Source organism: uncultured Sphingosinicella sp. (genome assembly GCF_963974575.1).
Classification (GTDB): Bacteria; Pseudomonadota; Alphaproteobacteria; order Sphingomonadales; family Sphingomonadaceae; genus Sphingosinicella.
Genome location: NZ_CAXBBQ010000001.1, coordinates 165346 through 220918 on the forward strand (window position 1 = coordinate 165346; position 55573 = coordinate 220918).

Sequence of the window (55573 nt, forward strand, 5' to 3'; positions counted from 1 at the left end):
CTCCCCGCCAATCCCCCGCAAGCGCCTGCCAGATCGCAACCGCCGCTGCCGCTGCCGTGTCGGCGCGCAGGATGCGGGGGCCGAGTGAAACACGCACGCACTGTGGCAGTGTCCGGATGGCCGCACGCTCGGTATCATCGAACCCACCCTCGGGGCCGATAAGGATCGCTGCGGGCACAGCAACGCCGGGCAGCACCTTCGCGACTGGTTCGCCGCCTTCCTCGTCGCAGAAGATCAGCGCGCGCTCCACTGGCCAGTCCGCAAGCAGCGCTGCGAGCGGGACGGGATCGCCGAGCTCCGGCAACGCCGTACGTTCGCACTGTTCGGCTGCCTCGATCATGTGCGCGCGCAAGCGGTCGCGCTTCAGATTGCCCACAACCGTGCGCCGCGTCACGGTAGGCACCAACCGCGCCACGCCGAGCTCGCACGCCTTCTCCGCAAGCCAGTCGATGCGGCCCGCCTTCAGCGGCGCGGCGCAGAGCCAGAGGTCGGGCACCACCTCGCGTGACTTCAGCAGAGCCTCCGCCCGCACCACCACTTCGCGCTTGCCGATGGCGGCGATCACCGCCTGCCATTCGCCCGTGCGGTCGTCGAACAGCCGGACACCGTCGCCCTCGCGCAAACGCATCACGCGCGTCAGGTAGTGCCCAGCCGCCGCGGCGAGAGGCAACGTTGTCCCGGCACCCAGCTGTGTGTCCACGAACAGACGGGGGCCTGCCTTGCTTGACAATGATCGATCACCCATGCTGACCCGCTAGCATGGAGACCCCGCCCCTGACCACGCCGGAACCTGCCGACCGCGCGACGCCCGATGCTGTTGCCGGGAGCTGGGTCGAAATGTTGCCCCAGTCATGGAAGCCTTACGCCCGGCTGGCGCGTGCAGACCGGCCGATCGGCGCATGGCTGCTGTTCTGGCCCTGCGCGTGGGGCACGGCGCTGGCCGGCGGCCTTCCGCAGGAATCGTATCTGGTGCTGCTGTTCCTGATCGGCTCGTTCGCGATGCGCTCGGCAGGGTGCGTCTACAACGACATCGTGGATCGCGATCTCGATGCCAGTGTCGAGCGCACGCGCGATCGCCCGCTCGCCAGCGGCACGGTATCGCTCAAGGCCGCTTGGGCACTGCTCAGCAGCCTGTCGCTGCTTGGCCTCGTCGTGCTGCTCCAGCTCGGCGGGTTCGCACAGGTTGTCGCGCTCTGCTCTTTGCTGCTGGTCGCGGGCTACCCGTTCATGAAGCGCATAACCTGGTGGCCGCAAGCGTGGCTCGGCCTCACCTTCAACTGGGGGGCGCTCGTCGGCTTCGCGGCAATCGCCGGCAGCCTGCCGCCCGCAGCGCTCGCGCTCTATGCGGCAGGCCTGTTCTGGACGCTCGGCTACGATACGATCTACGCGCTTCAGGACATCGAGGACGATGCGCTTGCGGGCATCAAGTCGTCGGCACGGCGGCTGGGCGGGAACGTACGCGTGGGTGTGGCGAGCTTCTATGCCATCACGGTCCTCCTCCTTGCCGCCGCGCTCCTGCTTGCCGCGCCAGAGCAGCCGCTCGTCGTTGCGGCATTGCTTCCCGCCGCGCTCCACCTGCTATGGCAGGTTCGCGCGCTGCATAGCACCGACACGGTGGGCACGCTCCGCCTGTTCCGCGCGAACACGGTAACGGGCGCGCTGGTCTTCGCGGCCTGCCTCGTGGCCGGACTTTGACGCGCGGCCTGCAAGCGCTTATGCGCGGCGGCCATGCTTGACCCGAACGCCGCGCTCGACCGCCTCGACCACGCCATCGCCCGCGCCAAGGCGCTGGGCGCCGATGCCGCAGACGGAGTTTACTTCGGCGACATGTCGTCGAGCGTGCATGTCCGGCTCGGCGAACTCGAGGACATTGGCCGCTCGGAGGCCGAGGAGATCGGCATTCGTGTTTTCATCGGCCAGCGCAGCGCCAATGTCTCCTCTTCCGACCTCTCCGCTGCCGCGCTCGCCGCTGCTGCCGAGCGTGCGGTCGCGATGGCGCGCGAGGCGCCCGAGGATCGCTACGCGGGCCTCGCCCCCGCCGAGCGGCTGACGAAAGGGCCTTGGCCCACACTGGACATCGACGACGGCACGGACATCCCAGTCGAGGCATTGCGCGCCCGCGCGCTTGCCGCCGAAGATGCGGCGCGCGCCGTTGAGGGTGTCAGCAATTCGCAGGGCGCCTCCGCCAGTACCGGCCGCGCAGTCTATGCGCTCGCCACCTCGCACGGCTTCGCGGGTGCTTATTCAGGCAGCTCCTACGGCGTCTCCGCCTCGATCATCGCCGGTTCGGGTGACGCGATGCAGCGCGACTACGCCTATCACAGCGCGCGACATGACGCCGATCTGGAGACACCCGAAACCGTTGGCCGGCTTGCGGGCGAGCGCGCCGTTTCGCGCCTATCGCCCGCCAAGCTCGCGACCGGTGCGATGCCGGTGGTGTTTGATCCGCGCGTCGCGGGATCGCTGCTGGGCCATTTCGCGGGCGCGATCAGCGGATCGGCGATCACGCGCGGTACCAGCTTCCTCAAGGATTCGCTGGGGCAGGAGATCTTCCCGCGTGGTCTTTCCATCGTCGACGATCCGCTGCGCGTGCGCGGGCTCCGCTCCCGACCGTTCGACGGCGAGGGGTTGCCGACCTCGCGCACGCGGCTCGTCGACAGCGGACGCCTCACCGGCTGGCTGCTCGATAGCGCCTCTGCGCGGCAGCTTGGCAGCAGCCCATCCGGCCATGCCTCGCGCGGCGTTTCGGGTCCACCGGGCGTTTCCACGTCCAACCTCTCCATGGAGGCCGGGACGCTGAGCCGGAGCGCGCTCATCGCGGACATCCGACGGGGCGTGCTTGTCACCGAACTGATCGGCCAGGGCGTCAACGTCGTCACCGGCGACTACAGCCGGGGCGCGGCGGGCTTTTTGATCGAGGACGGCGAGATCACGGGCGCGGTCGCCGAGATTACCGTTGCCGGAAATCTGAAGTCCATGTTCCTGAACCTGACGCCGGCCGACGATCTGGTGTTCCGCTATGCCGTGAATGCGCCCACGTTGCGCATCGAGGGCATGACGGTGGCGGGCGCCTGAAACTTCACAAGTAGAAGAAGTAGTCGGACGGCGGTCGAGTCTGCGGCCGGCTTTCCTATTCCAACACCTTCGGGACGCCGAGGCGGGGAATCGCGCGGGCGGGGCAATCGTCCATCACCACCTTCAGTCCGGCGGCCTCCGCCTTCGCGGCGGCATCTTCGTTGATGACGCCGAGTTGCATCCATACCGCCTTCGCACCGATGGCGATGGCCTCGTCGACGACCGGTCCGACCGCGTCGGAGCGGCGGAAGATATCGACCATGTCGACAGGCTGGGGGATTTCGGCAAGCGAAGCGTAGACGGTTTCGCCATGAAGCGTGGCGCCCGCGAGCGTCGGGTTCACCGGGATGACGCGGTAGCCCCGCCCCTGCAGATAGGCCATCACGCCGTGGCTCGGGCGGTCCGGGCGATCGGATGCGCCGACCATCGCGACGGTTCGGACGTTTGTGAGCAGGTCGCGGATGTCTTCAGCGGCGGTCAGTGGCACGTTCGGTCTCCTTCAATGCATCCAGCACCTGAACGGCGATGCGGCGGAAGGCGTTCCCCGCCGGATCATCACGAAGGGCAACTGGGGTGCCAGCGTCGCTCGCCTCGCGGATGCCGATTTCGAGCGGGATGCCACCGAGGAAGGCGATGCCCATCGTCCTTGCGGCATCCTCCGCGCCGCCGTGCCCAAAGATATGGCTTTCATGGCCGCAGGCCGGGCAATGGAACGTCGACATGTTTTCGATCATGCCGAGGATCGGCACGCCGACCTTGCCGAACATCGCGACCGCCTTCTTCGCGTCGATGAGCGCGAGATCCTGCGGCGTCGAGACGATCACCGCGCCCGCGAGCGGCACCTTCTGCGCCATCGTGAGCTGGATATCGCCCGTACCCGGCGGCAGATCGACGACGAGCACATCGATCGGACCCCACTCGGTCTGCGTCAGCATCTGCATCAGCGCGCTCGACGCCATCGGTCCGCGCCAGACGACGGCGCGATCGGGATCGGTCATCGCGCCGATCGAAACAGCCTTCAAACCATGCACCTCGGCGGGCTGGATCAGCTTCTCGCGCAGCGTCAGCCGCTCCTGCCGCCCCATCAGCATCGGCACGGACGGGCCATAGATGTCGGCGTCGAGCAGCCCGACCCTCAGCCCCTGCGACGCCAGCGCAACGGCGAGGTTCGCGGCGACGGTGGACTTGCCGACGCCGCCCTTGCCCGAGCCGACGGCGATGATGTGGCGGATTTCGGGAAGCGGTGCCGGCGCGGTCGGGTGCGGCCCCTGCGGCGCATCGCCGCGTTCGGAGGTGGTGATGATGCGCGCACCCTCGACGCCCGGCACAGCGCGCAGCGCGGCATCGACACGCGCCTCCAGCGTCTTCGCATCGTGCGGCGAAAGCCCGTCCACGGCGAGCACCAGCCCGGCTTGAGCGCTTCGCAGCACGATGCCCGAAACACGCCCGGCGCTTACGATATCCTTGCCCGATACCGGGTCCGCAAGCCGCTCAAGCGCTGCGCGCAACAGGTCTTCGCCCGCCATTTTCACTCCTTGCCGGTCAGCATGTCTCGCAAATGCGCGGAGGCGTCCGTATATAGGCTGTTCATTGGAAGCAATCGACGGGTAGCGAATGCCTTGGGAGAATAACAGTAACAACTCCGGCCCCTGGGGCAGCGGCAACGGCAACGGACCGCGCAACCCCTGGGGTGGCGGCTCGGGCGGCGGCTCCGGCGGCGGTGGTGGCAATCGCGGCGGCGGCGGACCCGATTTCGACGAGTTCATCCGCCGCAGCCAGGAACGGCTGCGTTCCGGCCTGCCCGGCGGCTCCAAGGGCGGTTCGATGCCATGGGGCTACGTGATCCTCGGCATCGCGCTCGTCTGGATCGCATTCACATCGTTCTACCGCGTGGTGCCCGAGGAACGCGGCGTCGTGCAGCGCTTCGGCGCCTATTCGCGCACGACGGGGCCGGGTATGCACTTCAAGCTGCCCGCACCGTTCGAAACCGTGAGCAAACCCGCTGTGGAGACCGTCGCCACGATCGACATCGGATCAACGGATGCATCGACCGAGAACCTGATGCTGACGGGCGATCAGAACATCATCGACATCGCCTACGCGGTGCGCTGGAAGATCAAGGATCCCGTGCAGTTCCTGTTCCAGCTCGCCGAGCCCGAAACCACGATCCGCGAAGTCGCCGAATCGGCGATGCGCGCGGAAGTGGCGCGCGTTCCGCTCGACGCAGCGATCGGCCCGCAGCGCGCGCAGATCGCCGAGCAGGTGCGGGTGCGCACGCAGGAAATGCTCGACAGCTACAAGGCCGGCGTCGACATCGTCGGCGTCGACATCAAGCAGGCCGACCCGCCCGCCGCCGTCGATTCTGCGTTCAAGGACGTGTCCGCCGCGCAGCAGAACGCCGAACAGTATCTGAACGAGGCGCGCCGTTATTCACAATCGCTGCTTTCGCTGGCGCAAGGGCAAGCCGCCGCCTTCGACGCGGTGTACGAACAATATCGGCTGGCGCCGGAAGTGACGCGCAAGCGCATGTATCTGGAGACGATGGAAGAGGTGCTGGGCAAGGTGGACAAGACGATCATCGAGGCTGACGGCGTCGTCCCCTATCTGCCGCTGCCGGAAGTGCGAAAACGCGCTGTTGCAAACGCGGCGGGAGACGCACAATGACCCTGCGCAACCCGATCGCGCTCGTCGGCCTCGCCTTCCTTGCGCTGATTCTGATCACGACGTCGCTGTTCACCGTTTCGGAATCGCAACAGGCGATCATCGTGCGGCTCGGCAAGCCCGACAGGATCGTCAACCGCTACAACGCTAACGATCCCTTCGGCGCCACGGGCGCCGGGCTGACGCTGAAGGCGCCGTTCATCGAAAACGTCGTGTGGGTCGACAAGCGCATCCGCGATCTCGACATGCCGCAGCAGGTGGTGCTTTCCACCGATCAGCTTCGCCTTGTCGTGGATGCCTTCGCACGTTTCCGCATCGTCGATCCGCTGCGCATGTATCAGACCGTGCGATCGGAGGATCGCGTTGCCGACGAACTTTCGCGCATTCTCGGCTCGCGCCTGCGCAACGAGCTTGGCCGGCAGACCTTTGCAACGCTGCTCAGCCCCGAGCGCGGCCAGCTGATGGATACGATCCAGGAAGCCGTGAACCGTGAAGCCAGCCGCTACGGCGCCGAGATCGTCGATGTACGCATCAAGCGTGCCGATCTTCCGCCGGGCGACCCCTTGCAGTCCGCATTCCTGCGGATGCAGACCGCGCGCCAGCAGGAAGCCGAATCGATCCGCGCGCAGGGCCGCAAACAGGCGCAGATCATCCGCGCCGAAGCCGACGCCGAGGCATCGCGCGTGTATGCGCAGTCCTTCGGCAAGGATAAGGAATTCTACGCCTTTTACCGCGCGATGCAGGCGTATCGGACCACGTTCAACGACGGCAATGCCAGCGTGATTCTTTCGCCCGACAATGAATTCCTGCGTGAGTTCCAAGGGGTCCGCGGCCGCTGATCCGTATGGGTAACGATCTCCTTGCAGCGATCGGCCTCGCCCTCGTGATGGAAGGCGCGGCCTATGCGTTGTTCCCCGATGCGATGCGAAGGGCGGCAGCGATGTTGTTTGCACAGGGAGAGAGCACGGTTCGCATCGCCGGGCTCGGCGCGGTGCTCGCGGGTGTTGCGATCGTCGCGGCGGTGCGGTTGCAGGGATGAAGACATAAGGGGCAGATTGTATTGACGCCGGGCGGTGCTTACATGGCGTCAACTTGAGGAGACGAGATACGTGCGTATCGCATTAGCCATGACCGGCGCGGCAGTTCTGTTTGCCAGCGCCGCGACACTTGCCCTTCAGGAACCGGGCCACGCCCAGCAAACGGCGCCGGAATCGCTGAGTGCGCAGCAGCAGGTCACCGCCCCCGGCGGCGCGCCCGGCAGCTTCGCGGACCTGACCGCGCGGCTTCAGCCCGCGGTGGTCAACGTTTCGACTACGCAGGAGATCGAGGTCGGCCGCCTGCGGGGCATCCCGCGCCTGGCGCCCGGCACACCGCTCGACGAGCTGTTCCGCCGCTTTCAGGAGCAGCAGCAGGACGGGCAGGAGCCCGAGACGCGCGAGGCGCAGTCGCTCGGCTCCGGCTTCATCATCTCGCCGGACGGCTATGTCGTCACCAACAACCACGTCGTCACCGGGCGCGGCGGCAACGAGCCCGTCGACAAGATCACCGTGACGCTTTCCGACCGCACCGAATATTCGGCGCGCATCATCGGGCGCGATCCGCTTTCCGACCTCGCGCTGCTGAAGATCGAGGGCAAGGATTTGCCCTATGTGCGCTTCGGCCAGTCCGAGCGCGTGCGCGTCGGCGACTGGGTGATCGCGATCGGCAACCCCTTCGGCCTTGGCGGCACGGTGACGGCGGGCATCGTCTCGGCGCTCCACCGCAACATCCAGGCGGGGCAATACGACCGCTACATCCAGACCGACGCCTCGATCAACCAGGGCAACTCCGGTGGGCCCATGTTTGATCTGAACGGCAACGTGATCGGCGTGAACACGGCGATCTTCTCGCCCACCGGCGGCAATGTCGGCATCGGCTTCGCGATTCCGGCCGAGCAGGCCTCCCCCGTGATCGACCAGCTGCGTTCGATCGGCCGCGTGCGGCGCGGGTACCTCGGCGTCAGCATTCAGCCTGTGACGCCCGAAATCGCCTCCGCGCTCGGGCTCCAGAAGGATCGCGGCGAGATCGTCGCGAGCGTCGAGAACGACGGCCCGGCGAAGAAGGCGGGCATCGTTCCCGGCGACGTCATCACGCGCGTGAACAACCAGGAAGTGACCGTCGACAACACGCTGTCGTCGATCGTCGCGAACAGCGGCATCGGCAACCGCGTGCCGATCGAGCTTTACCGGAAGGGCAAGCGCCAGACGGTGCAGGCGACGCTCATCGAGCGGCCCGCCGAGATCGCCATTGCGGGGAACGACAATGCGGCGCCGGGTGAAGATAAGGCGGCAAACGAAGCCACGGCTTCCGCGCGCCGCAGCCTTGGCATCACGCTTGCCGAACTGACGCCGGAAGTTCGCCGCCAGCTTGGCATCGACGATGAGGTCGAGGGTGTCGTGATCGCCAGCCTGAACCGCAACAGCGACGCCGCGAAGCGCGGCCTGCAGCGCGGCGACGTGATCCTTTCAATCAACCAGCAGCAGACGAAGACGCCTGCCGCGGCCGCGGCCGCCGTGGACGCGGCACGCAAGGCCGGTAAAGACACGGTCGCGCTGTTCGTGAAGCGCGGATCGCGCCCGCCGCAGTTCATCGGCATCGCCATGATGGGCAAGGACGAAGGCTGAGCCTCAACGCTTCGGCAAGAAACATGACCCCGGCCCCGACATGTTCGCGGCCGGGGTTTTCTTTTCCGGCTTCCCGTTTTCGCGCGACATGCTTTACTTGCCGCCTAGGCGGACAGGGGAGCGGTTGATGGGAACGATCTTCGTCGGTGCGGCGGGCGACAAAAGGCTCGAACTCGATCTGAAGCGCGCCAACCGGCACGGGCTGATCGCGGGCGCGACCGGCACCGGCAAGACGGTGAGCCTGCAGATCCTCGCCGAAGGCTTCTCCAAGGTCGGCGTGCCCGTGTTCATGGCCGACGTGAAGGGCGATCTCGCGGGCCTCGCGATGCCCGGCTCCGCAACGCACAAAGCACACGACGCCCTGCAGAAACGCGCCGCCGGCATAGGCCTTGCCGACTATGCCTACGAGGCGTTTCCGGTGGTGTTCTGGGATCTGTTCGGCGAGCAGGGGCACCCCGTGCGCACCACGGTTTCCGAGATGGGGCCGCTGCTGCTCTCGCGCCTGATGGGGCTCAACGAGACGCAGGAGGGCGTGCTCACTATCGCGTTCCGCATCGCCGACGAGGAGCAGCTGATGCTGCTCGACCTCAAGGATCTGCAATCGATGCTGACCTATGTGGCGGACAATGCCGCGGCGATCGGCACGCGCTACGGCAATGTCACCAAACCGAGCGTCGGCGCGATCCAGCGGCAGCTGCTGGTGCTGGAGAACGAGGGCGGCGCGCGCTTCTTCGCCGAGCCCGCGCTCGACGTGAAGGACTTCATGACGGTGGCCGACGACGGCAGGGGCCAGGTGAACATCCTCGCCGCCGACAAGCTCATGCAGAGCCCGCGGCTTTATTCCACGTTCCTGCTGTGGCTGCTCTCCGAACTCTTCGAGGCGCTGCCCGAGGTGGGCGACCCCGACCAGCCGAAGATGGTGTTCTTCTTCGACGAGGCGCATCTGCTGTTCGACGAGGCCCCGAAGGCGCTGCTCGAGAAGATCGAGCAGGTGGTGCGGCTCATTCGTTCGAAGGGCGTCGGCGTCTATTTCATCACGCAGAACCCGATCGACGTGCCCGAAGGTGTCGGCGGGCAGCTCGGCAACCGCATCCAGCACGCGCTGCGCGCCTTCACACCGCGCGACCAGAAGGCGATCAAAGCGGCGGCCGAGACGTTCCGCATCAATCCGGGGCTCGATGTGGTGACCGCGATCACCGAGTTGAAGGTCGGCGAGGCGCTCGTGTCGCTGCTCGATCGCGACGGCGCGCCCGCACCGGTGGAACGCGCGCTCATCCGCCCGCCCTGCTCGCGGCTTGGGCCGCTCACGGAGCAGGAGCGCAAGGTGATGATCGCAAGCTCGCCCTTCGCGGGGCGCTACGAGGAGACGATCGATCGCGAATCGGCGTTCGAAATTCTGAAGGTGCGGGCGGAACAGGCGCTGGAAGAGTCCGAAGCCGCCGCTGCGACAAAGGCCGAAACGAAAGCGACGGGCGGACGCGGCGGCAGCTGGTCGAACAGCATCCTCGGCAAGATCGCGGGCGCGGTGATCGGCGCGTTCGTGGCGAAGAAGGCGCGCGACTTCGGAGACAGCCTGGCGGGCAAGAAGCCTTCGCGCCGCAGCGCGTCGGCAACGTCAACCGCCGTCGGGACCGCGGGCAGCCAGATCGGCTACGAGATCGGCAAGGCGATCGCGGGCCCGATGGGCGGGCGCATCGGCCGCGGCGTGCTCGGAAGCTTCAGCCGCGGGATGGCGAAAAAGATCAGCTGACGATCAGCCGTTGATCGAGACGTTTGCCGTCGCCGGGTCGGTATTGGCGGGCTGCGCGTCGATGATCGTTTTCAGGAGCGCGCCCTTGTTGACGACCTCCGTGGCGGGATCGCCTGCCGTGGAGCGCGCCGACGGATCGGGGCGCGTGGCGCCCGCGTCGTCGAGCAGCTTCTGCTCTCCGGCCGATTTCGGCGCGGGGCGCACGCCGGGGCCGAACAGCGCTTCCATCGCCTGCGTCTGCGCATCGGTTTCCATCGGGCGCGGGGCGCCGGGGCGCGGCGGCGCGAGGTTGTAGTCGGGCGGCACGACGAGCGGTGCGGAGCGGCCGATGGCGAACTCGTCCGGCGCGTCGCGCCCGAAGATGCCGCTGCTGCCGCAGGCGGAAAGGCCAAGCGCCGTGATCGCCACGAGCGCGGCGCGCGTCAGGGAAGACATGCTTTTCAACTCCACTTCATTCTGCTGCTGCGGGCTTGCGTTCGAAGAACGCGCGCAGCAGCAGGATTGCGACACCTATCGTAATCGCCGCGTCGGCGACATTGAAGACGTAAAAGCTCCACGCGCCGACATGGACGTGGACGAAATCGACGACATAGCCGAAACGCACGCGATCGACGATGTTGCCGAGCGCGCCGCCGAGCACCAGTGCGAGCGCAAGAATATCGATGCGGTTCGTTTCCTTGCGCATCCACCACGCGACGCCCGCCGCGATGAGCGCGGTGACGGCGGTGAGGATCCAGCGTTCCTTCGCGCCGTCGGCCTGGAGCAGCCCCATCGAAACGCCGCGATTTTCGACCCACGTGAGACTGAGGACCGGCAAGAGGTTGATGCTGCCCTTCGCCTGCAGGCCGATGCCGGCGATGATCCACAGCTTCACGAGCTGATCGACGACGAAGATCGCCGCCGCGACGACATAGCCCTTCGCGGCGGTCACGCGAGAACCTCCCCGCACCGCACGCAAAGCTCGGTCGCGGGGTCGACATCGCCGGTGTGGCGCCAGCAGCGGGCGCACTTTTCGGCCTCGGTGCGCGTGACCACCGTAGAATCGCCTCCATATTCGGCCGCGCTGACGATCGAAACCTCGGCGAAGTCGGCCGCCGAGATGCCGGCCACTTCGGGAAGGCGCACGACCGCCTCGTTCGACGAACGGATCGTCTTCTCGCGGCGGAAGGGCTCGATCGCTTCGGTGACGCTTTCACGCGCGGCGCGGATCGTCGCCCACTTTTCCCCAAGCGCCGCATCGAGCCACGCCGCGTCGATCTCCGGCCAATCGAGCAGGTGAACCGAGCCGTCTTCACTCGGGAAGCGAGCCTGCCAGGCTTCTTCGGCCGTGAACACCAGAACGGGGGCGAACCAGCGGGTGAGCGCGTGGAACAGCGTGTCCATGACTGTCCGGCACGCGCGTCGTTTCGCTGACGTCACGGCGTCACAGTAAAGACTGTCCTTGCGCACATCGAAGTAGAAGGCGCTGAGGTCATGGACGCAGAACGCCTGCAACGCGGTCACGTAGCGCGTGAAATCGTAATCGTTCACGCACTGGCGCAGCTCGTCGCCGAGTTCGGCGAGGCGGTGCAGCACCCAGCGTTCCAGCTCCGGCATGTCAGACGCCGCGATGCGCTCGGCCTCGTCGAAGCCTTCGAGCGCGCCGAGGAGGTAGCGGAAGGTGTTGCGGACCTTGCGGTAGGCATCGGTCATGCCGCGCATGATTTCCGGGCCTATCCTGTGATCCTCGCGCCAGTCGACGTTCACCGCCCACAGGCGCAGCACATCCGCGCCGCTTTCGCCGATCACCTTGTTCGGGTCGATCGTGTTGCCGAGGCTCTTCGACATCTTGCGACCCGACGCATCGAGCGTGAAGCCATGCGTGACGACCGCATCATACGGCGCGCGGCCGCGCGTGACGCAGGATTGCAGCAGCGAGGACTGGAACCAGCCGCGATGCTGATCCGACCCTTCGAGATAGAGATCGGCGGGCCAGCGCAGGTCCGGCCAGCGGCCCGATTCGAGCACGAAGGCGTGCGTGCAGCCCGAATCGAACCACACGTCGAGAATGTCGCCGATGCGCTCGTAGTCGTCGGCCTTGTAGCGATCGCCCAGGAAGACCTGCGGATCGGTGCCCGTCCACGCATCGACACCCTCGGCGCGGACCGCCGCGACGATGCGGGCGTTCACTTCCGCGTCGACGAGATATTCGCCCGTCTGCCGATGCACGAACAGCGTGATCGGCACGCCCCACGCGCGCTGGCGCGAGAGCACCCAATCGGGCCGCCCGGAAACCATCGCGCCGATGCGGTTCGCGCCGCGTTCCGGCACCCAGCGCACGCGCTCGATCTCCGCCATCGCGGTTTCGCGGAGCGTGCGGCCCTGCCCCTGCGCGCTGCGAATCTCGGCTTCGGTCTTGCAGAGCGGGATCTGGCCGTCGATCGGCTTGTCCATCGGCACGAACCACTGCGGCGTGCAGCGGAAGATCACTTTGGCCTTCGAGCGCCACGAGTGCGGGTAGGAGTGCTTGTAGTCGGCGGACGCTGCGAGCAGACCGCCGACCTCGGCAAGCGCCGCGCAGACGGGGCCGTCCGGCGCGTTCACCTTGTAGACGTGGTTGCCGCCGACCACCGGCCAATCCGCCTGATAGGTGCCGTCCGGCCCCACCACGAACTTCGGCTCGATACCGTTCGCCTTGCACAGCCAGAAGTCGTCTTCGCCGTGGTCCGGCGCCATGTGGACGATGCCCGTGCCGGTGTCGGTCGTGACGAAATCGCCCGCGAGGAGCGGACGCGGTTCGGCGAAGAAACCGCCGAGATGGTGCCACGGGTGGCGTGCGATGGCGCCGGCGAGATCGGCGCCCTTGACCGGTTTTGCGGCAACGGATGGTTGCACGCCATAGCGCGCCAACGTCGGTGCGAGCAGCGCTTCGGCAACAAGCAGACGTTTGCCACCAGTCTCGACCACCACGTAGTCGAGGTCCGGCCCATACGCGAGCGCCCGGTTCACCGGGATCGTCCACGGGGTCGTCGTCCAGATCACCGCATAAGCGCCGACCAGTTCCGGCGCGTTCGGCGCCTCGGTGATCTCGAACGCCACGTCCACCTGCGTGGAAACGATGTCCTCGTATTCGACCTCGGCTTCGGCGAGCGCGGTCTTTTCCACGGGCGACCACATCACGGGCTTCGCGCCGCGGTAAAGTTGCCCGCTTTCCGCCACCTTCAGCAGCTCGGAAACGATCGTCGATTCCGCCTGGAAATCCATCGTAAGGTACGGATTGTCCCAATCGCCGTTGATGCCGAGGCGCTTCAGCTGCTCACGCTGACGGTTCACCCAGTTCTGCGCGTAGGCGCGGCATTCGGCGCGGAAGGCCTTGGGGTCGACCTCGTCCTTGTTCTTGCCCTTCTTGCGGTATTCCTCCTCGACCTTCCATTCGATCGGAAGCCCGTGGCAATCCCAGCCCGGAACATAGGGCGCGTCCTTGCCGAGCAGCGTCTGCGTGCGGACGACCATGTCTTTCAGCACGTGGTTGAGCGCGTGGCCGATGTGCATGTCGCCGTTGGCGTAGGGCGGGCCGTCGTGGAGGACGAACTTTTCGCGACCCTTCCGCTCGGCGCGGAGGCGCTTGTAGAAATCCAGCCCCTGCCAGCGCGCGAGCCATTTCGGCTCCGCATCGGCAAGTCCGGCCTTCATCGGGAAATCGGTCTTCGGCAGGAAGACGGTGTCGCGGTAGTCTTTACGTGTTTCGTCGCTCATATCGGGCATACGCCCTAGAGCAGCGCGGCGCGCGCGTCCACGATATCCTTGGCGATCTGGGCCTTCAGCACGTCGAGGCTGGCAAGTTTCATTTCAGGGCGCAGATGCGCGATCAGCTGTGTCTCGATGCTCTGCCCGTAAAGGTCTTCTGCAAAGTCGAACACATGGACTTCGAGCAGCTCCTTCGGCGGCGTGAACATGGGCCGGATGCCGAGGTTCGCGACGCCTTCCACCACGCGCCCGTCTTCCAGCCGGCACCGCACGGCATAAATGCCGTAGGCAGGGCGGACATATTCGGCATCGATCGCGACGTTGGCTGTCGGCACGTCGATCGTGCGGCCGCGCTTGTCACCATGCTCCACAATGCCGCGAATAGCGAAAGGGCGCCCCATCAGCGCCGTGGCTTCGCGGCAATGCCCCGCCTGCAGCGCAGCGCGCACGCGCGTGGAAGAGATGATCGCCGCGCCTTCATCGCGCACCGGCGCGACGGTTTCGGGGATGAGACCGTGGGCGCTGCCCAGTTCGAGCAGCGTTGCCGTGTCCCCGCTCGCGCCGCGCCCGAAGGTGAAGTCTTCACCGGTGACGGTGCCCGTGAGGCCGAGGCGCCCGACGAGAACGCCCGAGACGAATTCATCGGCCGTTAGCGCCGCGAACGCCGCATCGAAACGCAGCACCACGGCGGCATCCAAGCCGAACGCTTCCAGCAGATCGAGCTTCTGCTCGGTCGTCGTCAGCGCGAAGGGCGGGGATTGCGGACGGAACAGCCGCGCCGGATGCGGATCGAAGGTGATCGCGAGCGCGGGTAGCCCTTCGCCGTGCGCGCGTTCGAGCGCCCGGCCCACCACCGCCTGATGGCCGCTGTGGAAGCCATCGAAATTCCCGATCGCCGCAATGCCGCCGCGAAGCGCGTCGGGCAGCGGCGCATCCCCCGTGATGCGTTTCATGGCCGCTCTGCTATCCCGCCCAGCCTATCGCGGCAAGGTGGCGCGGAGCACGCGGAGCACGTTGCCACCCATCGCCTTTTCGATTTCGGCCTGCGTGAAACCCTGATCGAGAAGCGCCTGTGTGATGGCGGGAAGGTGCGCCGCATCGACGCCCACGGTCGTCGCGCCGTCCCAGTCTGACCCGAGGCCGACATGATCGATGCCGACGAGATCGCGCACATGCCGCATCGCGCGCGCCGTCGCCTGCGGCGTCGCCGCGCACACGGCGGCATCCCAGAAACCGATACCGACGACACCGCCCGTGGCCGCGATGCCGCGGATTTCCTCGTCCGTGAGGTTGCGGTTGGTGTTGCACGTCGCCTTGACGCCGCCGTGGCTGTAGACGACCGGCTTCGTTACCAGCTTCAGCGCCTCGGCGACGGTCTTGTGGCTGGCGTGGGCGAGATCGACGACCATGCCTTTCGCCTCCATGCGGCGGATGACATCGCGGCCGAGCGGGGTGAGCCCGCCCTTTTCGAGCCCGTGCATCGAGCCTGCCAGTTCATTATCGAAGAAGTGCGTAAGGCCCGCCATGCGGTAGCCCGCATCGAACAGCACATCGACGTTGCCGAGCTTGCCTTCGAGGTTCTGCAGGCCTTCGATCGAGAGCAGCGCGCCGGTCGCGGTCCTGTCGGCGAGCAGCGCATCGAGATCGCGCACCGTCTGTACCAGCGCGAAGCCCTTCGCGCGCTGCATCCGCTCGGCGTGCCAGAGCGAGCGCTGGAGCAGCGAATCCCATGTGCGCGGCGGCTGGAGCTGCGCGATCGTGAGCATCGTGATGGTGTCGGTGTCGGCGCCGTTCGACTCGTAATTCTGGCCCTTCGGCGACTTGGTGACGGAGGAGAAGACCTGCAGCTTCACATTACCCTCCTGAAGCCGCGGCAGATCGACATGGCCCCGATCGGCGCGCGCTTCGGGATCGCGCTTCCAGAGCAGCGTATCGGAGTGAAGATCGGCGATCGCCAGCCGGTCGTGCAGCGCCTGCGCGGCGGGGCTGACGGTCCATTCGCCCGAGCCCGCGATGCGGTTCATCGACCGCTCGAGGATGCCGGGCGCAAGGCCGAAGAAGAGGATGGCGGCAAGGACGACGAGCGCCGCCACGATCCAGGGCCAGCGCCGTCTGCGCACCTTCGCCTTTGCCATCAAACCGCCTCCAACGTTACGAAATCAAAAGCGGGATGCGTCTCCCCCGCCGCGTGAACCTCGCGGAAGGTCTCACGCCAGCGCGCGGGATCAAGCTCTGGAAAATAGGTATCGCCTTCGGGCGCGGCGTGAATTTCGGTAAGCTCGATGCGCGTCGCGAAGGGAAGCGCCTGCGCATATATCTCCGCGCCGCCCACCACCATGATCGCCTCGGCGCGCGTACGCGGATCGAGACCGGCGGCGGCGATCGCTTCGGCGAGGTTCGGCACGACGGTCACACCCTCCGCCTGCCAGCCCGGCTGGCGCGTGAGCACGATGTTGTGGCGGCCGGGCAGCGGCTTGCCGATCGATTCGAAGGTCTTGCGGCCCATGATCACGGGCTTGCCGACCGTGATGCGCTTGAAGCGCTTCAGGTCTTCGGAAAGATGCCACGGCATCGCGCCGTCCTTGCCGATCACCCGATTGTCGGCACGCGCAACGACGAGAACGATGTCCGGCCTGTACGTAGGGGTCACACCGCCACCGGCGCCTTGATGTGCGGCTGCGCTTCATAGCCGACGAGTTCGAAATCCTCGTAGCGGAAGCCGAAGATGTCCTTCACGTCCGGGTTGATGCGCATCTCGGGGAGCGCCATCGGGCGGCGCGTCAGCTGCAGGTCGGCCTGATCGAGGTGATTGAGGTAGAGGTGCGCATCGCCGAAGCTGTGGATGAACTCGCCCGGCTTCAGCCCCGTCACCTGCGCCATCATCTGCGTGAGGAGCGCGTAGGAGGCGATGTTGAAAGGCACGCCGAGGAACACGTCGGCACTGCGCTGGTAGAGCTGGCAGGAGAGCCGGCCTTCCGCGACGTAGAACTGGAACAGGCAGTGGCAGGGCGGCAGCGCCATGCTGTCCACCTCCGCGACGTTCCATGCCGACACGATCAGGCGCCGCGATTCGGGATTGCGGCGGATCATCTCGACGAGGTTCGCGATCTGGTCGATCACGCGCCCGTCCGGCGTTTCCCAGCGGCGCCACTGCTTGCCGTAGACGGGGCCGAGCTCGCCTTCGCTGTCCGCCCACTCATCCCAGATCGAGACGCCGTTTTCCTTCAGGTAGCGGATGTTGGTGTCGCCCGAGAGGAACCAGAGCAGCTCGTGCGCGATCGATTTCAGGTGCAGCTTCTTCGTCGTCAGCATCGGGAAGCCATCGGCGAGATCGAAGCGCATCTGGTGCCCGAAAACGCTGAGCGTTCCCGTGCCGGTGCGGTCGCCGCGCTCGGTGCCGTGACGGCGGACGCGGGCGAGAAGGTCGAGATATTGCTGCATGGAGAAAGATATACGACGCCCCGAGCCGCTTGGCGAGAAAAGACACAAATCATTCAAAAATAAGGACTTGCCAAATCGTAGCCCGCCAGATCATTACGGATGCGTTTCTGAACGGGGGGATCGTTCAGTTTGGAAGAGTCGTACGTCTGGCTGGCCGGATACTGGCTGCTGACGCGAGAGCTGCTGCTTCTCGCGGCGGCGGGCGTTGCCGTATCGAGCCTCGACGATCTTCTGTTCGACATCCTCTATTTCGCGCGGGAGCTCTGGCGGCGGCTCACCATATATCGGGTCTGGGCGCGCGCGGATGCGAGCACGCTCGTGGGACCGGGGGTCGGCGCGCCGATCGCGGTGTTCGTGCCCGCCTGGGATGAGGCGGACGTGATCGGCCAGATGCTCGCGACGTTCACGCGCACGATGCGGCACCCGCGATACCGGATCTTCGTCGGCGTCTATCCCAACGACCCGCCGACGCGCGCGGCGGTGGACGCGGTCGCCGATCCCCGGATCGAAATCGTCGCCGCGCCGCATCTCGGGCCGACCACCAAGGCCGACTGCCTGAACGCGATCTGGCACGGCATGGAGGCGTATGAGCGCGCGCATGGCGTGCGCTTCAAAGCGGTCGTCCTGCACGACGCCGAAGACGTGGCGCACGCACGCGAACTCGACGTCATCGACTATCTGATCCCGGCGAAGGCGATGGTGCAGCTTCCGGTCGTACCCTTCGCCGATCCACAGTCGCGCTGGATCGCGGGGCATTACCTCGACGAGTTCGCCGAGAGCCACACCAAGGACATGGTGGTGCGCGAGGCGATCGGCGCGGCGCTGCCCGCCGCCGGCGTCGCGTGCGGGTTCGAGCGGGAGATGATGGGGCAGATTGCGGACGCGCTCGGCGGCGCGCCGTTCGACCCCGATTCGCTCACCGTAGACTACGAACTCGGCCACCGCATCCACGCGCGCGGCGGCAATGCCGCGTTCGTCCGCATTCCCGGCACGCGCGGCGAGCCGCATGTGACGACGCGCGAGCATTTCCCGGCGACGCTCGAGGCCGCCGTGCGGCAGAAATCGCGCTGGCTGCTCGGCATCGCGCTCCACGGCTGGGACCGGATCGGCTGGCAGGGCGGGATCGCGGCGCGCTACATGCTGCTGCGCGACCGCAAGGCGCTGCTGAACGCGCTTGTCGTGGTCGTCGCCTACGTCGCGGCGATCACCTACGCGGCTGCGATCGTGCTGAAGGGGACAGTGCCGGACGCGCGCACGCTCCCCGCCGTCGTCGAACGCGGCTCGGGACTCGAGGGGCTTTTGCGGCTGACAACCGCGCTTCTCGTCTGGCGGCTCGCGATGCGGATGATGTTCACGGGGCGTCAGCACGGGCCCATGGAAGCGCTTCGCGCGCTTCCCCGCGCCTTCATCGCCAACATCGTGAACTTCCTCGCTGCCCTCCGCGCCTGTCGACTCTACGTCGGCAGCCTCATCAGCAAGACGCGCCCGGTCTGGGAAAAGACCGCGCACCGTTTCCCGCAAATCGAGGCGGACGAATAGATGCGCCCGGTTCGCGCCTTCGGGGTCATGGCGGCCGCGCTCGCGCTGTGGGCGACGTGGCGCTTCGAGGCGGCGCGCGAGACCTTTGCCGCCATGCTCGCCGCGCACGCCCGGCCTGCTCCGGCGATGAAACATCTCGCGGGCAACCCGCGCGCAGACATCGCGGCTGCCTCACCGGCCGGGACACCGAGTGTGCTGCCGGCCCGTGCGGTCCCTGCTGTCCCATCCGCCGCCACCTTGCAGGCGCCTACCGCCCCGACAGAAGTTGCCGAAAACGTCGTACAAGTGGTCGCATCCGTTCCGGTGAGACGCGACGCCCCGACGGCCCATGATTTTGCCGCATCGGGCTACACCGCGCTGGCGCTGGGGGACCGCCGCACCGCGGCACGGCAATTCGACGCGGCGCTCGCCGCCGATCCGGGCCATGCCAATGCCGCGCTCTGGCAGGCTGAACGCACAGCGCTGCTCAAGGCGTGGCGTATCGATGCCTACAGCCTGATCCGAAGCGGCGGCGGCGGCTTCGTCAGCGACCGTCCGCTGCTTGGCGGCGGGCAGAGCGGCGTCCGGCTCGGCTATACGCCGGGTCCGCTGGCGCGGCGCCCGATCGAACTGTTCGGCCGCCTCGCGATCGCGCACGACTGGCTCGACCTCAAAGGCCGCAGCGGGCAAGGCGCGGTCGGCGCCGCCTGGATGCCGCTTGGGCGCGACGGGCCCACTGTCGGCGCGGAGCGGCTGATCGCGATCGGCCGCGAGGGACGGGATGCGTGGGCCATCCGCGTGTCCGGCGGCGCGTGGCACGCGGCGGACGCGAAGCTTCCGATCGATCTCAGCGCCTATGCCGAAGCCGGTGTCGTCGGCGCGAGCAGCCGGGACGGGTTTGCCGGCGCGCAGGGACTCGCGCTCTACCCGGTCGCGGCGCGCGAGGGGACGCGGATCGGGCTCGGCGGGGGCGTGTGGGGCAGCGTGCAGGACGGCGGCGGCCGCACGGCATCGCGCCTTGAATTCGGCCCCGGCGCCCAGCTCTCGCAGCGCGTCGGCAAAGCCACGATCGCGCTGCGCGGCGAATACCGGTTCCGCGTCGCGGGCGATGCCGCGCCGGGAAGCGGGCCGGCGCTCACCGTCGCAACGCGGTTCTGACGCTATTCGGCGGCGACAGCCGCGACCTCCTCGATATTCCGGCGCCGGGCGTCGAAATCCTGCGCGATCTTCTCGTCGTTCGCCTGTAGCGCATCGACATCGACGTTCACGTAATCGAGCACGCCCATCTGCGCGTAGCCGCGCTGCACGGTTTCGCCCCACAGGCCGATATCCGCGACAATGGGAACGATGCGATTGAAGAGGTGGTTGCGGAAGTTGCGCGCGCCCTCGCTCTGATCCGACCAGGCCACGCACTCAGCGGCGTCGAAGCCGAGATTTTCGTAAACCTCGCGCGACTGGAACCGGTCGCGCATGTGGTAGCACGCCTCCACGAGGAACTCCTCGCGCTCCTTCCTCTCGGCCGCGGTCAGGTGCGGATAATATTCGCGCAAGGTGAGGCGGCCGAAGGCGACGTGGCGCGCTTCATCCTGCATCACATAGGCATTGACGGCGCCGGCGAGCGGCGAGGTCGACATGTCTCGAATGCCCGCGAAGGCGGCGAGCGCGAGCCCTTCGATTACCACCTGCATACCAAGGTACGTCATGTCCCAACGCTTGTCCTCGAGCACCTGTTCGAGGAGCGTCGCGAGCGGGCCGGTGATCGGATAGCTCATGCCGATCTTCTCGATCAGGCGCTTGTAGGCCTCCACGTGCCGCGCCTCGTCGATCGTCTGCGTGGAGGCGTAGAACTTGGCTTCAAGGTCCGGCACCTGCTGCACGATCTTCGCCGAGCAGATGAGCGCACCCTGCTCTCCGTGCAGGAACTGCGAAACCGACCATGCCTGCATGTTGCGGCGCAGTTCGATGCGCTCCTGCTTCGACATCTTCTCCCACATCGGCGAGCCGAAGATGCCGATGGTCTGCTCCGGCATACCCTGCGGGTTTTCCCAATCGAGGTCCTGCGACCAGTCGATGCGCTCGGCCGCATCCCACTGCATCTTCTTGCCCTTGGCATAGAGGCTGAGGAGATCGTCGCGATCGTCCGAATATTCGAAATCGAAAACCGTCTGGAATTCCTGCGCGACGCTCCAGGTCGGGCCGCTCGGCGTCAGCTGATACAGATCCGAAAAAGCCATGACGTATCCTCTTCCCAATGGATCATGTGTTATCGTTGGCAATTCTGCGCCGGGCCTCCAGCTGACGCAGGATTTCCCGCGTCCGCATCAGGCTCAGCATTTCGTTGATGGTGGAGATGCCGCGCTCGGCCATGGTCAGCGCTTCGTCGTCGCTGATCTTGCCCGCCGTGTTCTCGAAGAACAGGCGCATCTCCTGCCCCACGAGCCATTCGACGAACTGCACGTACATGGCGCCGCCGCCAACAAAGCCGCGGTCTTCGGTGAAGCCGATGACGTTCATTTCCTTGAGGCAGCGCGCAATCGCGAGATCGCGCGGTCCGAAGCGGCCATCGCGATCGGGGCAAAGCAGGCCTTCCTCAACCGCACGGCCAAGCTCCTCGGTTTTGAAACCGGCTTGTGCGGCAAGCTCTTCCAGCGTCGCGCCCTCGCCGCCGGTGTCGAGCCGGGCGCGGAGCATGGCATCGAGATCGGGAAAGGCATCGGCATGGAGCCAGCGGTCGCCGTCTTCGCCATCGAGCAGTGTGCGGATGATCGCGAGCGGCAGGAAACGTTCCTCCTGCAGGCGCTTGATCGCTTTCAGCCGCGCGACGTGCATGTCGTTGTAAAACGCGCTGTTCGCGCTCGCGCGGTCGGGTTCCGGGAGCAAGCCTTCGCGGATGTAGAAGCGGATCGTTTCCCGCCCCACGCCAGTCAGCCGTTCAAGTTCGCGCATACGCACGCCGTGCATCTCCCTCCTGAGCGCGACTCGGAAGCTATCAGGTTTTACGGAGTTGTCATACGCAAAATCTGATAGGGTCGCCGTCCTCCCCTATAGGGCATCGTGGAAGATAATCCCGAGGGTTCGCCGCTCGCCGCGTTCGATGCTGGAAACGCCGTGGCGCAGCTGTGTTCGATACGCGCCGCGCGGGCCTTGCCGCGGCCGGTCGCGCACCGGCAGGATGGTGACCGCGCCCTGCGGCGCCAGCACCGCCTCGCAGCGTGATTGGCGGCGCGGGCGATTCTCGACGAGCACGAGCGCGCCGCCATCGAAATCCACCCCCGGTCGATCGAGTTGGACCACCAGCTGCAGTGGGAAATGCACCGGGCCGTAAAGATCCTGGTGCAGGCAATTGTAGTCCCCAGGCCCATAGCGGAGCAGCAGCGGCGTCGGCCGCATCTGCCCGGCGGCGCGGCAGCGTTCGATGAGTGCCGCGTGCGTCGGCGGCCAGTCGGCGGGCAGGCCGAGGCGCTCCGCCCAGCCGTTCGCGATGCGTGCAAGATGCGGATAGAGCGCATCGCGCAGCGACGCGACGACGGGCGGCAGAGGGTAGGCGAAGTAGCGGTAACTGCCCCGCCCATAGCCGTGCCGGGCCATCACCACCGTACTGCGAAACGCGGCGTCGTCGTTGAAGCTCTCCGCCAAAGCAGCGCAGGCGTCGGCATCGAGCAGCGGCGGCGTCACTGCGTAACTGCGCTCCTCCAGCATGGCTTCAAGCGCGTTCCAGTCGAGCGCGATCGTCATGCCCCACGGCCCTGCTTCCGCTCGACGTCCAGAAGCGCGCGCTTCCGCTCCACACCCCAGCGATAACCGCCGATCCCGCCGTCGCCGCGCAGAACACGGTGGCAGGGGACCAGAACGGCGACCCGGTTCGCGCCGCAGGCGGATGCTGCAGCGCGGACGGCGCTGGGCGCACCGATCCCGGCGGCGACTTCCGCATAAGAGACGACGCTGCCGCTCGGCACGCTGAGCAGGAAGCGCCAGACCTTCATCTGGAATGCCGTGCCGCGCAGATCGACAGGGATATCGGGATGCGGCGCACCTTCCGCGAGATACGCCCGAAGCGCATCGATCCAGGCATCGAGCTGCGGCGACGCGGCGGCATCCGAGGGCGCGATGTCGGCGCGCGGGAATTCGGCCTGCAACCGGGCGACGAGCGTGCTTTCATCATCACCGAAATCGACTGCACAAACGCCTCGTGTCGTGGCCGCCATCAGCAGCAGGCCGAGGCCGGTCGGGCGGCACGCCCACGCGATCGTTTCACCTGCACCGCCCGCGCGGTAGGCCGCGGGGGTCATGCCGAGATGGCCGTCCACCCTCTCGTAGGCGCGGCTCGTCGATCCGAAACCGGCCTCGAAGATCGCACCCGCGACGCCGTCGCCCTCTTTCAGGCTGGCCTTCAGCCGCTTCATCCGCAGCCCCGTCTGGAATGCTTTCGGACTGACGCCGATCACCGCCGTGAAGGCCCGCTGCACCTGGAAGCTGCTAAGTCCCGCAATCTCCGCGAGACGAGCGAGCGGCAGCGGCGTATCGGCGTGCGTCTCGATATAGCGCGCGAGCGACGCCATCTTCTCCGCTGCCGGATCGCGCCCCTCGATCGCGCCGGGGCGGCAGCGCAGGCACGCCCGGTAGCCGTCCGCCTCGGCAGCCATACCGCTTAGATAAAAGCGCACGTTCTCGCGCTTCGGGGTTCGCGCCGGGCACGACGGGCGGCAATAGACCCCCGACCGTTTCACGGCATAGACGAACCGCCCATCGAACGTGCGATCCCTTCGCACGACGGCATCCCAGAATATCGGCTGATCGGCCAATTCCGTTTCCATGATCATCTGCTCCTCCTTTTCGGACAGGCCCGCAAGCTAGGCGCGCCGGAAGCGGCAGACGTTCCGATCCTTGCAGCGATACGCACGGCCCAAATTTTGTCTCGATACAGGCGCATATTGGCGGCAAAGGTGGTGGCGGGAGACTCCCCGCTGGGTTAGTCAGGACGGCATGGACATCTATCTCCCGATCGCCGAACTCAGCGTCAATTCGCTGGTGATTGTGGGGTTCGGCGTTCTTGTCGGCTTCATGTCCGGCATGTTCGGCGTCGGCGGCGGCTTCCTGACCACGCCGATGCTGATCTTCTATGGGATTCCACCCGCGGTTGCGGTCGCATCGTCCGCCACGCAGATCACCGGATCGAGCGTCTCTGGCGCGCTCGCGCACTGGCGGCGCGGCGGCGTCGATCTCAAGATGGGGGCCGTCCTCGTGGCGGGCGGCATTGTGGGCTCCGGGATCGGCTCCTACGTGTTCAAGCTGCTCCAGAAAATCGGCCAGATCGATATCACCATCTCCCTGATCTACGTGGTGTTCCTGTCGACGATGGGCGGACTGATGCTCGTGGAATCGTGGCAGACGCTGCGGCGCGCGCGCGCCGGCGAAATCCGCCGCGTGAAGCTGCACCCGCACATCCCGTTCATCGCGGCACTGCCGTGGAAGATGCGTTTCTACAAGTCGGGCCTCTACATCTCCCCACTCGCGCCGTTCGGCATCGGCGTGGCTGTCGGCATCCTGACCTTCATCATGGGCATTGGCGGCGGCTTCATCATGGTGCCGGCAATGATCTACCTGCTCGGCATGTCCGTCTCGGTCGTGGTCGGCACCTCGCTGTTCCAGATCGTGTTCACGACCGCCGTGGTCACGCTGCTCCACGCCGTACAATCGAAAACGGTCGATATCGTGCTTGCGCTGATGCTGCTGATCGGCGGTGTCATCGGCGCGCAGATCGGCGCGCGCATGGCGCAGCGCCTGCCGCCTGAAAAACTGCGATTCGGGCTCGCGCTACTCGTCGTCGCGGTGGCGATCCGCCTGCTCGTGGGCCTGACGTGGACGCCGAGCGAGCTTTATTCGGTCTTTACTGAATGAAGCGGTTCTGGCTGCCCCTGTTCCTTCTGCTGCTGCCTGCGGCAGCGCCGCCGCGGCTGATCACCGATATCAGCCACAGCAAGATCGACATCGTCTACAGCTTCGCGGGCGCCGAACTGCTGATCTTCGGTGCGATCCAGTATCCGGGCGGGCAGACACCCGACGAGCGCCCCGACATCGCAGTGATCGTGCGCGGACCGCCCGAAGCGGTGACAGTGCGACGCAAGGCGCGCGTCGCGGGCATCTGGATCAACACGCGCGCGGTGCGCTTCGAGACGGCGCCGTCGTTCTACAGCGTCGCGACCACACGCCCGATTTCGGAGCTGGTCAACGACGAGACGGCGGCGATTTACGAACTCGGCCTCTCGCACCTGCAGCTTTCGCCGGTTTCGAGCGATGCCGGCGATATCCGCACCTTCGAGCAGGGCTTCCTCAGCCTGCGCCGCCGGGAGGGCCTGTATGCTGATGACGCGCAGGGGGTCGAACTTACCGAAAACGTGCTTTACCGCGCGCGCATCCAGATCCCGAGCCAGGTGCCGGTGGGCAATTACACGGTCGAAATCCACCTGATCGACGAAGGCAAGGTGGTGGCGAGCGCGATGCGCGAGATCAGCATCGACAAATCCGGCTTCGAGCGGCAGGTTTCCGTCGCCGCCGAGGAGCACAGCTTCTCCTACGGGATGCTTGCGGTCGTGCTGGCACTGCTGCTCGGCTGGGGCGCCGGGCTCTTTACGCGGCGATAAACGCTTCTTTATCCCTTCGCTGTTACACCGCTGCGGCAAAGCCTTATCGCAGTGAAGGAGTACGTCTTGGATCAGTCGTTCATGCCGGTGAGCCCGTCGTCGGCCGATGGTCACAACGTCTTCATGCAGCCGCAGAAGGCCGCCAGCCTGCCAAGCACGTGCGTGATCGGCCGCGTGCGCGAGATCGCGGGCGGCTCGGCGATCTGCAGCTTCGATCCGACGCAGCTGAAGGCGATCTCCGGCCACGAAGACACGACCGTCGCCATGTCCGGGCAGGTCGGCAGCCAGGTGAAGATGCGCGTCGGCGACCTCTGGCTGCTCGGCAACGTGCGCGACATGCGCCTGGATGAAGCGGGCGCCGTCATTCTCTCGCACATCGACTTCCTTGGCGAAGGCCCCGAAGATCCCGCGACCGGATCGATGAAAGCGTTCCGCCGCGGCGTGACGCGCTATCCGGTGCCCGGCGATCAAGTTTTCACGGTCTCGCGCGCCGACCTTGTGCTGGTGTTCGCCGCCGAAGACCGGCCGCACATCGAGATCGGCACCGTCTACCCCACCGAAGACGTGCGCGGCTCACTGCTCATCGATGCGATGCTCGGCAAGCATTTCGCGCTGCTCGGCTCAACCGGTACGGGTAAATCGACGAGCGCGGCGCTGATCCTGCACCGCATCGTCGAGAAGGCGCCCAAGGGCCACATCATGATGCTCGACCCGCACGGCGAATATGCCGCGGCGTTCAGCTCGAACGGCATGATCTTCAACGTCGACAACCTCAACCTGCCGTACTGGCTGATGAACTTCGAGGAACACTGCGAGGTGTTCATCACCACGGACGGTTCCGAGCGCGAGAAGGACATGGACGTGCTGGCCAAGTGCCTGCTCGCCGCACGGTCCAAGAGCCGCATCGCCGAATCGCTCGGCAAGATGACGGTCGATTCGCCGGTGCCCTACCTGCTTTCAGACCTGCTCGGCGCCATCAACGCGCAGATGGGCAAGCTCGACAAGGCGAGCGACCTCGGGCCGTACATGCGGCTGAAAACCAAGATCGAGGAGCTGAAAGGCGATCCGCGCTACGCTTTCATGTTCAACGGCCTGCTCGTTTCGGATTCGATGGCGCCGTTCCTTTCGAAGATCTTCCGGCTTCCGGCAGAAGGCAAGCCGATCTCGATCGTCGACCTTTCGGGCGTGCCCTCCGACATCGTGACCGTTGTGGTCGCGGTGCTTGCGCGCATGGTGTTCGACTATGCGATCTGGGCACGGCGCGAGCCGCAGCGGCCGATCCTGCTCGTCTGCGAGGAGGCGCACCGCTACGTGCCCTCGGACCGCGAGACAAAGGGCGTCGCGGTTCGCAAGGTTCTGGAACGCATCGCCAAGGAAGGTCGTAAATACGGCGTTTCGCTGGGCCTCATCACGCAGCGCCCGTCGGACCTTGCCGAAGGCGTGCTCTCGCAGTGCGGAACGATCATCTCCATGCGCCTCAACAACGAACGCGACCAGATGTACGTGCGGAACGCGATGCCGGAAGGCGCGCGCGGCTTCCTCGATTCGATCCCCGCGCTCCGCAACCGCGAATGCATCATCTGCGGTGAGGGTGTTTCGATCCCGATCCGCGTACGGCTCGACGATCTCGCGCCGCAGCTTCGCCCGGCATCGGACGACCCACTGTTCAGCCAGCTCTGGACCGAGGAAGGCGACGAGGCGGGAATCCTCAGCCGCACGATCCACCGCTGGCGTGGGCAAGGTCGCGGCTAGGAAGCAGCCTTTATCGCGGCCCAGCAGGGATCCCACGTCGGTTCCGGGCCAAAGCGCGCGGCAAGGAAATCGACGAGGGCGCGGACCCGCGCCGTCGCGCTACGGCCGGGCGGCATGACCGCGTAGAGGCCCGTTTCGGCCGGCGCCCATTCGGCGAGCACGATCTCCACGCTTCCTTTCGCGAGCGACGGCGAGGCGATGAAGGTGGGCAGCATGGCGATGCCGAGGCCCGCTTCCACGGCGGCGAGCAGCATCTCGCCGCTGTTCGCACGAAGCCGCGTGCGGCCCTTCACATATTCGCTGCGCCCGTCGATTTCGAACCGCCAGGCTTCCGAAGGCGCGACATTTGCGTACTGAAGCACGTCGTGATCCGCGATTTCGCGGGGATGCGACGGCGTTCCCATGCGCGCAAGATAGGCGGGGCTGGCGATCGCGAGCGCGCGGATCGGTGCGAGCTTGCGCGCAATAAGTGTCGAATCGGCAAGCTGGCCGATGCGGACGGCCAGATCGAGCCCCTCGCCGATTATGTCGGCACGGCGGTCGTCGAAGGCGATGTCGAACTCGACGCGGGGATGCGCGGCGGCGAACTCCGCAAGCGCGGGCGCGAGGTAGGCGAGGCCGAACGAAAGCGGCGCGGAAAGGCGGATCGGTCCTGCGATCTCGGCCATCGCGGCAGCGACCGCATCACGGGCCGCTTCCAGCCCGGCAATCGCCTCCCGAACGCGCCCGAAATAGTCCACGCCGACATCCGTCGGCCGCGCGCCCTGCGCGCTGCGCGTCAGCAGCCGGGCGCCAAGCGCGGCTTCGAGCCGCGCGACGCGGCGGCTGACGATCGACTTCGAGATGCCGAGGCGCTCCGCTGCGCGGCTGAAGCTGCCGGTTTCGACGACCGCGACGAGCGCCGCGATATCGGAAAGATCGCTCGACTGTTCCATTTCATGCAACCCCGGTGTTCGTGTTGCTGCGCTATCGGCAACACCGGTCGCACATTAGCTAGGGGTCTGCAACCGAGAACAAGGACCAGACCCATGCAGAACATTCTTGTCGTGCAAAGCAGCGCACTCGGCGACGCATCGGCGTCGCGGAGCCTGATCAACGATTTCCTTGCGGTCGTCGGAACGAACACAAACGTCGCGACCCGCGACGTCGGTGAAAACCCCCTGCCGCATCTTTCGGGCGCGACGCTCGGCGGTTTCAGCGGCGCCGACAGCCCGGAGGCGGCTGCTGAACGCGCGCTTTCCGATGAACTGATCGCCGAACTTCAGGCCGCGGACGTCGTCGTGATCGGCGCGCCGATGTATAATTTCGGTATCACCTCGAACCTCAAGAGCTGGTTCGACCGCGTCCTGCGCGCTGGCGTTACCTTCCACTACACGGCGGAAGGGCCTGTCGGTCATCTTTCCGGCAAGCACGTCATCGTCGTCGAGACGCGCGGTGGCTTCTACAGCGAAGGAGACGGCAAGGCGCTCGACGCGCAGGAGCCGCACATCCGCGCCATGCTGAACTTCATCGGCATCACCGACATCACGTTCGTCCGCGCCGAACGCCTGGCGATTTCGCCCGAAGCGCGCACGGAATCGATCGCCGCTGCGGCTGATGAACTCAAAAAACTCGGTGCAGAGAGGTTCGCTCTGGCTGCGTAGTGTCTAGCTACCGAACCTCACCTCGCTCGGCCCGCGCTCAGCCTTGAGCCGGGCCGAGACCTTTTCGGCCTGACGCATCGCACGCAGGATGTTGCCGCTGGCGATCTTCGCGAGATCGGCCTTCGAATAACCCCGCTTCTGCAATTCAGAGAACAGCGCCGGGTAATCCGCGACCGTGCCAAGCCCGTCCGGATAGCTTCCGAGACCATCGAAATCCGAACCGATCCCGATAACGTCGATCCCCGCCACCTTGCGGATGTGATCGATATGATCGGCAACCAGCGCCACGTTCGCGTGCGGCTGCGGATTGGCCGCGCGCCAGTCCGCAAGTCCCTTCTCGACGAGATCCGGCCGATCCGGGTGATCGTAATCGAGCCTCGCTTTCTGCGCGGCTTGCTCGCGGTGCCACGCCGCCACCTTTTCCGTCACCGCATCCTCCGCGAAGAACACCATGATGACGCCACCATTGTCCTTGAGGCGCACGAGCACGTCGTCCGGCACGTTGCGCGGCCGATTCTGCACGGCTTTTGCCGCCGAGTGGCTGAAGATCACCGGTGCGGCGCTCAGGTCGAGCGCGTCGTGCATCACCTTCGGCGTCACGTGGCTGAGATCGACGAGCATCCCGAGGCGATTCATCTCGCGCACGACGTCCTTGCCGAAGGGGGCGAGGCCGTTGTGCCTGGGCGCATCGGTGGCGCTGTCGGCCCACGCCGTCGTCTTGCCGTGCGTCAGCGTCATGTAGCGCGCGCCAAGAGCATGGAACTGGCGCAGCACACCGAGCGAATTGCCGATGGAATGGCCGCCCTCCACGCCGAACACCGAGGCGATCTTGCCCGCCTTCATGGCACGTTCGAAGTCGTCGACCGTGCTGGTCTTGACGAGCATCGACGGGTTCGCATCGATCAGGCGCTGCATGATATCGATCTGGTCGAGCGTCTGGCGAACGGCTTCGGGGCCTTCGGTATCGGCCGGCACGTAAACCGACCAGAACTGGCCGCCGACGCCGCCCGCCTTCATCATCGTGAAATCGGTGACGACCTTGCCGCGCAGCCGCTCCGGCAGGTTGCGGAAATCGAAGTCGCTGGTGCGACTGCCGTTTTCCTCACGCAGCGCCCACGGCAGATCATTGTGACCATCGACGATGGGCGCCGGCACCGCCGAAGGCAGCGATTGGGCGTGGGCAGTGGTGGCAAGGATGGCGGCGGCGAAAGCGATACGAAGTGTTTTCATCCCACTTTCGTAACCGCAAAGCGTCAGACGGTGAAGCTTTCTCCGCAGCCGCAGCTGCCTTTGGCGTTGGGGTTTTCGAAGACAAAGCCGGCGGCGAAATCGTCTTCCTTCCAGTCCATGCGACTGCCGATCAGGTAGAGCAGCGAGCCGCCATCGACGAACAGGGTGCCGCCGGGCGTTTCTATGCGCTCGTCACCCGGCTTCGCCTCGGCGACGTAATCGATGCTGTAGGCAAGGCCCGAGCAGCCGCGCCGGGGCGTCGACAGGCGCACGCCGAGCGTGCCTTCGGGCGCGCGCGCCATCATCGCGGCGATGCGCGCATTGGCATTTTCGGTAAGCGCGATGGGCGCGGGGCGTTCGCGGACGATTGTGCTCATAGCATTCCAAGCTCCAGCTTCGCCTCGTCGGACATCTTCTGAGGATCCCAGGGCGGATCCCAGACGAGGTTGACCTCCGCCGAGCCGACGCCCGGCACGCTGCCGACGCGAATTTCCACCTCGGCGGGCATCGATTCGGCGACCGGGCAGTGCGGCGTTGTGAGCGTCATGGTGACGACGGCGTGATCGTCCACGATATCGACGCCGTAAATCAGCCCGAGATCGTAGATGTTCACCGGAATTTCCGGATCATAGATTTCGCGCAGTGCCTGGATGACCTGATCGTAGACGCTGCCGCCCGGGGCGCCGGGATCGGGCGCGGCGGGTTTCTGGCTGAGAAAGCCTTCGAGATAATCCGCCTTGCGCCGCGCGTCCTGAAGCACGGGACGCTCCGGCGCCGAAGGTGCAGCGTCGACGTTTTCGACGGTGTAGGGCCGCGTGTCCTCGCTCATCCAAAAATCCTCTTCACCCGCGCGATGCCGCGAAGCAGCCGATCGACATCGCTTTCATCGCTGTAGACGCCGAAGCTGGCGCGCGCCGTGGCCGGCACGCCGAGCAGGTCCATCAGCGGCTGGGCGCAGTGATGCCCGGCGCGAATGGCGACGCCTTCTTCATCCAATATGGTGCCGATGTCGTGGGGATGAACCCCTTCCATCGCGAAACTGACGATCCCGCTGGAATCCTCGGGCCCGAACAGGCGCAGCGAATTGACCTTGCGCAGCTCTGTGCGCGCGAGACCCGCGAGGTGCCGTTCGTGCGTGTCGATGACATCCAGACCGATCGCCGACACATAATCCATGGCGGCGGCGAGGCCGACCGCGCCGACGATGTGCGGTGTGCCTGCCTCGAAGCGGGTGGGCGCGGGCGCGTAGGTGGTCTTTTCGAACGTCACCGTCTCGATCATCGAGCCGCCGCCCTGCCACGGCGGCATCGCGGAGAGGATATCGCCGCGTGCCCACAGCACACCGATGCCCGTGGGGCCGTAGAGCTTGTGGCCCGAGAAGGCGTAGAAATCGGCGCCGAGCGCCTGCACATCGACGCCCATGCGCGGCACCGCCTGACAGCCATCGACGAGCAGCTTCGCACCGACAGCGTGCGCAGCGCGGGCGATGCGGGCGATATCGGCCACCGAGCCGAGCACGTTCGAGACGTGGGCGACGGCAACGAGCTTGTGCGCGGGGGTGAGCATCGCTTCCAGCGCGTCTTCATCGATGCGGTGGTCGGCGGTGAGCGGGGCGACATCGATCTCGATGCCGGTGCGGTCGCGGAGGAGCTGCCACGGCACGATGTTCGAATGATGCTCCAGCCGCGAGAGCAGGATGCGGTCGCCGGCCTTGAGGGTCATCCCCCACGTCTGCGCGATGAGGTTGATCGCCTCGGTCGCGCCGCGCACGAAAACGATCTCGTTCGGGCTGGCGGCGTTGATGAAACGCGCGGCGGTATTGCGCGCCGCTTCGAAACGCTCGGTCATCGTCGCCGAGCGCGCGTAAACGCCGCGATGCACGGTGGCGTATTCGGGGCCGTAGGCGGCAGCGATAGCGTCGATCACGGCCTGCGGTTTCTGCGCGGTGGCGGCGGAATCGAGATAGGCCCAGTCGGCCACTCCCGGGAAATCCGCGCGGCGCGAGGCAGTGATCGGCGTCAGCGCGTTCATGCGAGCTGCTCCAGCGCGCCGAGCGCGGCGGCTTCCAGCGTTTCGCGTGCGTCGGCATCGTCCATGCCCGCGAAGGCATCGGCGAGGAACGCCTGCAACAGCAGACGCCGCGCTTCGGAGGGGGGCAGGCCACGGCTGGTGAGGTAGAAATATTGCGTCGCGTCGAGTTCGCCGACGGTGGCGCCGTGCGCGCATTTCACGTCGTCGGCGAAGATTTCAAGCTCGGGCTTGGCGTTCGCGGTGGCGGTGCGATCGAGCAGCATCGCCTTCACCGACTGCGCGGCGTCGGTTTTCTGCGCGCCGCGATCGACGGCGACCTTGCCAAGATAGGTGCCGGTGGCTTGGCCCGCGAGGACGGTGCGCACGGTCTGGCGGCTGGTGGCATTGGGCGCGGCGTGGCGAACATGCGTGACGATTTCGAGCGTGGTCTTGCCGCCCGCGACCTGCGCGGCGCCGAGTTCGAAATGTGATCCTTCGCCGAGCGTGATGTCGAGCGCGACGCGGCCATAACGGCCGCCGACGTTGAGGATGTGGATGTCGAGACGGGCACCGTCTGCGATGGTGATGGTCCAGTCGCGCACCGACACGGGCTGCGCGGCGTCCGCCACGAGCGTGAGCGCGCGGGTTTCGCCTGCAGGAACGGCGATGGTTTCGGACTGGACACCGGCGGGCCAGACCTCGCCCAGCGCGTCAAAGTCGCTGTAGCGCCAGGCTTCGTCGCGGCGGGTGGGGATTGGCAGGGCGTTCACGCCGCCAGCTCTCCATAGCCCTCGCGTTCGAGCGCGTGCGCCAGCTCAGGCCCGCCGGAGCGGACGATGCGGCCGCCCGAGAGGACGTGCACCTTGTCCGGCTTCACGTAATCGAGCAGGCGCTGATAGTGCGTGATGAGCAGGAAGCCGCGCTCGGGCGAACGCAGCCGGTTGATGCCGCCCGCGACCGTCTTCAGCGCATCGATATCGAGGCCGGAATCAGTCTCGTCGAGCACCGCGAACTTCGGGGCGAGCAGCGCCATCTGCACCATCTCGTTGCGCTTCTTCTCACCGCCTGAGAAGCCGACGTTCACGCCGCGCTTCATGTGATCCATCGTGAGATCGAAGGCATCCGCCTCGGTGCGCGCAAGCCGCATGAAATCGGCCGCCGAGACGTCCGGCTCGCCGCGCAGCTTGCGCTGGGCGTTGAGCGCGGTGCGCAGGAAGTTGAGGTTGGAAACGCCGGGGATTTCGACCGGATATTGCAGCCCGAGGAAGAAACCGGCGGCGGCGCGCTCGTGCGGTTCCATGGCGAGGAGATCCTTGCCGTCGAAGGTCACCGAACCCGAAGTTGCCTCATAGCCTTCGCGGCCCGCAAGCACGTAGCCGAGCGTCGACTTGCCCGAGCCGTTCGGGCCCATGATGGCGTGGACCTCGCCGGCACCGACTTCGAGCGTCAGCCCCTTGAGGATTTCCTTGTCGCCGACGTTGGCGTGGAGATTTTCGATCTTGAGCATGGCCATCAGCCGACGCTTCCTTCCAGACTGATGCCGAGGAGCTTCTGCGCTTCCACGGCGAATTCCATCGGGAGCTGCTGGAGCACCTCCTTGGCGAAACCATTGACGATGAGTGCAACCGCCGCTTCCCGGTCGAGCCCGCGCGACTGGGCGTAGAAGAGCTGATCGTCGCTGATCTTGCTCGTCGTCGCCTCGTGCTCGATCTGCGCGCTGGGGTTCTTCACTTCGATATAGGGCACGGTGTGGGCGCCGCATTCGGAGCCGAGCAGCAGGCTGTCACACTGGGTGAAGTTGCGCACGCCTTCGGCCGAGGGGCCGACGCGGACGAGGCCGCGGTAAGTGTTGTTCGAGCGGCCCGCCGAGATTCCCTTGGAGATGATCGTGGAGCGCGAGCCCGCGCCCAGATGGATCATCTTCGTGCCGGTATCGGCCTGCTGCCTGTTGTTGGTGAGCGCGACCGAATAGAACTCGCCGACGCTGTCCTTCCCCGAAAGCACGCAGGACGGATATTTCCACGTGATCGCCGAGCCGGTTTCCACCTGCGTCCACGACACCTTGGAGCGGTCGCCCCGGCAGTGCGCGCGCTTGGTGACGAAGTTGTAGATGCCGCCCTTGCCGTTCTCGTCGCCCGGATACCAGTTCTGGACGGTGGAATATTTGATCTCCGCGTCTTCGAGCGCGACCAGTTCGACGACGGCGGCGTGGAGCTGGTTCTCGTCGCGCTGCGGCGCGGTGCAGCCTTCGAGATAGGAGACGTACGACCCCTTCTCGGCGATGATGAGCGTGCGTTCGAACTGGCCGGTGTTTTCCGCGTTGATGCGAAAATAGGTCGACAGCTCCATCGGGCAGCGGACGCCTTCAGGCACATAGACGAAGGTACCGTCCGAGAAGACCGCGCTGTTGAGGCAGGCGAAGAAATTGTCGCGCACGGGAACGACCGCACCGAGATATTTCTTCACGAGGTCCGGATATTCGCGGATCGCCTCGCTGATCGACAGGAAGATGACACCGGCGCGCTTCAATTCCTCGCGGAAGGTGGTGGCGACGGAGACGCTGTCGAAGACCGCATCGACCGCGACCTTGCGGGCGCCCTCGACGCCGGCAAGCACCTTCTGCTCCTCGATGGGGATGCCGAGCTTCTGGTAGGTGAGCAGGATCTCAGGGTCCAGCTCATCAAGCGACTTCAGCGTCGGCTTCTTGCGCGGAGCGGCGTAATAAAATGCGTCCTGATAATCGATCGGCGGGATGGAGAGCTTCGCCCAGTCCGGGTGTTCCATGCCCAGCCACAGGCGGAACGCCTTCAGGCGCCACTCCAGCATCCATTCGGGCTCGGCTTTCTTCGCCGAAATGAAGCGGACGGTGTCTTCATTCAGGCCCTTGGGCGCGAAATCGGATTCGATGTCTGACGAGAAGCCCCACTTGTACTTGGACTGCTCCTTGGCCATCGCCAGCGCTTGTTCGTTCGCGGCCATCAGGCAAGCTCCCTCACGGGCTCGGCGGCGAGGATCGCGGCGAGGGTGACGTCGGCGAGCGCATCGCGGACGCGCGCGTTGATGAGCGGCCAGTGCGGGCGCACGGCGCAGTTCGCCTCCAGCCCGCAATCCGTGTCGCCGTGCAGGCACTGGGCGATGGCGATGGGGCCGTCCACCGCCTCGACAATGTCGGCGATGCTGATCGACGCCGCGTCGCGGCCGAGCTGGACGCCACCCGTGACGCCGCGTGCCGATTCGAGGAGGCCGGCGCGGGCGAGGATGCCGGTGAGCTTGGCCGCCGTCGGCGCCGGGACGCCGGTTTCAGCGGCGAGTTCGGCCGCCGAAAAGCGGCGCGAGGGCGCGCGCGCCGCAGCCGTCATCACGACGACAGCATAGTCAGCAAGGTTCGTGAGGCGGATCACATGGGTTCCCGGCGCTAAATCAGACGAAATCGGTCCGGCTTATGTGGGGAACCGGACGCCGGAGTCAAGCGGCGGGCATGCCTCTAGCTGACGAGCGAGAGCCTGGGAAGCGTCGGAAGCTGGCGGCGCAGGCGGATGCTGTGACTCATCACCGCAGCGCCGTTTGCAGCGAACTGCGTGGGCGTCATCCCCACGAACGTGCGGAACTCGCGGATGAAATGCGACTGGTCGTAGAAATCCTCCCCCGCGATATCGAACCAGCGCGCATCGGGATCGACACTGATCTGCACCGCCGCACGCAGCGCGCGATATTTGCGCATCAGCAGCTTGGGCGGCGCTCCGTAGGTGCGTCGGCACAGGCGTTCCACCTGCCGCGCCGAGCGATCCGCGACACCGATCAATGCGTCGACACCCCCGGGGCTGCCACGCACGAGCCAGTCTTCCACCAGCATTCCAAAGCCGAGATCCTGCCGCGCGGCCTGTCGCCGTGCCATGGAAAGGAAAAAGGCGTCGGCCGCCGCGACGAGATGATGATCGGAGGCGCCGTTCTGCATGCGGCACAGCGCCGAACGCGCCGCGCTTCCGGCAACATCCTCCAGCGGCAGCATCGTGTCGGCCATCTCGTCGGAATCAACGCCGAAAAAACGCATCCAGCCATCGGACATGATCCCGGCGCCGAACACCAGTGCCGGGCCTTCGATCACCATGCCGAGCGGCAGGCAGCGCGGGCCGAACAGGCTGGCGCCGAGACCGCGCCGCACGCTGCCATCTGGCCAGGTGAGACTGGAATCGCCGCGAATCAGAAAGCGGACATTGGGAAGCTCCGCACGCATCACATCGGTGATGCGCCCCGGGCCGATCTCGACGACATAATAGCTCGAAAGCAGCCGCCGAAGCGGCGGCGATGGCGAGTAGTAGCGCATCGAGAACATGAGACTGCGACCGACCTTTCGTGCACCCTGCCTGAGCCGAAAGTTCCGGCACAGATACCAAAGCTTGCGGCGCCCGGCGAGTCGCTGTTCGCAACCGACAAAAAAACGGGGGGTCCGGGTTGGAGCGGACCCCCCGGTCAGTCGGGGTCGTGGATGCCCGGAGGGGGCATAGGAGACGAACCCTTGGGTCGCAGGGCTGCGTTTAGGGCGGCTCCGTCAAAGCCGCGTCAAAATGCTGTGAGTGATTCGCAAAAAGATTGTCAGAGCGAAAAAAGAAGGCCCGGACGCATTGATACGTCCGGGCCATAAAGTGAGGGTCGTGTTCATTCCGGCCTGCTGGTTACCGGAAGAAAGGACGTCCCCTGAGTCGCGGGGGGAACCTAACGGGCGGCCCTGGCCATGGATTGTACGAATCCGACATGCGGCGGGCTTTGCGTTTCTATCCAGAGGTTTATGCGGGTTCGCCGCCGCGGACCGCGGTTGCTCGAAGGCTGCAGTTTGCGGCGCGCGCCGAGTCGCGCATGCGTGCCGCCGCGTGCGCGCTTCCTTTTGACCATTGCCCCGTCGCTGGGCTAAGGCTTGCGATATATGCAGATCCCTTACGGGCTGGTTCGCCCTGTCCTTTTCAAGCTTGATGCCGAACGCGCGCACCGCTTGACGTTGCGGTTGCTGACCGCAATGCCGCCGTCGCGTATCGCCGACGACCCACCCAGCCTGCGGACGACAGTGGCGGGGCTGCGGTTTTCGAACCCGGTGGGCATCGCCGCGGGCTTCGACAAGAACGCCGAGGTGCTGAACCCGCTGCTGCGGCTCGGCTTCGGCTTCGTGGAAGCGGGAACGGTGACGCCGCTGCCGCAACCGGGCAACCCGAAGCCGCGCATGTTCCGCCTGACCGAAGACCAGGCCGTGATCAACCGGCTCGGCTTCAACAACAACGGCCTCGAACAGGCGCTCGACAAGTTCAAGGAACGCGCGTGGCACCGGGGGCCGCGCGGCGTGACCGGACTCAACGTCGGCGCAAACAAGGACTCGCGCGACCGAATCGCCGACTATGCGCTTTCGGTGGAGCACGCCGCGCCGTTCGTCGATTACATCACGGTCAACATCAGCTCACCCAACACGCCCGGCCTGCGCACGCTGCAATCGAAGGACGAACTCGCGGAACTGCTCGGCCGCGTGATGGATGCGCGCGGCCATCGCAAGACGCCGATCTTCCTCAAAGTCGCCCCCGACGTCACCGACGCCGACATCGGCGATATCGCCGTCTCAGTGGTGGCAGCAGGCGTGGACGGCCTTGTCGTTTCGAACACCACGACCGAGCGGCCGGACACGCTGAAAAGCGCGCACGCTTCCGAAACCGGTGGACTTTCGGGCCGGCCGCTGACGGCACGATCGACCGAGGTGCTGCGCGCGTTCCGGCAGGCGACCGTCGGCGCGGTGCCGCTGATCGGTGTTGGCGGCATCGCGAGCGCCGACGACGCCTATGCAAAGATTCGTGCGGGCGCGAGCCTCGTGCAGCTCTACACCGCGCTCGTCTATCAGGGGCCAAGCCTCGTCGGCGCAATCAAGACGGGGCTCGCCGCTCACCTCCGGGCTGACGGCTTCGAACGGGTCTCGCAGGCCGTGGGCGCCGACGCCTAGGGTGCGTGGAGGTTCAAACGGCGACTTTCTCCACGCGCCTTGGCTCAAGGACTTAAGTGCACTGCGCTCCGGTTTTCGAAATCCACCATTTTCGCCACGGCCTGAACCGAATCCCTACACACCCTAAAGGCGCGGCTGAAGCCTTGCCCGCACGCGCCCCAGCGTCCTATGACGTCAGGGTGTTGAAACATACGATCGCCCGCGCCGCGACAAGCGCGCTTTTCCTCGGCCTTGCCGCCTGTGCCACACAGACGCCCGCGCCATCCGCTGCCCTGCCGCCGCCGGCGTTTGAAGACACTCCTGTTTACAGCAGCCTTGTTTCCGCAGCACATCCGCTCGCGGCGAATGCGGGCAAGGACATGCTGGCAGCGGGCGGCAGCGCCGCGGACGCCGCGCTTGCCACGATGCTGGCGCTGACCGTGGTGGAGCCGCAGTCGTCCGGCATCGGCGGCGGCGGGTTCCTGCTCTACCACGACGCCGAAAGCGGCAAGCTCTACACGATCGACGGACGCGAAACGGCCCCCAAGGCGGCGACGCCCACCATGTTCCTCAATGCCGACGGCAAACCCATGTCGTTCCGCGAGGCCGTGCCCGGCGGCAAGAGCGTCGGCGTGCCCGGCAACATCCGGCTGATGGCGATGGCACACGCGCGCTTCGGCCGCCTGCCGTGGGCGAAGCTGTTCGAGCCCGCAATCGGCCTGGCGCGCGACGGCTTCGAAATGAGCCCACGGCTATACGGTATGCTGGCGGCGCGCCCGCAGCACGCGGGCATGACCGAATGGGCGAAGGCGACCTTCTTCCACGCCGACGATACGCCGCGCCTTGCGGGCGAGACGATCCGCAACCCCATGCTCGCCCGCTTCCTCGAAAAGCTCGCGGAGGAGGGCCCCGACGCCTTCTATCGCGGCGCCGAGGCGGCGCGGCTGGTCAACACCGTGGCGAGCGCGCCGAAGAATCCGCAGGCGATGACGGTTGGCGACATTGCGGGCTACAAGGCCGTATGGCGCGATCCCGTGTGCGGCACCTATCGCGCATGGCGCGTCTGCGGCATGGCGCCGCCGTCCTCGGGCGGCACCACCGTGCTCGCCATCCTGAAGCAGCTCGAACGCTTCGACCTGAAGGCGCTTGGCCCCGCCAGCCCGGAAAGCTGGCACCTGATCGCCGAGAGCATGAGGCTCGCCTACGCAGACCGCGAGGCGTATCTCGGCGACCCCGATTTCGTCTCCGTGCCGACGGAAGGGCTCGTCGACCCCGCCTATCTTTCAGGGCGCAGCGCGCTGATCGACCCAGCGAAGGCTGCGGCGAAGGTCGAGGCGGGAACGCCGCCGGGCGCGGAGGCCGTGGCGCGCGTGCCGGACGGCGAAGTGCCCTCGACGTCGCATTTCGCGGCCGCCGACCGGCAGGGCGACGTCGCAAGCTATACCTCGACCATCGAGGGCGTGTGGGGAAGCGGACTTACCGTCAATGGCTTCTTCCTCAACAACGAGCTCACCGACTTTTCGATGCTGCCCCAGGTGGACGGCAAGCCGGCGCCGAACCGCGTGCAGCCGGGCAAGCGGCCGCGCAGTTCCATGTCGCCGACCATCGTCTACGACGTATCGGGCAAGCCGGTGCTGGCGATCGGCGCGGCAGGCGGATCGACGATCATCGCGCAGGTCGCGAAGGCGCTCGTCGGCGTGCTCGACTGGGAGATGGATGTTGGGGATGCGATCGCATTGCCGCAGATCTACGCGCCCGGAGACCGTGTCGCGATCGAGGCCGGATCGCGCCTTGAAGACATGACCCCGGCGCTTATCGCGAAGGGGCATACGCCGACCGCGGCGAAGCTGCCGCTGAAGGCGAATGGCATAGAACGCAAAGCAAGGGGATGGATCGGCGGCGCCGACCCGCGCAGCGAGGGCGCAGTTACCGGGCTCTAGCCGATCCGGGGAGGAGACGAACGATGCAGACCGCAGAAACGTGGCCGAACCTCGTCGAGATGTTCTTCGATCAGGCAAGCCGGCGGGGCAAGCGCCCGATGCTGCACGCCAAGGTGGACGGCGCGTGGCGGACGACGACCTGGGCCGAGGCCGCGCAGCAGGTGGCGACGCTGGCGACGGCGCTGAACGCGCGCGGCATCGGGAAGGGCGACCGCGTGGTGCTGGTGAGCGAGAACCGGCCCGAATGGTGCATCGCCGATCTTGCGATCATGGCGGCGGGCGCGATCACGGTGCCGACCTATACGACCAATACGGAGCGTGACCACCTTCACATCCTGGAAAACAGTGGCGCGAAGGCGGCGATCGTTTCCAACGCGAAGCTCGCCAAGGTGCTGCTGCCCGCCGTCTACCGATCCACCTTGTGCAAACAGGTGATCGGCATGGAGAAGCTGCGCATCGGGCAGGCGAGCGGCGCCGAACTGATCGACTGGGCGGAGCTGATGGCGGCGCACACCGGCGACATCGCGGCAGTGCGCGCGGGCGCGACGATGCAGCGCGGCGACATGGCCTGCATCATCTACACGAGCGGCACCGGCGGCGCGCCGCGCGGCGTCTGCCAGCACCACGGGGCCATCCTCTGCAACCTTGCGGGCTGCGAGGACGTGCTGTGGAACGACTTCCCCAAGGGCACCGAGACGTTCCTGTCGTTCCTGCCGCTGAGCCACGCCTATGAGCACACCGGCGGGCAGTTCCTGCCCATCGCGCTCGGCGGCGAGATCTATTATTCCGAAGGCCTCGAAAAGCTTGCCGCCAACATCGAGGAGACGCGGCCCACCATCATGGTGGTCGTGCCGCGCCTGTTCGAGGTGCTGCGCCAGCGCATGTCGAAAGCGATCGAGAAGCAGGGCGGCGCGGCGGCGTGGATGCTGGAGCAAGCACTAAGGTTAGGGCGCAAGCGCTACGAGAAGGGGCGGCTGCCGCTCAGCGACAAGCCGCTAGACCTGCTGCTCGACCGCACGATCCGCAAGAAGGTGCAGGCCCGCCTCGGCGGGCGGCTGAAAGCGATGGTGGCGGGCGGCGCGCCGCTTAATCCCGAGGTGGGCATCTTCTTCGCATCGCTCGGCGTCACGCTGCTGCAGGGCTACGGCCAGACCGAGGCGGCGCCGGTCATCTCGTGCAACCGGCCGAGCCGCAAGCTGAAGATGCACAGCGTCGGACCGCCGCTGAAGGCCGTCGAGGTCCGCATCGCGGGGGACGGCGAAATCCTGGTGCGTGGCGAACTCGTGATGCACGGATACTGGCAGAACCCGGCGGAGACCGAACGCGTGCTGAAGGACGGCTGGCTGCACACCGGCGACATCGGCCACATCGATGCGGACGGCCATATCGTGATCACCGACCGCAAGAAGGACATCATCGTCAACGACAAGGGCGACAATGTCGCGCCGCAGCGCGTGGAAGGGATGCTGACGCTGCAGCCCGAAATCCTGCAGGCAATGGTTTATGGCGACAAGCGGCCGCATCTGGTGGGGCTTGTTGTCCCGGACCCCGAGTGGGCAGGCGAATGGGCGAAGGCGAACGGACATTCCGGCGAGCTCGCCATGCTGAAGGGCATTCCCGAATTCCACCGCGCGATCGCCGCGGCCGTGGACCGCGTGAACGCACAGATTTCGGTGGTCGAGAAGGTGCGGCGCGTCATCATCGCCGACGAAGCCTTTACTGTAGAGAACGAACAAATGACGCCCTCGATGAAGATCCGCCGGCACGTGCTGAAGCAGGTCTACGGGGAGCGACTTGACGCCCTCTACAAGTAGCACCGTCTCCGCAAACCGGCCGCTCGCCGGAGCGGCATGGATCCTCGTCGCAGCCCTCGGCTTTTCGGCGGCGTGGGTCTTCATTCGTCTGGCGAGCGAGACGATCCATCCGTTCGCACTCGTCTTCTGGCGGAACGCCGCCGGGCTGCTGCTGATCGTGCCGCTGGTGCTACGCGACCCGTCGATCGCATCGCCGACGCAGTGGAAGAGCCACGCCGTACGCTCGACGAGCGGCGTGATCGGTATGTTCACGACCTTCTACGCCGTGGCGAACGCGCCGATGGCGACCGTGCAGGCGATCGCCTTCGCCGCACCGATCTTCGCCACGGCCGGGGCGGCGCTGTTCCTGGGCGAGAAGCTGCGCGCCCGCCGGATCGGCGCACTGCTGGCGGGCTTCGCCGGCGTCCTCGTGGTGCTCCGCCCGGGCGCGGAGCCGCTTACGCCCGGTATCCTCTCCGCCGTGGTCGCGGCGGGCGCAACGGCCTTCTCGATCATCGCCGTCAAGAAGCTGGTGGGCATCGCGCGCCCGATGGTCGTGGTGTTCTGGAGTTTCGCGCTGCCGGTGCTGCCGACCTTCCTGATCGCACTCGCGTTCTGGACGACGCCTTCGGGATACGCCTGGCTCTACATTCTGGGCATCGGCGCAAGCACGTTCACGGCGCAGATCGCCACGGCCCGTGCCTTCTCGATCGCCGAAGCAACCGCCGTGATGCCCTATGATTTCGTGCGATTCGGCATCACCGTCGCCATCGGCACGTTTCTGTTCGGCGAAACCGTGGACGGCATCACGCTGCTGGGCGGCGCGCTGATCCTGGGCAGCGCGATCTACCTTGCTTACCGCGAGGCCGTGCTCGCCCGGAAAGGCCCGGCGAGTACCCCGCCGCTGAACTGACCCTTGGCATGTGAAGAGGTTGCTCCCGCCGCTGCTTCGATTAGGAAGACGCGCGACAGACAGTTTTGAACACGGGAGATCAGGAATGAAGCTTGCAGGAACCGCAGCCGTTGTGACGGGCGCAGCCTCCGGCCTTGGCGCCGCCACGGCACGTGCGCTCGCGAGCGAAGGCGCGAAGGTCGCCATCTTCGACATGAACGCCGAGAAGGGCGAGGCGCTGGCCGCCGAGATCGGCGGCATCTTCTGCAACGTCGACGTGACGAGTGACGATTCGGTCGACGCGGGCTTCGCGAAGGCCCGCGCCGCGCACGGGCAGGAACGCATCCTGGTGAACTGCGCCGGTGTCGGCAGCGCCGTGAAGACGGCGAGCCGCGACAAGGCGACCGGCGAGATCAAGCACTACCCGCTTGGCGCCTTCGAAAAGGTCATCCAGATCAACCTGATCGGTACGTTCCGCTGCATCGCGAAGTCTGCGGCAGGGATGCTGACGCTGGAGCCGCTGGAACACGGCGAGCGCGGCGCGATCGTCAACACCGCGTCCGTCGCCGCTGAAGACGGCCAGATCGGCCAGGCGGCCTACTCCGCTTCCAAGGGCGGTGTCGTCGGCATGACGCTGCCCATTGCGCGCGACCTGATGAACGAGGGCATCCGCGTCAACACGATCCTGCCCGGCATCTTCAACACGCCGCTGCTGCAGGCCGCGCCCGACAATGTGAAGGCCTCGCTCGCCGCCTCCGTGCCCTTCCCCAAGCGCCTCGGTGAACCGGAAGAATATGCGAAGCTCGCGATCGCAATGATCACCATCGGCTACTTCAACGGCGAGGATGTGCGCCTCGACGGCGGCATCCGCATGGCGCCGCGCTGATTCGACCCACGCCGGAGCAGAATACCGATCCGTTAAACCGCTTTCGGTTTCAGGCCCGCCAGCTGGCGCAAGCTGGGCGGCGGGCCTGAGCGCAGCACGCCGTAGCGGAACAGCCGCGCGGCAAAGGCGATCACCAGCGCCGCGAACGCGAGCTGCCAGGCGATCGATGCCAGATGGATGCCGAGCTCCGTGCCCGCTGCGGCGCGTCCGAGCATCATGTAGGGCGCTGACAGCGGGAACCACGACACGAACTGGTGCCAGAGGCCGCCGGGATTCGCGAGCGCGCCCAGCGTGGAAATCAGGATCACCATCTGCAGGATGGTGACGGGCATCGACAGCGTCTGCACCTCGCGGATCGTGGAACAAAGGCTGCCGATGCCGAGGTAGATCGCGCCGTAGATTAGGTACGCGCAGGTGAAATAGGCGAGGCCGAGCGCAAGCAGCTCCGGCCAGCCGCGCGGCGGGGTCGGGAGGAGCCCGGCGGGAAGCTGCGCCGCCGCCACCATGAAGCCGCCGCCGAAGAGCAGACCCCAAACGGTGACGCCGATGAGCGACACCGCGAGCATGGCGATGAGCTTGCCCGCATAGATCGCCGGAATCGGCACGGCGGCGACGAGCACCTCTATGATCTTGTTCGACTTTTCTTCGACCATGTTGGAGAGGAGCGCGCCCGCGAGCAGGGAAATGAGCGCGAAGAGCACGGTGGCCGCACCCGTGGCGAGGATCGGCGCGCCCTTGCGCCCGGCGGGCGCCACGCCTTCATCAAGGACGGTGACGGAAACATCAGGCTGGGCGGCGCGGACCGCTTCGACACGGGCGGCAAGGCCTTCCGCCGCGAGCGCGCGCTTGGTCCACGCCAGGCCCGCGAGGGTTCGTATCCGTTCGGCAGCGGGGGCCTTGTCGCCGGTGAAAAGCAGAAGCCCATCAGGCATGACGACAAGCGCGGCACCGAAGCGGCTGTTGCGCGCGAGCAGCAGCCGGTGTGCCTGCGCCTTCGGATCCGCCTCCGCGCTGACCTCCGTGAAGGACTGTGCACCGAGTGCGGCGATCGCCCCGATATCCTCGCGCTTCGCCAGCGCATCGAGTTCGGCATCGGTGAGCAGCGCAGCGGGTCTTGCGAACGCGCCCGTATCCTTGTTGCTGGTGCGCAGACGCTCGTAAGCGTTCCGCGTTCGCTCGCGCGCCGCGACGGCCTGCATCCACGGCGCGAAATCTCCGGCCGGATCGATCACCGCGACCGTCTGCGACGCCGTGGCCGGTGCGCGCGGCCCGCCGACGATCGACGCGAAAACGGCAAAGGCAAGGCCGATCACCGGCATCGCCAACCAGACAAGGAAACCGCGCGACAGGATCGTCGCCATGATGTCGCGGCGGGCGATGACGAACGTTGCGCGGATCATGCCGCTTCCCGCGTTTCGGCGGGCACATCGGTTTCCCCGACGATGGCCACGAAAGCGTCGTGCAGCGTCGGGCGCTCGATGTGCATGTCGCGGATCCCGCTGCCCGTTTCTATCAGGCGCGCGAGCAGCGGCTCGATCCCGCCCGGCGGCAAGGGGAAGCGATAGGCGTTGCCGGTCTCGGTTGCGCCCCGGGGCAGGATATCGACCGTGCTTCCCGGCGGCAGCAGCGCGTGAAGTTCGGCAAGCGGCCGTTCGGTCACGAGGACGACACGCGAGGGCAGGTGCGCGCGCGCCGCATCGACGCTGCCCGAAAAGCGCGTGCGGCCGTGCGCTATGATGACGAGGCCGTCGCACATGCGCTCGGCGTGCGCCATCACGTGCGTGGAAAACAGGACTGTCGCGCCGCGCGCACGCTCGGCGCGGATCATGTTTTCAAGATCCTGCTGGTTCACGGGATCGAGGCCCGAAAAGGGCTCGTCGAGCACGATGAGATCGGGGCGGTTCACGAAGGTGGCGAGGAGCTGCACCTTCTGCGCCATACCTTTCGAGAAGGTGCGGATGCGCGCGTTCGCCTCGTCGCCGAGGCCGTGCGCGGCGAGCAATTCGTCAGCGCGAAGACGGCCCTCACCGAGCTTCAGGCCGCGCAGCGCGCCGACGTAGGCGATGGCTTCGCGCGCTGTCATCGCCGGATAGAGGCCACGCTCTTCGGGGAGGTAGCCGACGCGCGCGGCGACCGAGAGCGGCCGATCAGAGCCGAGCAGGCGGCGCGTGCCGCCGTCGGGCTCGAGAATCCCGAGCAGCATCCGCAGCGTCGTCGTCTTGCCCGCGCCGTTCTGGCCGAGGAAGCCGTAGATGGCGCCCTTGGGCACGGACAGGTCGACGCCAGCGACCGCCTGCTTTTCGCCGAAGCGTTTCGACAGGGCTTCAGCTTCGATGGCGTATTCCAACAACCCGATCCTTCACACGCACGCCCCGTACGATGCTATGAATAGCGGGTGGATACGAACAAAATCTTGAAAAGCTTGAACGCCAAAGCGGCAGCGCTGGGGTTTTCCGCGATCGGCATCGCGCCCGCCGACGCCGCCCCTGCCGCAGGCGCGCGGCTGAAGGCGTGGATCGCGGAGGGCTGCCACGGCGACATGCTGTGGATGGCGGAAAAGGCCGATCGCCGCGAAAGCCCACGCGCGCTGTGGGGCGAGGTGCAGTCCGTCATCATGCTCGGCATGAGCTATGCGCCCGCGCTCGATCCGCTGCGCCATACGGACCATCCCGAGATCGGTGTGATCTCCGTCTACGCGCAGGGGCAGGACTATCATGACACGATCAAGGCGCGGCTGAAGACGCTGGCGCGCTGGCTGCTCGAAGCGGCGGGCGAGGGCGAGGTGAAGGTGTTCGTGGATACCGCGCCGGTGATGGAGAAGCCGCTCGCCGCCGCAGCCGGGATCGGCTGGCAGGGCAAGCACACCAATCTCGTGAGCCGCGAACATGGGAGCTGGCTGTTCCTGGGCGCGATCTACACGACGCTGGCGCTGACGCCCGATGCGCCGCACGTCGACCGCTGCGGATCGTGCGACGCGTGCCAGCGTGCCTGCCCGACGGCGGCGTTCACAGGGCCCTACAGCCTCGACGCACGGCGGTGCATCTCGTACCTCACCATCGAGCTGAAAGGGCCGATCCCGCACGAATTCCGCCGTGCGATCGGCAACCGCATCTACGGCTGCGATGATTGCCTTGCCGTGTGCCCGTGGAACCGCTTCGCGAAGGCCTCCGCCGAGGCCGCGTTCCAGCCGCGCACCGAGCTGACCGCGCCGCGCCTCGCGGAGCTCGCCGCGCTCGATGACGCGGGGTTCCGGCAGGTGTTCGCCGGGTCGCCGGTCAAGCGCGTGGGACGCGACCGTTTCGTGCGCAACGTCGCCATCGCGCTCGGCAACAGCGGGTCTGCAGGTGCAGCGCCGGTGTTGCAGCGGTTGACGGAGGATGCGTCGGAACTGGTGCGCGAGGCGGCGCGCTGGGGGCTTTCAGCGCTTGCCGAGGATCTGGAACGCGTGCGCGGCGAGCGCAGCAGCGATGATCGGCGCGAACAGGTTGAGCACAGGGACAAGGAACAAGGGCGCGGCAGTGAAGCCCAGCCGCAGGCGGAGCGCACGGTTTGACGCGATCAGCGCCGACGCCTCGGCGCGCGGCATGTGGCGGACGGCGACCATTTCGAGGAGGTCGCGGCCCATCAGCCAACCGTTGACGGCGGTGAAGAGGATGAGCGGGCCGACTGCGGTGAACAGCAACACTACGTAGACAGGCGCGAGTGCGAGGTTCCACAGGACGACGCGCAGGGCGGACGCAAGCGCGAGCAGCCCAGCCCCGGCCATCGGCACACGGCGATGCGCCATCGCGTGCGGGTAGTGGCGGTCTTCCACGGCATCGACGACACCATCGAGAAGCAGGCCCATGACGCCGGTGGCGATGCCGGGGAACAGGAACCAGCCGCCAATGATGACGACGGGTAGTGCCGCCCAATCCGCCGCATCCGCCCAGTAACGCTGCATCCACAGCGGCAGCGGCGGTGCGCTGCTGCCGCTGAGCCAGCTATCGAGGCCGTACCAGACGCCCGCGAGGACGAGGAGCGTCAGCGCGATGGATTTCAGGAACACGGCGACGAAGCGCCGGTCGGGGAGCTGGGCAAAGACGCGCGGCAGTTCGGCGAGCATTCGCCAAGACTAGCACCGAAGGTTGCGGACGGCGAGACGCGCGGCTAGGGGTCGGCTTTCTCCGTTCTTCGCAGGTGAAACAGCCCGATGACCAGCGCTTACGACATCGTCGTGATCGGCAATGCCCTTGTCGACGTGATCGCGTCCGCCGATGATGCCTTCCTTACCGAAAACGCCCTCCACAAGGGATCGATGCGGCTGATCGACACCGCCGAGGCGACGCGGCTTTATGCGAGCATGGGGCCGGGGCGCGAGGTTTCGGGCGGATCAGGGTCCAACGCCGCGGTCGGCATGGCGGCACTGGGCCGGCGCGTGAACTTCATCGGGCGCGTTTCCAGCGACCAGCTCGGCGAGGTATTCGCGCATGATATCCGCGCTTCGGGCGTGGACTTCACAACGCCTTACGCGGCGGATGACACGCCGACGGGTCGCTGCCTGATCCTGGTGACGCCGGACGCACAGCGCACGATGAACACCTTCCTTGGCACGAGCGCGATGCTGAGCGCGGCGGACGTGGACTACGACCTGATCGCCGCGAGCCCGCTCACCTACCTGGAAGGCTATCTGTGGGACGCCGCCGAGCCGCGCACGGCGATGGCGAAGGCCTGCGAGGTCGCGCACGCGAACGGACGCCGCGTCTCGTTCACGCTTTCGGACGTGTTCTGTGTGGAGCGGCACCGCGCGGACTTCCTGCGCCTCGCGCACGGCGGCGTCGATATCCTGTTCGCGAACGAGAACGAGCTGAAGAGCCTGTACGAGACCGACGACTTCGATGCGGCGGTCGCGGCGCAGCGCGGCGCCTGCGAGGTGAGCATCATCACGCGCTCCGAGAAAGGCGCGCTCGTGCTGACGAAGGACGAAGCGATCACGATTCCGGCCGAGCCCGCCGCGCGCGTTGTCGACACCACGGGCGCGGGCGATCTGTTCGCGGGCGGCTTTCTCGCGGGTTTCTCCGAAGGTCGCGCGCTCGGCGACTGCGCGGTGATGGGCGCGGTGGCCGCCGCCGAAATCATCAGCCACATCGGCGCGCGGCCCGAAGCCGATCTCGCCGCACTTGTCGCAAAACGGCTGGGCTGAAAACAGTTCGGCCCGGTTCTGGTGAGAACCGGGCCGATCCGTATCAGGCCTGCTTGCCTCCGGGTGTCGGCGCGCCCGGCATCGGGGGCACGGGCTGCGGCGGCACATCGGCGTCGGCTTCGTGGACCTCAATGAGGCCGCGGCCGACATGGCTCTTGCGGTAACCATAGGCGAAGTAGAGCAAAAGGCCGATGCCGCCCCAGAGCGGCAGGACGATCTTCGCATCGAACGGCAGCGCGAAGTAGAGCGACACGCAACCGATCACCGTGAGCGGACCGACCAGCCACAGCGCCGGGGTGCGGAACGGACGCACGCGGTTCGGATCGCGCTTGCGCAGCAGCATCACCGCGATCGCCACCATCATGAATGCGAACAGCGTGCCAGCGTTGGCGATGTCGGCAAGCTTGCCCACCGGCAGGAAAGCAGCGGTGAACGTGACGGCAAGGCCGGTGATCATGGTGATGACGTGCGGCGTCTTCCACTTCGGGTGAATGGTCGACAGCTTCTCCGGCAGGAGACCGTCGCGCGACATCACGAAGAAGATACGTGTCTGGCCGAACAGCATGACGAGGATGACCGACGGCAACGCAAGGAAGGCGGCCAGGCCGATGAGGTTACCGACGTTGAGATAGCCGACTTCGCGCAGCACATGCGCTAGCGCTTCCTTCGAACAGGCGAGCGGTTCCTGACCGGCCGCCAGCAGCGTCGTGCAGCGCGCGCCAAGCTCGGCCGAACCCGGCGCCAGCCATTCGCCCATCGCCGAGGTGACGGGCTGCGAACCGAGTGGCGAACCGATCGCGCCAGCGGCAACAAGCATGTAGAAGACCGTGCAGATGGCGAGCGAACCGATGAGACCGATCGGCACGTTGCGCTGCGGGTTCTTGGTCTCCTCAGCCGCCGTCGAGACGGCATCGAAACCGACATAGGCGAAGAAGATGGAGGCCGCCGCGCCGACGACGCCGGCGCCACCCGAACCGAACCAGCCCTGCGGGGCGAACGGCGTGAAGTTTTCCATCTGCATCACCGGCAGCGCGAGAATGACGAAGGCGGTGAGCGCGGTGACCTTGATGGCAACCAGAACAGCGTTGACGCGCGCGCTTTCGGTGGTGCCGAGCATTAGAAGGCCCGTGATGAGGAGCGCGATAACGACGGCGGGGAGGTTGATGATGCCGCCCGGCACATAAGGGCCGGATATCAGCGCAATCGGCAGGTCTATGCCGAACCAGCCCTTGATCTGTCCGACGAAATAACCCGACCAGCCGACCGAGACGGCGCTCGCCGCGACCGCATATTCAAGCACCAGCGCCCAACCGACCATCCAGGCGAGAAGCTCGCCCATGACGGCATAGGTATAGGTGTAGGCGGAGCCCGAAACGGGCAGCATCGAGGCGATTTCGGAGTAGCAGAGGGCCGCGACGACGCAGACCGCGCCAGCGATCACGAAGCTGATCATCATGCCAGGGCCGGCCTTCTGCGCCGCCTCCGACGTCAGCACGAAAATACCCGTGCCGATGATGGCGCCGACGCCGAGCAGCGTCAGCTGTATCGCGCCAAGCGAACGGTGCAGCGACTTCTTCTGCGCCGTCGCCAGAATGGCGTCGAGCGGTTTGACACGACCAAATATCATTCGGGACTCCCCCCAGAAAACGCGCCCCGCTCCCCGACCGAGGCTGAAACAATGTTGCGTGGTCTAGCGGCTTTCGCGGCGCCGACAAACTGAAAAGCGCGCGATTCAGCGCGAAAAGCAGGAGACGTTCAGGCGGTCACGAGCATCGGCCCAAGTTTTTTACCGCCGAAGATATGCACATGGAGGTGCGGTACCTCCTGATGCGAATTGGACCCGGCGTTGGCGAGCAGGCGATAACCCGATTCCTCGATGCCCAGCTCGCGCGCCACGGCGCCCACCGCGCGCACGAAACCGGCGATTTCGGCGTCCGGCGCCTTCGCCGAGAAGTCCGCCCAGCTTACGTAACGCCCCTTCGGGATCACCAGCACATGCGTCGGCGCCTGCGGGTTGATGTCGTGGAAGGCGAAGGCGTGGTCGTCTTCATAGACCTTCCGCGCCGGAATCTCGCCGCGCAGGATGCGCGCGAAGATGTTGTTGTCGTCGTATGGCTCCAGCGTTTCGACGCCCAAAGTCACTCTCCCGTTCCGGCTTTTCTGGCGGCTTTCTCGGCGATGCCCGACACGCCTTCGCGGCGGGCAAGCTCGGCATCGATGTCGTCGGGCGTGATACCCGCGTCCGCCCAGAGGACGGAGAGGTGGAACAGCAGGTCCGCGCTTTCGCCGATCAGCCCTTCGCGATCATCCTTCATGGCGGCGATCACGGCCTCCACAGCCTCTTCGCCTACCTTCTGCGCGATCTTGGCACGGCCCTTCACGAAGAGCTTCGCGACATAGCTTTCAGCAGGATCGGCGGCGCGGCGCGAAGCGACGATGGCGGCGAGACGTTCGAGCGTTGCGGTCATGCCGCGACCCTGACGCTGGCGGCGCGAGGCGTCAACGGTTTCGCACCCTGATCCCGGCGGCGCGCATCGCCGCGCGCGCTTCGCCTATCGTCACGTCGCCGAAGTGGAAGATCGAGGCGGCAAGCACGGCGGAGGCATGGCCCTCGCGCACGCCTTCGACGAGATGGGCCACATTGCCGACGCCACCGCTGGCGATCACCGGCACAGGCACCGAATCGGCGATGGTGCGGGTGAGCGCGAGGTCGAACCCCGATTTGGTGCCGTCGCGATCCATCGACGTGAGCAGGATCTCGCCCGCACCCTTTTCGACGACCATGAGCGCGAATTCGAGCGCATCGATGCCGGTCGCCTTACGGCCGCCGTGCGTGAAGATTTCCCAGCGGCCGAGGCCGGACTGGCGTGCATCAATGGCGACGACGACGCACTGCGAGCCGAAATGTTCAGCGAGCGCAGTGACAACGCCGGGATCGCGCACGGCGGCGCTGTTGATCGCGACCTTGTCGGCGCCCGCGAGCAGCAGCGCGCGTGCATCCTCCACCGAGCGGACGCCGCCGCCGACGGTCAGGGGCACGAAGCACTGGTCCGCCGTGCGCTGCACGATCTCGAGCAGCGTGCCCCGATCCTCGTGCGTCGCGGTGATATCGAGGAAACAGATTTCGTCGGCGCCGGCCGCGTCATAGGCCTTCGCGGCCTCGACCGGATCGCCGGCGTCGCGCAGATCGACGAAGTTGACGCCCTTCACGACGCGGCCGTTCGCCACATCGAGACAGGGGATGATTCGCACGGCGCTCATGCGGCGATGGCGAGCGCTCGGCCGAGATCGAGACGGCCATCATAGATCGCGCGGCCGCAGATGACGCCCGCGATGCCGTCCGCCGCGATCGCCTTCAAGGCGTGAATGTCAGCCTCGCCCGCGACCCCGCCACTGGCGATGACGGGGAGCGTCTGCGCCTTTGCGAGCGCGTGCGTCGCTTCGAGATTGACGCCCTTCAGGAGCCCATCGCGGCCGACATCGGTGAACAGCACGGCGGCGACGCCCGCGTCCTCGAACCGGCGGGCGAGATCGGCGACCGGCATGTCTGACGCTTCCGCCCAGCCTTCGGTGGCGACCATGCCGCCCTTCGCATCGACGGCGACGACGATCCGGTCCGGATACGCTTTCGCGGCGGCCTTCACGAAATCGGGGTCCTTGAGCGCCGCGGTGCCGATGACGGCGCGCGCGACGCCGCGCGCGAACCAGCTTTCGACGGCCGCCATATCGCGGATGCCGCCGCCGAGCTGCACCTTGCCGGCAAAGGCAGCGACGATTCGCGCGACCACATCGCCGTTGACGCTGCGGCCCGCGAAGGCACCGTCGAGATCGACGACGTGCAGCCACGCGGCGCCGCCGCGCGCGAACACAGCCGCCTGCGCGGCGGGATCATCGGAATAGATGGTGGCACGCGCCATATCGCCCTCGGCGAGACGCACCACCTGACCGGACTTGAGGTCAATGGCTGGGAAGATCGTGAAGGACATTGCGGGGCTGCATTAGCCCCACCGAATCTACGGCGTCCAGCCCAGAAACGCGGCGAGGAACGAGAGACCGTAATGCTGGCTCTTTTCCGGGTGGAACTGCGCGCCGAGAATATTGTCGCGGCCGATGATCGCCGTGACCGGCCCGCCGTAGTCGCAGGTGGCGAGCAGGTGCGAATGATCGGTGCAATCGAAGTGGAAGCTGTGCACGAAATAGGCCTCGCCGCCGTCTTCGATATGACGAAGCGCTTCGTGGTTGATGCCCGCGAGCTTCATCGAGACGGGCGACCAGCCCATGTGCGGAATCTTGAGGTTCGGATCGTGCGGATCGAGCTTCACGACCTTGCCCGGAATCCAGCCCAGGCCCTGGTGGACGCCCTTTTCCTCACCGCGCTTGGCGAGGAGCTGCATACCCACGCAGATACCAAGGAACGGGCGCTGCTTCACGAGCACGACCTCGTTCAGCACATCCTCCATGCCCTCGATCGCGCGCAATGACGTCGCGCACTGGCCGAAGGCGCCGACGCCCGGAAGGACGATACGGTCCGCCTGCGATGCCGTGGAAGGGCTGTCCGTGACGACGATCTGCACGGCGACGCCGATCTCGTTCGAGGCCGCTTCCAGCGCCTTCGCCACCGAGCGCAGGTTGCCCGCGCCGTAATCGATGACTGCAATCCGTTCCGCCATACCGTGCCTGTGCCTGATCTACCTTTGTTGTCGCATCGCTTTTTCACGCGATGCTTCAGAGCGTCCGGTCAGCCGCCGAGAACGCCTTTGGTGCTCGGCACGCTGTCCGCCTTGCGCTGATCGATCTCCGTCGCCGTGCGCAAGGCTCTCGCCAGACCCTTAAAACAGGATTCAATAATATGATGTGAATTTTCGCCCGAAAGCTGCTCGATATGCAGCGTCATGCCGACGCTGCCCGCGAAACTGTGGAACCAGTGCGGAAACAGCTCTGTATCCATCTCGCCGAGCTTCGGCTGCGGGATCGAGACGTTCCAGACCGTGAAGGGGCGGCCGGAAATGTCGAGCGCGACGCGGGTGAGCGCCTCGTCCATCGGCGAGAGCGCGTCACCGTAGCGGCGGATGCCGCGCTTTTCGCCCAGCGCCTTGTTGATCGCCTCGCCGAGCGCGATGCCGCAATCCTCCACCGTATGGTGCTGATCGATATGAAGGTCGCCCTTGCAGATGAGCTTCACATCGATGAGCGAGTGGCGCGAAAGCTGCTCCAGCATGTGATCGAAGAAACCGACGCCGGTTTCGATCTCATACTGGCCAGTGCCGTCGAGGTTCACCTCGACCCGAATATCGGTCTCGTTCGTCTTGCGGACGATGCTTGCGGTGCGCGAAGTCATTCCGGCGCTATAGCGGGTTCGGCGGCGGGCTCAAGGTTCTTGAGGGCGGGACCGGTTACGCGCCAGATGCGACCGCCGACGTCGTCCGCCACCAGCAGCGCGCCGGTGCGATCGAAGGCGACGCCGACGGGACGTCCCTTCGCATGGTCCCCGACGAGGAAACCGGTGAGGATATCGCGCGGCATTCCGGCCGGTTTTCCGCCCGCGAACGGCACGAAGATCACCTTGTAGCCCGAGCGGGGCTTGCGGTTCCACGAGCCGTGCTGGCCGACGAACGCGCCGCTGCCATCGGGCAGGAAGGCAAGGCCGAGGCTCGCCGTGTGGGGGCCTAGCGCATAGTCGGGCTTGAGGGCTTTTGCGACAAGATCGGGGCGTTTCTGCTTTGGGCGGGCGTCTTCGTTCTGGCCGTAGTAGCTGTACGGCCAGCCGTAGAAACCGCCGTCCTTCACGCTCGTCATGTAATCGGGCACGAGATCGCTGCCGAGCGCGTCGCGTTCGTTGACGGCGGTCCACAGCTCTTTCGTAACAGGGTTCCAGTCCATGCCGACGGGATTGCGGAGGCCGCTCGCGAAGATGCGCGACGTGCCGGTCGCGAGGTCGATCTCGTGAATGGCGGCGCGGCCGTCCTCGACATCCATGCCGCCTTCCGCGGCGTTGGAGACGGACCCGACCGCAACGTAGAGCTTGCTGCCGTCCGGGCTCGCCAGCAGGTTCCGCGTCCAGTGCCCAGTGCTCTCACCCTTGCTCGGCAGGTCGACGAGCTTCGTGCCGGGGCCCGCGAGCGCCGCGGCACCCTCCGCGTAGGGCCAGACCCGGATGTCCGCGTAGTTGCCGACGTAGAAGCGGTCTCCGACGAGCGCCATACCGAACGGCGAGCCGAGACCTTCGGCAAGGAACGCGCTGCGCGTGTCCACAACACCGTCGCCGTCCGCGTCGCGGAGCAATGTGATGCGGTCGGCGGACGGTGCGCCTGCGCCCGCTTTCCCCATAATGTAGGCCTCGATACGGCCCATGATGCCCTTCACGGGGCGCGGCGGCTTGTTCGATTCTGCCACGAGGATATCCCCGTTCGGCAGCCGGTAGAGCCAGCGCGGGTGCGCAAGCCCTTCGGCAAAAGACGTGACGGCGTAACCCTCGGCAGCGACCGGCGCCTCGCCCGCCGCCCAGGGCTTCGCGTCCGCGATGTTGATCGTTGGAATCGGTGTCTCAACGGGCTGTGGAAGTTTCGGATCGGTGCCGGTGCCGTCCTCCACCTTCAGCGTCGCGGTATCGCCGCACGCGGCGAGCGCAAACAGCACGGCAACGGTGGCGATCCTCATGACGGTCTCCCGGGGGCGGAATTGAAGCGTGGTTTTCTCTCCCTATATCAACGGATGAACAGTCTCACATCCTGATGAAAGACACTTTCCAACATGGCTGAACAGGTGATGCACGGCACGACCATCCTCGCCGTGCGCAAGAACGGCAAGGTGGTGATCG

General features: G+C 66.4%; 55 protein-coding genes and 1 pseudogene (2 of these 56 running past the window's edge). 21 read left to right on the forward strand and 35 right to left on the reverse strand.

Annotated features, from left to right (window positions below; translation table 11 throughout):
- Window positions 1-745, reverse strand: the 5' portion of a protein-coding gene (locus tag AAC014_RS00875; RefSeq protein ID WP_339702994.1) for a 16S rRNA (uracil(1498)-N(3))-methyltransferase. The gene continues 5 nt to the left of window position 1, outside the view; the window shows 745 of its 750 coding nt (coding positions 1-745); the start codon lies at window positions 743-745; its stop codon lies off the left edge, out of view.
- Between the two features lie 14 nt (window positions 746-759).
- Between AAC014_RS00875 and ubiA the strand changes: the two genes are divergently transcribed.
- Both ubiA and AAC014_RS00885 read left to right on the forward strand, forming a co-directional pair.
- On the forward strand, window positions 760-1695 hold the full coding sequence (gene ubiA, locus AAC014_RS00880) for a 4-hydroxybenzoate octaprenyltransferase (RefSeq protein ID WP_339702997.1): 936 nt from the start codon (window positions 760-762) through the stop codon (window positions 1693-1695).
- A 33-nt stretch (window positions 1696-1728) separates the two neighbouring features.
- Complete coding sequence (locus tag AAC014_RS00885) at window positions 1729-3075, forward strand: metallopeptidase TldD-related protein (RefSeq protein WP_339703000.1); 1347 nt, start codon at window positions 1729-1731, stop codon at window positions 3073-3075.
- Window positions 3076-3130: 55 nt separating this feature from the next.
- Here AAC014_RS00885 and AAC014_RS00890 read toward each other — a convergent pair whose 3' ends face one another.
- Together AAC014_RS00890 and AAC014_RS00895 are read right to left on the reverse strand one after the other, a co-directional pair.
- The gene (locus AAC014_RS00890) at window positions 3131-3562 is read right to left on the reverse strand and encodes a CoA-binding protein (RefSeq protein WP_339703003.1); all 432 of its coding nucleotides are present in this window, start codon (window positions 3560-3562) and stop codon (window positions 3131-3133) included.
- Window positions 3543-4601 carry an Mrp/NBP35 family ATP-binding protein gene (locus AAC014_RS00895; RefSeq protein ID WP_339703006.1) on the reverse strand — a complete coding sequence of 353 codons (1059 nt, stop codon included), beginning with the start codon at window positions 4599-4601 and terminating at the stop codon, window positions 3543-3545. The genes AAC014_RS00890 and AAC014_RS00895 overlap by 20 nt, the downstream gene beginning before the upstream one ends.
- Before the next feature lie 88 nt (window positions 4602-4689).
- On the opposite strand from AAC014_RS00895, the gene hflK reads away from it, so the two are divergent.
- The 5 genes from hflK to AAC014_RS00920 all read left to right on the forward strand — a co-directional run bounded on the left by hflK (window position 4690) and on the right by AAC014_RS00920 (window position 10149).
- Window positions 4690-5739, forward strand: a complete 1050-nt coding sequence (hflK, locus tag AAC014_RS00900; protein ID WP_339703008.1) for an FtsH protease activity modulator HflK — start codon at window positions 4690-4692, stop codon at window positions 5737-5739.
- Entirely contained in the window at window positions 5736-6575 is an 840-nt protein-coding gene (locus tag AAC014_RS00905; protein ID WP_339703011.1) for a protease modulator HflC, read from the forward strand. The genes hflK and AAC014_RS00905 overlap by 4 nt, the downstream gene beginning before the upstream one ends.
- Window positions 6576-6580: 5 nt before the next feature.
- Window positions 6581-6775, forward strand: a complete 195-nt coding sequence (locus AAC014_RS00910; RefSeq protein ID WP_339703014.1) for a DUF2065 domain-containing protein — start codon at window positions 6581-6583, stop codon at window positions 6773-6775.
- A gap of 70 nt (window positions 6776-6845) precedes the next feature.
- A complete protein-coding gene (locus tag AAC014_RS00915) occupies window positions 6846-8399 on the forward strand; it encodes a Do family serine endopeptidase (protein WP_339703016.1) in 1554 nt (517 codons plus the stop codon).
- Window positions 8400-8526: 127 nt separating this feature from the next.
- Complete coding sequence (locus tag AAC014_RS00920) at window positions 8527-10149, forward strand: helicase HerA-like domain-containing protein (protein WP_339703018.1); 1623 nt, start codon at window positions 8527-8529, stop codon at window positions 10147-10149.
- A 3-nt stretch (window positions 10150-10152) separates the two neighbouring features.
- Here the strand turns inward: AAC014_RS00920 and AAC014_RS00925 are convergent, their stop codons facing one another.
- From AAC014_RS00925 to AAC014_RS00955, 7 genes are read right to left on the reverse strand one after another with little or no spacing between them, the layout of a single operon-like run.
- Window positions 10153-10584, reverse strand: coding sequence for a DUF3035 domain-containing protein (locus tag AAC014_RS00925; RefSeq protein ID WP_339703021.1), 432 nt, complete (start codon window positions 10582-10584; stop codon window positions 10153-10155).
- Between the two features lie 16 nt (window positions 10585-10600).
- Window positions 10601-11080 (reverse strand): signal peptidase II, encoded by a 480-nt coding sequence (gene lspA / locus AAC014_RS00930; RefSeq protein WP_339703024.1) that lies wholly within the window; start codon window positions 11078-11080, stop codon window positions 10601-10603.
- Window positions 11077-13884 (reverse strand): isoleucine--tRNA ligase, encoded by a 2808-nt coding sequence (gene ileS, locus AAC014_RS00935; RefSeq protein ID WP_339703027.1) that lies wholly within the window; start codon window positions 13882-13884, stop codon window positions 11077-11079. The genes lspA and ileS overlap by 4 nt, the downstream gene beginning before the upstream one ends.
- A gap of 14 nt (window positions 13885-13898) precedes the next feature.
- On the reverse strand, window positions 13899-14828 hold the full coding sequence (locus AAC014_RS00940; protein ID WP_339703029.1) for a bifunctional riboflavin kinase/FAD synthetase: 930 nt from the start codon (window positions 14826-14828) through the stop codon (window positions 13899-13901).
- Window positions 14829-14852: 24 nt separating this feature from the next.
- A complete protein-coding gene (locus tag AAC014_RS00945) occupies window positions 14853-16010 on the reverse strand; it encodes a dipeptidase (RefSeq protein WP_339703032.1) in 1158 nt (385 codons plus the stop codon).
- Window positions 16010-16525, reverse strand: a complete 516-nt coding sequence (locus tag AAC014_RS00950; protein WP_339703035.1) for a dihydrofolate reductase — start codon at window positions 16523-16525, stop codon at window positions 16010-16012. The genes AAC014_RS00945 and AAC014_RS00950 overlap by 1 nt, the downstream gene beginning before the upstream one ends.
- Window positions 16522-17316 carry a thymidylate synthase gene (locus tag AAC014_RS00955; protein WP_121051311.1) on the reverse strand — a complete coding sequence of 265 codons (795 nt, stop codon included), beginning with the start codon at window positions 17314-17316 and terminating at the stop codon, window positions 16522-16524. Before AAC014_RS00955 ends, AAC014_RS00950 begins: the two co-directional genes overlap by 4 nt.
- Window positions 17317-17445: 129 nt before the next feature.
- On the opposite strand from AAC014_RS00955, the gene AAC014_RS00960 reads away from it, so the two are divergent.
- Both AAC014_RS00960 and AAC014_RS00965 read left to right on the forward strand, forming a co-directional pair.
- The gene (locus AAC014_RS00960; RefSeq protein WP_339703042.1) at window positions 17446-18855 is read left to right on the forward strand and encodes a glycosyl transferase family protein; all 1410 of its coding nucleotides are present in this window, start codon (window positions 17446-17448) and stop codon (window positions 18853-18855) included.
- Window positions 18856-19992: a hypothetical protein gene (locus AAC014_RS00965; protein ID WP_339703045.1), complete on the forward strand. Its 1137-nt coding sequence runs from the start codon at window positions 18856-18858 to the stop codon at window positions 19990-19992.
- A gap of 2 nt (window positions 19993-19994) precedes the next feature.
- On the opposite strand, the gene AAC014_RS00970 is transcribed toward AAC014_RS00965, so the two are convergent.
- From AAC014_RS00970 to ada, 4 genes are all read right to left on the reverse strand, one after another.
- Window positions 19995-21068 (reverse strand): diiron oxygenase, encoded by a 1074-nt coding sequence (locus AAC014_RS00970; RefSeq protein ID WP_339703048.1) that lies wholly within the window; start codon window positions 21066-21068, stop codon window positions 19995-19997.
- A 22-nt stretch (window positions 21069-21090) separates the two neighbouring features.
- Window positions 21091-21780, reverse strand: a complete 690-nt coding sequence (locus tag AAC014_RS00975; protein WP_339703937.1) for a MerR family transcriptional regulator — start codon at window positions 21778-21780, stop codon at window positions 21091-21093.
- Window positions 21781-21876: 96 nt separating this feature from the next.
- Window positions 21877-22569: a 2OG-Fe(II) oxygenase gene (locus AAC014_RS00980; protein WP_339703051.1), complete on the reverse strand. Its 693-nt coding sequence runs from the start codon at window positions 22567-22569 to the stop codon at window positions 21877-21879.
- On the reverse strand, window positions 22566-23654 hold the full coding sequence (gene ada, locus AAC014_RS00985) for a bifunctional DNA-binding transcriptional regulator/O6-methylguanine-DNA methyltransferase Ada (RefSeq protein WP_339703054.1): 1089 nt from the start codon (window positions 23652-23654) through the stop codon (window positions 22566-22568). Before ada ends, AAC014_RS00980 begins: the two co-directional genes overlap by 4 nt.
- Before the next feature lie 163 nt (window positions 23655-23817).
- Between ada and AAC014_RS00990 the strand changes: the two genes are divergently transcribed.
- The 3 genes from AAC014_RS00990 (at window position 23818) to AAC014_RS01000 (ending at window position 27227) form a co-directional block, all read left to right on the forward strand.
- Window positions 23818-24732: a sulfite exporter TauE/SafE family protein gene (locus AAC014_RS00990; RefSeq protein ID WP_339703057.1), complete on the forward strand. Its 915-nt coding sequence runs from the start codon at window positions 23818-23820 to the stop codon at window positions 24730-24732.
- Window positions 24729-25475: a TIGR02186 family protein gene (locus tag AAC014_RS00995; RefSeq protein WP_339703060.1), complete on the forward strand. Its 747-nt coding sequence runs from the start codon at window positions 24729-24731 to the stop codon at window positions 25473-25475. Before AAC014_RS00990 ends, AAC014_RS00995 begins: the two co-directional genes overlap by 4 nt.
- Window positions 25476-25598: 123 nt before the next feature.
- On the forward strand, window positions 25599-27227 hold the full coding sequence (locus AAC014_RS01000) for a DUF87 domain-containing protein (RefSeq protein WP_339703939.1): 1629 nt from the start codon (window positions 25599-25601) through the stop codon (window positions 27225-27227).
- Here the strand turns inward: AAC014_RS01000 and AAC014_RS01005 are convergent.
- A complete protein-coding gene (locus tag AAC014_RS01005) occupies window positions 27224-28162 on the reverse strand; it encodes a LysR family transcriptional regulator (RefSeq protein WP_339703063.1) in 939 nt (312 codons plus the stop codon). The two genes, AAC014_RS01000 and AAC014_RS01005, sit on opposite strands and share 4 nt — an antisense overlap.
- A gap of 93 nt (window positions 28163-28255) precedes the next feature.
- Here AAC014_RS01005 and AAC014_RS01010 point away from each other — a divergent pair, with 93 nt between their 5' ends.
- Complete coding sequence (locus tag AAC014_RS01010; RefSeq protein WP_339703066.1) at window positions 28256-28870, forward strand: NAD(P)H-dependent oxidoreductase; 615 nt, start codon at window positions 28256-28258, stop codon at window positions 28868-28870.
- Window positions 28871-28873: 3 nt separating this feature from the next.
- Here AAC014_RS01010 and AAC014_RS01015 read toward each other — a convergent pair whose 3' ends face one another.
- The 9 genes from AAC014_RS01015 to AAC014_RS01055 form a co-directional block, all read right to left on the reverse strand.
- Window positions 28874-30100 carry a dipeptidase gene (locus AAC014_RS01015; protein ID WP_339703069.1) on the reverse strand — a complete coding sequence of 409 codons (1227 nt, stop codon included), beginning with the start codon at window positions 30098-30100 and terminating at the stop codon, window positions 28874-28876.
- Between the two features lie 23 nt (window positions 30101-30123).
- Window positions 30124-30477, reverse strand: coding sequence for an iron-sulfur cluster assembly accessory protein (locus tag AAC014_RS01020; RefSeq protein WP_339703072.1), 354 nt, complete (start codon window positions 30475-30477; stop codon window positions 30124-30126).
- Window positions 30474-30929 carry an SUF system Fe-S cluster assembly protein gene (locus AAC014_RS01025; RefSeq protein ID WP_339703075.1) on the reverse strand — a complete coding sequence of 152 codons (456 nt, stop codon included), beginning with the start codon at window positions 30927-30929 and terminating at the stop codon, window positions 30474-30476. Before AAC014_RS01025 ends, AAC014_RS01020 begins: the two co-directional genes overlap by 4 nt.
- Window positions 30926-32131: a cysteine desulfurase gene (locus tag AAC014_RS01030; RefSeq protein WP_339703078.1), complete on the reverse strand. Its 1206-nt coding sequence runs from the start codon at window positions 32129-32131 to the stop codon at window positions 30926-30928. The genes AAC014_RS01025 and AAC014_RS01030 overlap by 4 nt, the downstream gene beginning before the upstream one ends.
- The gene (locus tag AAC014_RS01035; protein WP_339703081.1) at window positions 32128-32880 is read right to left on the reverse strand and encodes a SufD family Fe-S cluster assembly protein; all 753 of its coding nucleotides are present in this window, start codon (window positions 32878-32880) and stop codon (window positions 32128-32130) included. Before AAC014_RS01035 ends, AAC014_RS01030 begins: the two co-directional genes overlap by 4 nt.
- The gene (sufC, locus tag AAC014_RS01040; protein WP_121051633.1) at window positions 32877-33617 is read right to left on the reverse strand and encodes a Fe-S cluster assembly ATPase SufC; all 741 of its coding nucleotides are present in this window, start codon (window positions 33615-33617) and stop codon (window positions 32877-32879) included. Before sufC ends, AAC014_RS01035 begins: the two co-directional genes overlap by 4 nt.
- A 5-nt stretch (window positions 33618-33622) precedes the next feature.
- Window positions 33623-35089 carry a Fe-S cluster assembly protein SufB gene (sufB, locus tag AAC014_RS01045; RefSeq protein WP_339703084.1) on the reverse strand — a complete coding sequence of 489 codons (1467 nt, stop codon included), beginning with the start codon at window positions 35087-35089 and terminating at the stop codon, window positions 33623-33625.
- A complete protein-coding gene (locus AAC014_RS01050) occupies window positions 35089-35511 on the reverse strand; it encodes an SUF system Fe-S cluster assembly regulator (protein WP_339703086.1) in 423 nt (140 codons plus the stop codon). The genes sufB and AAC014_RS01050 overlap by 1 nt, the downstream gene beginning before the upstream one ends.
- Window positions 35512-35594: 83 nt before the next feature.
- Entirely contained in the window at window positions 35595-36443 is an 849-nt protein-coding gene (locus AAC014_RS01055) for a helix-turn-helix domain-containing protein (RefSeq protein ID WP_121051343.1), read from the reverse strand.
- Window positions 36444-37031: 588 nt separating this feature from the next.
- Here AAC014_RS01055 and AAC014_RS01060 point away from each other — a divergent pair.
- From AAC014_RS01060 to AAC014_RS01080, 5 genes are all read left to right on the forward strand, one after another.
- Window positions 37032-38084, forward strand: coding sequence for a quinone-dependent dihydroorotate dehydrogenase (locus tag AAC014_RS01060; protein ID WP_339703091.1), 1053 nt, complete (start codon window positions 37032-37034; stop codon window positions 38082-38084).
- Between the two features lie 182 nt (window positions 38085-38266).
- The gene (ggt, locus tag AAC014_RS01065) at window positions 38267-40003 is read left to right on the forward strand and encodes a gamma-glutamyltransferase (protein WP_339703094.1); all 1737 of its coding nucleotides are present in this window, start codon (window positions 38267-38269) and stop codon (window positions 40001-40003) included.
- 23 nt (window positions 40004-40026) lie between these two features.
- Window positions 40027-41817: an AMP-dependent synthetase/ligase gene (locus AAC014_RS01070; RefSeq protein ID WP_339703097.1), complete on the forward strand. Its 1791-nt coding sequence runs from the start codon at window positions 40027-40029 to the stop codon at window positions 41815-41817.
- Window positions 41798-42709 carry a DMT family transporter gene (locus AAC014_RS01075; RefSeq protein ID WP_339703100.1) on the forward strand — a complete coding sequence of 304 codons (912 nt, stop codon included), beginning with the start codon at window positions 41798-41800 and terminating at the stop codon, window positions 42707-42709. The genes AAC014_RS01070 and AAC014_RS01075 overlap by 20 nt, the downstream gene beginning before the upstream one ends.
- Before the next feature lie 85 nt (window positions 42710-42794).
- Complete coding sequence (locus AAC014_RS01080; RefSeq protein ID WP_121051353.1) at window positions 42795-43574, forward strand: SDR family NAD(P)-dependent oxidoreductase; 780 nt, start codon at window positions 42795-42797, stop codon at window positions 43572-43574.
- 32 nt (window positions 43575-43606) lie between these two features.
- Here AAC014_RS01080 and AAC014_RS01085 read toward each other — a convergent pair whose 3' ends face one another.
- Both AAC014_RS01085 and AAC014_RS01090 read right to left on the reverse strand, forming a co-directional pair.
- Window positions 43607-44974 carry an ABC transporter permease gene (locus tag AAC014_RS01085; RefSeq protein ID WP_339703103.1) on the reverse strand — a complete coding sequence of 456 codons (1368 nt, stop codon included), beginning with the start codon at window positions 44972-44974 and terminating at the stop codon, window positions 43607-43609.
- Window positions 44971-45924 carry an ATP-binding cassette domain-containing protein gene (locus AAC014_RS01090; RefSeq protein WP_339703106.1) on the reverse strand — a complete coding sequence of 318 codons (954 nt, stop codon included), beginning with the start codon at window positions 45922-45924 and terminating at the stop codon, window positions 44971-44973. The genes AAC014_RS01085 and AAC014_RS01090 overlap by 4 nt, the downstream gene beginning before the upstream one ends.
- 60 nt (window positions 45925-45984) lie before the next feature.
- Between AAC014_RS01090 and queG the strand changes: the two genes are divergently transcribed.
- Window positions 45985-47127, forward strand: coding sequence for a tRNA epoxyqueuosine(34) reductase QueG (gene queG, locus AAC014_RS01095; RefSeq protein ID WP_339703941.1), 1143 nt, complete (start codon window positions 45985-45987; stop codon window positions 47125-47127).
- Here the strand turns inward: queG and AAC014_RS01100 are convergent.
- Window positions 47107-47679 (reverse strand): annotated as a pseudogene (locus tag AAC014_RS01100) (EI24 domain-containing protein); the annotation flags it as partial. The gene queG and the pseudogene AAC014_RS01100 sit on opposite strands and share 21 nt — an antisense overlap.
- Before the next feature lie 87 nt (window positions 47680-47766).
- Here AAC014_RS01100 and AAC014_RS01105 point away from each other — a divergent pair.
- Window positions 47767-48756 carry an adenosine kinase gene (locus AAC014_RS01105; RefSeq protein WP_339703109.1) on the forward strand — a complete coding sequence of 330 codons (990 nt, stop codon included), beginning with the start codon at window positions 47767-47769 and terminating at the stop codon, window positions 48754-48756.
- 43 nt (window positions 48757-48799) lie between these two features.
- Here the strand turns inward: AAC014_RS01105 and AAC014_RS01110 are convergent, their stop codons facing one another.
- From AAC014_RS01110 to AAC014_RS01145, 8 genes are all read right to left on the reverse strand, one after another.
- The gene (locus AAC014_RS01110) at window positions 48800-50383 is read right to left on the reverse strand and encodes an amino acid permease (protein ID WP_339703112.1); all 1584 of its coding nucleotides are present in this window, start codon (window positions 50381-50383) and stop codon (window positions 48800-48802) included.
- A gap of 128 nt (window positions 50384-50511) precedes the next feature.
- Entirely contained in the window at window positions 50512-50892 is a 381-nt protein-coding gene (locus AAC014_RS01115; protein WP_339703943.1) for a histidine triad nucleotide-binding protein, read from the reverse strand.
- A 2-nt stretch (window positions 50893-50894) separates the two neighbouring features.
- Entirely contained in the window at window positions 50895-51224 is a 330-nt protein-coding gene (locus AAC014_RS01120; RefSeq protein WP_339703115.1) for a phosphoribosyl-ATP diphosphatase, read from the reverse strand.
- A gap of 31 nt (window positions 51225-51255) precedes the next feature.
- The gene (gene hisF / locus AAC014_RS01125; RefSeq protein WP_339703118.1) at window positions 51256-52017 is read right to left on the reverse strand and encodes an imidazole glycerol phosphate synthase subunit HisF; all 762 of its coding nucleotides are present in this window, start codon (window positions 52015-52017) and stop codon (window positions 51256-51258) included.
- On the reverse strand, window positions 52014-52742 hold the full coding sequence (hisA, locus tag AAC014_RS01130) for a 1-(5-phosphoribosyl)-5-[(5-phosphoribosylamino)methylideneamino]imidazole-4-carboxamide isomerase (RefSeq protein ID WP_339703121.1): 729 nt from the start codon (window positions 52740-52742) through the stop codon (window positions 52014-52016). The genes hisF and hisA overlap by 4 nt, the downstream gene beginning before the upstream one ends.
- A 27-nt stretch (window positions 52743-52769) precedes the next feature.
- A complete protein-coding gene (hisH, locus tag AAC014_RS01135) occupies window positions 52770-53426 on the reverse strand; it encodes an imidazole glycerol phosphate synthase subunit HisH (RefSeq protein WP_339703124.1) in 657 nt (218 codons plus the stop codon).
- Between the two features lie 68 nt (window positions 53427-53494).
- Window positions 53495-54094, reverse strand: coding sequence for an imidazoleglycerol-phosphate dehydratase HisB (gene hisB / locus AAC014_RS01140; RefSeq protein WP_339703127.1), 600 nt, complete (start codon window positions 54092-54094; stop codon window positions 53495-53497).
- Window positions 54091-55413, reverse strand: coding sequence for a sorbosone dehydrogenase family protein (locus AAC014_RS01145; RefSeq protein WP_339703130.1), 1323 nt, complete (start codon window positions 55411-55413; stop codon window positions 54091-54093). The genes hisB and AAC014_RS01145 overlap by 4 nt, the downstream gene beginning before the upstream one ends.
- A 93-nt stretch (window positions 55414-55506) precedes the next feature.
- On the opposite strand from AAC014_RS01145, the gene hslV reads away from it, so the two are divergent.
- Window positions 55507-55573, forward strand: partial view of an ATP-dependent protease subunit HslV gene (gene hslV / locus AAC014_RS01150; RefSeq protein ID WP_339703133.1) — the 5' portion only. The gene runs 485 nt beyond the window's last position; 67 of the gene's 552 nt are visible here — the first part of the coding sequence; its start codon is at window positions 55507-55509; its stop codon lies off the right edge, out of view.

Bases quoted from the DNA above. Each gene is read 5' to 3' on its own strand.
- AAC014_RS00975 (WP_339703937.1), bottom strand. From the start codon at position 21,780: ATGCGCGAACTTGAACGGCTGACTGGCGTGGGGCGGGAAACGATCCGC.
- AAC014_RS01020 (WP_339703072.1), bottom strand. From the start codon at position 30,477: ATGAGCACAATCGTCCGCGAACGCCCCGCGCCCATCGCGCTTACCGAA.
- AAC014_RS01005 (WP_339703063.1), bottom strand. From the start codon at position 28,162: ATGGAACAGTCGAGCGATCTTTCCGATATCGCGGCGCTCGTCGCGGTC.
- hisB (WP_339703127.1), bottom strand. From the start codon at position 54,094: ATGACTTCGCGCACCGCAAGCATCGTCCGCAAGACGAACGAGACCGAT.
- AAC014_RS00910 (WP_339703014.1), top strand. From the start codon at position 6,581: ATGGGTAACGATCTCCTTGCAGCGATCGGCCTCGCCCTCGTGATGGAA.
- AAC014_RS01060 (WP_339703091.1), top strand. From the start codon at position 37,032: ATGCAGATCCCTTACGGGCTGGTTCGCCCTGTCCTTTTCAAGCTTGAT.
- ileS (WP_339703027.1), bottom strand. From the start codon at position 13,884: ATGAGCGACGAAACACGTAAAGACTACCGCGACACCGTCTTCCTGCCG.
- AAC014_RS01110 (WP_339703112.1), bottom strand. From the start codon at position 50,383: ATGATATTTGGTCGTGTCAAACCGCTCGACGCCATTCTGGCGACGGCG.
- ubiA (WP_339702997.1), top strand. From the start codon at position 760: ATGGAGACCCCGCCCCTGACCACGCCGGAACCTGCCGACCGCGCGACG.
- hflK (WP_339703008.1), top strand. From the start codon at position 4,690: ATGCCTTGGGAGAATAACAGTAACAACTCCGGCCCCTGGGGCAGCGGC.
- hisA (WP_339703121.1), bottom strand. From the start codon at position 52,742: ATGTCCTTCACGATCTTCCCAGCCATTGACCTCAAGTCCGGTCAGGTG.
- AAC014_RS01025 (WP_339703075.1), bottom strand. From the start codon at position 30,929: ATGAGCGAGGACACGCGGCCCTACACCGTCGAAAACGTCGACGCTGCA.
- ada (WP_339703054.1), bottom strand. From the start codon at position 23,654: ATGATCATGGAAACGGAATTGGCCGATCAGCCGATATTCTGGGATGCC.
- sufB (WP_339703084.1), bottom strand. From the start codon at position 35,089: ATGGCCGCGAACGAACAAGCGCTGGCGATGGCCAAGGAGCAGTCCAAG.
- AAC014_RS01105 (WP_339703109.1), top strand. From the start codon at position 47,767: ATGACCAGCGCTTACGACATCGTCGTGATCGGCAATGCCCTTGTCGAC.
- AAC014_RS01145 (WP_339703130.1), bottom strand. From the start codon at position 55,413: ATGAGGATCGCCACCGTTGCCGTGCTGTTTGCGCTCGCCGCGTGCGGC.
- AAC014_RS00885 (WP_339703000.1), top strand. From the start codon at position 1,729: ATGCTTGACCCGAACGCCGCGCTCGACCGCCTCGACCACGCCATCGCC.
- AAC014_RS00990 (WP_339703057.1), top strand. From the start codon at position 23,818: ATGGACATCTATCTCCCGATCGCCGAACTCAGCGTCAATTCGCTGGTG.
- AAC014_RS00970 (WP_339703048.1), bottom strand. From the start codon at position 21,068: ATGGCTTTTTCGGATCTGTATCAGCTGACGCCGAGCGGCCCGACCTGG.
- AAC014_RS00940 (WP_339703029.1), bottom strand. From the start codon at position 14,828: ATGAAACGCATCACGGGGGATGCGCCGCTGCCCGACGCGCTTCGCGGC.
- AAC014_RS01010 (WP_339703066.1), top strand. From the start codon at position 28,256: ATGCAGAACATTCTTGTCGTGCAAAGCAGCGCACTCGGCGACGCATCG.
- AAC014_RS01055 (WP_121051343.1), bottom strand. From the start codon at position 36,443: ATGTTCTCGATGCGCTACTACTCGCCATCGCCGCCGCTTCGGCGGCTG.
- AAC014_RS01085 (WP_339703103.1), bottom strand. From the start codon at position 44,974: ATGATCCGCGCAACGTTCGTCATCGCCCGCCGCGACATCATGGCGACG.
- AAC014_RS00925 (WP_339703021.1), bottom strand. From the start codon at position 10,584: ATGTCTTCCCTGACGCGCGCCGCGCTCGTGGCGATCACGGCGCTTGGC.
- hisH (WP_339703124.1), bottom strand. From the start codon at position 53,426: ATGGCGGAACGGATTGCAGTCATCGATTACGGCGCGGGCAACCTGCGC.
- hisF (WP_339703118.1), bottom strand. From the start codon at position 52,017: ATGAGCGCCGTGCGAATCATCCCCTGTCTCGATGTGGCGAACGGCCGC.
- AAC014_RS01030 (WP_339703078.1), bottom strand. From the start codon at position 32,131: ATGAACGCGCTGACGCCGATCACTGCCTCGCGCCGCGCGGATTTCCCG.
- AAC014_RS01070 (WP_339703097.1), top strand. From the start codon at position 40,027: ATGCAGACCGCAGAAACGTGGCCGAACCTCGTCGAGATGTTCTTCGAT.
- AAC014_RS01015 (WP_339703069.1), bottom strand. From the start codon at position 30,100: ATGAAAACACTTCGTATCGCTTTCGCCGCCGCCATCCTTGCCACCACT.
- AAC014_RS00905 (WP_339703011.1), top strand. From the start codon at position 5,736: ATGACCCTGCGCAACCCGATCGCGCTCGTCGGCCTCGCCTTCCTTGCG.
- AAC014_RS00920 (WP_339703018.1), top strand. From the start codon at position 8,527: ATGGGAACGATCTTCGTCGGTGCGGCGGGCGACAAAAGGCTCGAACTC.
- sufC (WP_121051633.1), bottom strand. From the start codon at position 33,617: ATGCTCAAGATCGAAAATCTCCACGCCAACGTCGGCGACAAGGAAATC.
- AAC014_RS00945 (WP_339703032.1), bottom strand. From the start codon at position 16,010: ATGGCAAAGGCGAAGGTGCGCAGACGGCGCTGGCCCTGGATCGTGGCG.
- AAC014_RS00980 (WP_339703051.1), bottom strand. From the start codon at position 22,569: ATGACGATCGCGCTCGACTGGAACGCGCTTGAAGCCATGCTGGAGGAG.
- AAC014_RS01120 (WP_339703115.1), bottom strand. From the start codon at position 51,224: ATGACCGCAACGCTCGAACGTCTCGCCGCCATCGTCGCTTCGCGCCGC.
- AAC014_RS00895 (WP_339703006.1), bottom strand. From the start codon at position 4,601: ATGGCGGGCGAAGACCTGTTGCGCGCAGCGCTTGAGCGGCTTGCGGAC.
- AAC014_RS00965 (WP_339703045.1), top strand. From the start codon at position 18,856: ATGCGCCCGGTTCGCGCCTTCGGGGTCATGGCGGCCGCGCTCGCGCTG.
- AAC014_RS00995 (WP_339703060.1), top strand. From the start codon at position 24,729: ATGAAGCGGTTCTGGCTGCCCCTGTTCCTTCTGCTGCTGCCTGCGGCA.
- AAC014_RS01000 (WP_339703939.1), top strand. From the start codon at position 25,599: ATGCAGCCGCAGAAGGCCGCCAGCCTGCCAAGCACGTGCGTGATCGGC.
- AAC014_RS01080 (WP_121051353.1), top strand. From the start codon at position 42,795: ATGAAGCTTGCAGGAACCGCAGCCGTTGTGACGGGCGCAGCCTCCGGC.
- AAC014_RS00955 (WP_121051311.1), bottom strand. From the start codon at position 17,316: ATGCAGCAATATCTCGACCTTCTCGCCCGCGTCCGCCGTCACGGCACC.